48 protein-coding genes (2 of these 48 cut by a window edge) are annotated in these 57,671 nt (G+C 64.2%); 36 read left to right on the top strand and 12 right to left on the bottom strand.

The genetic code is table 11. The annotated features are described in order from the left end of the window. From AC5STI_RS20885 to AC5STI_RS20875, 3 genes are all read right to left on the bottom strand, one after another. A protein-coding gene (locus AC5STI_RS20885) for an aromatic ring-hydroxylating oxygenase subunit alpha (RefSeq protein WP_495448183.1) crosses the window boundary here: on the bottom strand, positions 1-1,083 show its 5' portion. Its footprint begins 72 nt before the window's first position; the window shows 1,083 of its 1,155 coding nt (coding positions 1-1,083); the start codon lies at positions 1,081-1,083; its stop codon lies beyond the left edge, outside the window. Positions 1,084-1,178: 95 nt separating this feature from the next. Continuing rightward, positions 1,179-2,093, bottom strand: a complete 915-nt coding sequence (locus AC5STI_RS20880; protein WP_495448182.1) for a LysR substrate-binding domain-containing protein — start codon at positions 2,091-2,093, stop codon at positions 1,179-1,181. Between the two features lie 167 nt (positions 2,094-2,260). After that, positions 2,261-3,211 (bottom strand): GlxA family transcriptional regulator, encoded by a 951-nt coding sequence (locus tag AC5STI_RS20875; RefSeq protein ID WP_495448181.1) that lies wholly within the window; start codon positions 3,209-3,211, stop codon positions 2,261-2,263. Positions 3,212-3,422: 211 nt separating this feature from the next. Between AC5STI_RS20875 and AC5STI_RS20870 the strand changes: the two genes are divergently transcribed. From AC5STI_RS20870 to AC5STI_RS20855, 4 genes are read left to right on the top strand one after another with little or no spacing between them, the layout of a single operon-like run. Further along, on the top strand, positions 3,423-4,133 hold the full coding sequence (locus AC5STI_RS20870; RefSeq protein ID WP_495448180.1) for a GntR family transcriptional regulator: 711 nt from the start codon (positions 3,423-3,425) through the stop codon (positions 4,131-4,133). A gap of 8 nt (positions 4,134-4,141) precedes the next feature. After that, the gene (locus AC5STI_RS20865; protein ID WP_495448179.1) at positions 4,142-5,059 is read left to right on the top strand and encodes a dihydrodipicolinate synthase family protein; all 918 of its coding nucleotides are present in this window, start codon (positions 4,142-4,144) and stop codon (positions 5,057-5,059) included. 3 nt (positions 5,060-5,062) lie between these two features. Continuing rightward, positions 5,063-6,562: an aldehyde dehydrogenase gene (locus AC5STI_RS20860; RefSeq protein WP_495448178.1), complete on the top strand. Its 1,500-nt coding sequence runs from the start codon at positions 5,063-5,065 to the stop codon at positions 6,560-6,562. Then, a complete protein-coding gene (locus tag AC5STI_RS20855) occupies positions 6,559-7,899 on the top strand; it encodes an NAD(P)/FAD-dependent oxidoreductase (RefSeq protein ID WP_495448177.1) in 1,341 nt (446 codons plus the stop codon). The genes AC5STI_RS20860 and AC5STI_RS20855 overlap by 4 nt, the downstream gene beginning before the upstream one ends. A 30-nt stretch (positions 7,900-7,929) precedes the next feature. On the opposite strand, the gene AC5STI_RS20850 is transcribed toward AC5STI_RS20855, so the two are convergent. After that, positions 7,930-9,351 (bottom strand): homospermidine synthase, encoded by a 1,422-nt coding sequence (locus tag AC5STI_RS20850; RefSeq protein ID WP_495448176.1) that lies wholly within the window; start codon positions 9,349-9,351, stop codon positions 7,930-7,932. A gap of 216 nt (positions 9,352-9,567) precedes the next feature. On the opposite strand from AC5STI_RS20850, the gene AC5STI_RS20845 reads away from it, so the two are divergent. From AC5STI_RS20845 to AC5STI_RS20800, 10 genes are all read left to right on the top strand, one after another. Next, positions 9,568-10,152: an ANTAR domain-containing response regulator gene (locus AC5STI_RS20845; protein ID WP_475053563.1), complete on the top strand. Its 585-nt coding sequence runs from the start codon at positions 9,568-9,570 to the stop codon at positions 10,150-10,152. Next, a complete protein-coding gene (locus AC5STI_RS20840) occupies positions 10,149-11,327 on the top strand; it encodes a CmpA/NrtA family ABC transporter substrate-binding protein (RefSeq protein ID WP_495448175.1) in 1,179 nt (392 codons plus the stop codon). Before AC5STI_RS20845 ends, AC5STI_RS20840 begins: the two co-directional genes overlap by 4 nt. Positions 11,328-11,595: 268 nt before the next feature. Beyond that, the gene (locus AC5STI_RS20835; protein ID WP_495448174.1) at positions 11,596-12,963 is read left to right on the top strand and encodes a CmpA/NrtA family ABC transporter substrate-binding protein; all 1,368 of its coding nucleotides are present in this window, start codon (positions 11,596-11,598) and stop codon (positions 12,961-12,963) included. Between the two features lie 104 nt (positions 12,964-13,067). Further along, entirely contained in the window at positions 13,068-14,141 is a 1,074-nt protein-coding gene (locus AC5STI_RS20830) for an ABC transporter permease (RefSeq protein WP_495448173.1), read from the top strand. 6 nt (positions 14,142-14,147) lie between these two features. Further along, complete coding sequence (locus tag AC5STI_RS20825; RefSeq protein ID WP_495448172.1) at positions 14,148-15,830, top strand: ABC transporter ATP-binding protein; 1,683 nt, start codon at positions 14,148-14,150, stop codon at positions 15,828-15,830. Between the two features lie 4 nt (positions 15,831-15,834). Continuing rightward, the gene (nirB, locus tag AC5STI_RS20820) at positions 15,835-18,276 is read left to right on the top strand and encodes a nitrite reductase large subunit NirB (RefSeq protein WP_495448171.1); all 2,442 of its coding nucleotides are present in this window, start codon (positions 15,835-15,837) and stop codon (positions 18,274-18,276) included. After that, positions 18,273-18,605, top strand: coding sequence for a nitrite reductase small subunit NirD (nirD, locus tag AC5STI_RS20815; RefSeq protein WP_495448170.1), 333 nt, complete (start codon positions 18,273-18,275; stop codon positions 18,603-18,605). The genes nirB and nirD overlap by 4 nt, the downstream gene beginning before the upstream one ends. After that, positions 18,605-21,235, top strand: a complete 2,631-nt coding sequence (locus AC5STI_RS20810; RefSeq protein WP_495448169.1) for a molybdopterin-dependent oxidoreductase — start codon at positions 18,605-18,607, stop codon at positions 21,233-21,235. The genes nirD and AC5STI_RS20810 overlap by 1 nt, the downstream gene beginning before the upstream one ends. 11 nt (positions 21,236-21,246) lie before the next feature. Beyond that, on the top strand, positions 21,247-22,032 hold the full coding sequence (cobA, locus tag AC5STI_RS20805) for a uroporphyrinogen-III C-methyltransferase (protein WP_495448168.1): 786 nt from the start codon (positions 21,247-21,249) through the stop codon (positions 22,030-22,032). A 612-nt stretch (positions 22,033-22,644) separates the two neighbouring features. After that, complete coding sequence (locus tag AC5STI_RS20800; RefSeq protein ID WP_495448167.1) at positions 22,645-23,280, top strand: hypothetical protein; 636 nt, start codon at positions 22,645-22,647, stop codon at positions 23,278-23,280. On the opposite strand, the gene AC5STI_RS20795 is transcribed toward AC5STI_RS20800, so the two are convergent. After that, on the bottom strand, positions 23,218-23,886 hold the full coding sequence (locus AC5STI_RS20795) for a hypothetical protein (RefSeq protein ID WP_495448166.1): 669 nt from the start codon (positions 23,884-23,886) through the stop codon (positions 23,218-23,220). The genes AC5STI_RS20800 and AC5STI_RS20795 overlap by 63 nt on opposite strands. A gap of 440 nt (positions 23,887-24,326) precedes the next feature. Further along, the gene (locus AC5STI_RS20790; RefSeq protein ID WP_495448165.1) at positions 24,327-25,883 is read right to left on the bottom strand and encodes a trimethylamine methyltransferase family protein; all 1,557 of its coding nucleotides are present in this window, start codon (positions 25,881-25,883) and stop codon (positions 24,327-24,329) included. Positions 25,884-26,373: 490 nt separating this feature from the next. On the opposite strand from AC5STI_RS20790, the gene repA reads away from it, so the two are divergent. The 8 genes from repA (at position 26,374) to hutU (ending at position 36,822) form a co-directional block, all read left to right on the top strand. Beyond that, complete coding sequence (gene repA / locus AC5STI_RS20785) at positions 26,374-27,549, top strand: plasmid partitioning protein RepA (protein ID WP_495448164.1); 1,176 nt, start codon at positions 26,374-26,376, stop codon at positions 27,547-27,549. Next, positions 27,549-28,523 carry a plasmid partitioning protein RepB gene (gene repB, locus AC5STI_RS20780; RefSeq protein ID WP_495448163.1) on the top strand — a complete coding sequence of 325 codons (975 nt, stop codon included), beginning with the start codon at positions 27,549-27,551 and terminating at the stop codon, positions 28,521-28,523. Before repA ends, repB begins: the two co-directional genes overlap by 1 nt. A gap of 179 nt (positions 28,524-28,702) precedes the next feature. Further along, complete coding sequence (gene repC, locus AC5STI_RS20775) at positions 28,703-29,842, top strand: plasmid replication protein RepC (RefSeq protein WP_495448162.1); 1,140 nt, start codon at positions 28,703-28,705, stop codon at positions 29,840-29,842. A gap of 364 nt (positions 29,843-30,206) precedes the next feature. Continuing rightward, positions 30,207-31,520, top strand: a complete 1,314-nt coding sequence (locus tag AC5STI_RS20770) for an MFS transporter (RefSeq protein ID WP_495448161.1) — start codon at positions 30,207-30,209, stop codon at positions 31,518-31,520. 157 nt (positions 31,521-31,677) lie between these two features. Next, entirely contained in the window at positions 31,678-32,844 is a 1,167-nt protein-coding gene (gene hutI, locus AC5STI_RS20765) for an imidazolonepropionase (protein ID WP_495448259.1), read from the top strand. After that, positions 32,841-34,364: a histidine ammonia-lyase gene (gene hutH, locus AC5STI_RS20760; RefSeq protein WP_495448160.1), complete on the top strand. Its 1,524-nt coding sequence runs from the start codon at positions 32,841-32,843 to the stop codon at positions 34,362-34,364. Before hutI ends, hutH begins: the two co-directional genes overlap by 4 nt. Then, positions 34,361-35,143, top strand: a complete 783-nt coding sequence (gene hutG / locus AC5STI_RS20755) for an N-formylglutamate deformylase (protein ID WP_495448159.1) — start codon at positions 34,361-34,363, stop codon at positions 35,141-35,143. Before hutH ends, hutG begins: the two co-directional genes overlap by 4 nt. Then, positions 35,140-36,822, top strand: coding sequence for a urocanate hydratase (hutU, locus tag AC5STI_RS20750; protein ID WP_495448158.1), 1,683 nt, complete (start codon positions 35,140-35,142; stop codon positions 36,820-36,822). Before hutG ends, hutU begins: the two co-directional genes overlap by 4 nt. A 92-nt stretch (positions 36,823-36,914) precedes the next feature. On the opposite strand, the gene AC5STI_RS20745 is transcribed toward hutU, so the two are convergent. The 5 genes from AC5STI_RS20745 to ugpB all read right to left on the bottom strand — a co-directional run bounded on the left by AC5STI_RS20745 (position 36,915) and on the right by ugpB (position 42,028). After that, on the bottom strand, positions 36,915-37,856 hold the full coding sequence (locus AC5STI_RS20745) for a glycerophosphodiester phosphodiesterase family protein (RefSeq protein ID WP_495448157.1): 942 nt from the start codon (positions 37,854-37,856) through the stop codon (positions 36,915-36,917). Further along, a complete protein-coding gene (locus AC5STI_RS20740) occupies positions 37,856-38,911 on the bottom strand; it encodes a sn-glycerol-3-phosphate import ATP-binding protein UgpC (protein WP_495448156.1) in 1,056 nt (351 codons plus the stop codon). The genes AC5STI_RS20745 and AC5STI_RS20740 overlap by 1 nt, the downstream gene beginning before the upstream one ends. Positions 38,912-38,922: 11 nt before the next feature. Further along, a complete protein-coding gene (gene ugpE / locus AC5STI_RS20735; RefSeq protein ID WP_495448155.1) occupies positions 38,923-39,774 on the bottom strand; it encodes a sn-glycerol-3-phosphate ABC transporter permease UgpE in 852 nt (283 codons plus the stop codon). Next, positions 39,774-40,655 (bottom strand): sn-glycerol-3-phosphate ABC transporter permease UgpA, encoded by an 882-nt coding sequence (ugpA, locus tag AC5STI_RS20730; RefSeq protein WP_008558267.1) that lies wholly within the window; start codon positions 40,653-40,655, stop codon positions 39,774-39,776. The genes ugpE and ugpA overlap by 1 nt, the downstream gene beginning before the upstream one ends. A 71-nt stretch (positions 40,656-40,726) precedes the next feature. Beyond that, the gene (gene ugpB, locus AC5STI_RS20725) at positions 40,727-42,028 is read right to left on the bottom strand and encodes a sn-glycerol-3-phosphate ABC transporter substrate-binding protein UgpB (protein ID WP_495448154.1); all 1,302 of its coding nucleotides are present in this window, start codon (positions 42,026-42,028) and stop codon (positions 40,727-40,729) included. 137 nt (positions 42,029-42,165) lie between these two features. Here ugpB and AC5STI_RS20720 point away from each other — a divergent pair, with 137 nt between their 5' ends. After that, the gene (locus AC5STI_RS20720; protein WP_495448153.1) at positions 42,166-43,083 is read left to right on the top strand and encodes a LysR substrate-binding domain-containing protein; all 918 of its coding nucleotides are present in this window, start codon (positions 42,166-42,168) and stop codon (positions 43,081-43,083) included. Positions 43,084-43,184: 101 nt separating this feature from the next. On the opposite strand, the gene AC5STI_RS20715 is transcribed toward AC5STI_RS20720, so the two are convergent. Then, positions 43,185-43,859, bottom strand: coding sequence for a GntR family transcriptional regulator (locus tag AC5STI_RS20715; protein WP_495448152.1), 675 nt, complete (start codon positions 43,857-43,859; stop codon positions 43,185-43,187). Between the two features lie 107 nt (positions 43,860-43,966). Between AC5STI_RS20715 and AC5STI_RS20710 the strand changes: the two genes are divergently transcribed. The 13 genes from AC5STI_RS20710 to argE all read left to right on the top strand — a co-directional run. Beyond that, positions 43,967-44,569: an amino acid synthesis family protein gene (locus AC5STI_RS20710; protein ID WP_495448151.1), complete on the top strand. Its 603-nt coding sequence runs from the start codon at positions 43,967-43,969 to the stop codon at positions 44,567-44,569. Next, positions 44,541-45,344, top strand: coding sequence for an alpha/beta fold hydrolase (locus AC5STI_RS20705; RefSeq protein WP_495448150.1), 804 nt, complete (start codon positions 44,541-44,543; stop codon positions 45,342-45,344). Before AC5STI_RS20710 ends, AC5STI_RS20705 begins: the two co-directional genes overlap by 29 nt. Continuing rightward, positions 45,341-46,267 carry a flavin reductase gene (locus tag AC5STI_RS20700; protein ID WP_495448149.1) on the top strand — a complete coding sequence of 309 codons (927 nt, stop codon included), beginning with the start codon at positions 45,341-45,343 and terminating at the stop codon, positions 46,265-46,267. Before AC5STI_RS20705 ends, AC5STI_RS20700 begins: the two co-directional genes overlap by 4 nt. Beyond that, positions 46,264-47,301 carry an LLM class flavin-dependent oxidoreductase gene (locus AC5STI_RS20695; RefSeq protein WP_495448148.1) on the top strand — a complete coding sequence of 346 codons (1,038 nt, stop codon included), beginning with the start codon at positions 46,264-46,266 and terminating at the stop codon, positions 47,299-47,301. The genes AC5STI_RS20700 and AC5STI_RS20695 overlap by 4 nt, the downstream gene beginning before the upstream one ends. Before the next feature lie 11 nt (positions 47,302-47,312). Then, positions 47,313-48,776 (top strand): aldehyde dehydrogenase, encoded by a 1,464-nt coding sequence (locus AC5STI_RS20690; protein WP_495448147.1) that lies wholly within the window; start codon positions 47,313-47,315, stop codon positions 48,774-48,776. A 297-nt stretch (positions 48,777-49,073) separates the two neighbouring features. Continuing rightward, positions 49,074-50,348: a flavin-containing monooxygenase gene (locus tag AC5STI_RS20685; protein ID WP_495448146.1), complete on the top strand. Its 1,275-nt coding sequence runs from the start codon at positions 49,074-49,076 to the stop codon at positions 50,346-50,348. A 123-nt stretch (positions 50,349-50,471) separates the two neighbouring features. Beyond that, a complete protein-coding gene (locus tag AC5STI_RS20680; RefSeq protein ID WP_495448145.1) occupies positions 50,472-50,888 on the top strand; it encodes a RidA family protein in 417 nt (138 codons plus the stop codon). Positions 50,889-51,009: 121 nt separating this feature from the next. Next, positions 51,010-51,684, top strand: a complete 675-nt coding sequence (locus tag AC5STI_RS20675; protein ID WP_495448144.1) for a DUF1028 domain-containing protein — start codon at positions 51,010-51,012, stop codon at positions 51,682-51,684. A 35-nt stretch (positions 51,685-51,719) separates the two neighbouring features. After that, entirely contained in the window at positions 51,720-53,216 is a 1,497-nt protein-coding gene (locus tag AC5STI_RS20670) for an aldehyde dehydrogenase (RefSeq protein ID WP_495448143.1), read from the top strand. 27 nt (positions 53,217-53,243) lie between these two features. Beyond that, on the top strand, positions 53,244-54,182 hold the full coding sequence (locus tag AC5STI_RS20665) for a LysR substrate-binding domain-containing protein (RefSeq protein WP_495448142.1): 939 nt from the start codon (positions 53,244-53,246) through the stop codon (positions 54,180-54,182). 104 nt (positions 54,183-54,286) lie between these two features. Next, positions 54,287-56,356, top strand: coding sequence for an oxidoreductase (locus tag AC5STI_RS20660; RefSeq protein ID WP_495448141.1), 2,070 nt, complete (start codon positions 54,287-54,289; stop codon positions 56,354-56,356). Positions 56,357-56,367: 11 nt separating this feature from the next. Beyond that, positions 56,368-56,574, top strand: a complete 207-nt coding sequence (locus AC5STI_RS20655; protein ID WP_475053479.1) for a dodecin — start codon at positions 56,368-56,370, stop codon at positions 56,572-56,574. Then, positions 56,567-57,671 carry the 5' portion of an acetylornithine deacetylase gene (gene argE / locus AC5STI_RS20650; RefSeq protein WP_495448140.1) on the top strand. Its footprint extends 47 nt past the window's final position, so 1,105 of the gene's 1,152 nt are visible here — the first part of the coding sequence; it begins with the start codon at positions 56,567-56,569; its stop codon lies off the right edge, out of view. The genes AC5STI_RS20655 and argE overlap by 8 nt, the downstream gene beginning before the upstream one ends.

Below are 57,671 nucleotides of genomic sequence, written 5' to 3'. Positions count from 1 at the left end.
CGGCGAGAAACGCCCGCCGTCGAACAGCTCGCCGTGGCGGCCCTTCTGCATGCCCTCGACGACAAACACGTCTTCCTCGAACACGGTCTTCCACAGCTTGGCGTTCTCGGTGCGCAGGTCTGCCAGCTCCGGGGTCTCTTCCGGGGATTTGGCGTAGTACAGCTCGATATGCTCGACAGTGTTCTCGGTGTCGACCGGCTCCAGGATGATTGCAAAGGCATGATCGCGCTGCACACCCAAGAGGACGTTCGGATAGACCGCGGTGTATTCGCCGCCCTCGTCCCACTTGCTGCTGAGGCCCTCGAAATCCGGGAACAGCTCGCCGTTTTCGCCTTTCAGCTGGCGGTAGACCAGGGTGCCCTGGCCGGAATACTTGCCCGGCACCTCGATGTTGTAATGGTCTTCCAGACGGGAATAGCTGTTCAGGCCCGGATGCACCCACGGCAGGTGGTAGCTTTCGCAGTAGTTCTCGACCGCCAGCTTCCAGTTGGTTTTCACCTCCAGCTTGAAGCCGGAGCCTTCGCCGCCGTGATGCACCGGGGTTTTGAATTCCTTCCAGCGTTCCAGCAGGTCGGCATGGGCCTCCTCGAACTCCGGCGCGGTGCCGTCGACGTTCACGAAGATCACATCGCGCCAGACGTAGGAGCGGATGCGCACCAGGCCCAGCTCATCGAGCTTGATGTCTTCATGCTTGTTGTTGCCGGGGCCGCCGACGTGCGGGGTGGAGACCAAGCGGCCATCGAGGCCATAGCACCAGCTGTGATAGGCGCAGCGGATGGCGCCGCGGATCTTGCCGGCCTTCTCGACCAGGATCATGCCGCGGTGGCGGCAGGTGTTCTGAAAGACGCCGACTTCGCCGTCCTTGTCGCGCACGATCAACAGCGGCATGCCGAGGAAATCCACCGGCTTGGCATAGCCCGGCTCCGGCACGTCCTTGCCAAAGCCGATGCCCGACCAGTTCTTGAACAGGACTGAGCGTTTCTCTTCGGCAAAGACGGCGGGGTCGATGTAATGGGCGTTCGGCAGGCCGTTGGCCACGTTGACCGGAGCCATCACCGGGGCAAGCGTGTCATGCTTGTTCATCTGGGTCTCTCCAAGGCAGGAAATAGATGTGCGCGTTTTGCGCCATTGAAGGGAGAGAGCGGATTCACTCAATATCAGGAATTTTCGCGCTGGGATTAGCTGGATTCACCTGAACTTCGATTGACCTCGTCAATGACCCAATTGCGAAGCAATCGGGCGGATTCCGACAGTTCGGCGTCCGGGCGGCCCACCAGATGGAAACCATGCGGCGCGGCCAGAACATGCGGGCCGATCGGCACCAGCTGGCCGGTGGTCAGCAAGGGGTGCAGCAGCCGCTGCCAGCCCAGCACCAGCCCGACCCCGTCCTGTGCCGCCTGCAGCGCCACCGCGTAGTTGTTGACGCGCACACCCGGCGCGATGGGACCGTCATAGCCCAGCTGCTGGAACCAGTCCGCCCAGGTGGTCCAGCTCTTGTCGTCGGACTCCAGATGCAGCAGCCGCTGCCGCGCCAGATCCTCCAGCGGGCAGCCGGTGAGCTTGTCCGCCAGATCCGCATTGCCGACCGGCACCAGATGGTCGCGGTAGAGTTCGGTCTGCTCCACCCGGGTATCCCGTTCACGCCCGTAACGGATATAGAAATCAACGTCCGGTACGCTGCGCAGGGGCCGGTCGTTGACGATCTGGTTGACGTTCACGTCCGGGTGCTTGCGCCAGAACCGTACCACAGAGGGCGAAAGCCACAGCGAGGCCACAGCGGAGGTGGAGCCGATGGTCACGGTATCACCGGTCTGCCGGTCGCGGATGGTCTTCAGGCTGAGCGAGATCTTGGAGAACGAGGATGCCAGGGTTTCAAACAGCGCCTCGCCTTCCTCCGTCAGTTCCACGCCGCGGTGCTTGCGCTGGAACAGCGGCACCTGCAGCTCTGCCTCCAGCGCCTTCACCTGGTGGCTGACGGCGCCGGGGGTGACAGACAATTCCTGCGCGGCGTTCTTGAAGCTGAGGTGCCGGGCGGCGGCCTCGAATGCGGCCAGAGTGGTGAGCGGCGGCAGGTTGTAGTGGCGGCGGGACATCTGCGGCTCCTGGCATGTGGCTCGGATGAAAGGGCTTCATTCCAATATGGGAAATGCAGCTTTGAAGGCCAGCAAAGATTTCGCCCCAAGCCCGCCGTTTTCATTCGATGAAAACGGCCATGAAAAATCGATTTTTCATGGCCGGAAACCGCGCCGGTTTCCGGCTCCTAGCCGATCCGGCCGCGCTGCAGCATTGGGGTTACGTTAAAGGCAGCCTTGTACACCCGCGAGAAATGGCCGGGGCTGTCAAAACCGCAGGCCAGCGCCACATCGGTCACCGAGGCCTCGGTCTGGATCAGCAGGTTGCGGGCGCGCTCCAGCCGCATTTCCATCGAGTACTTCTTGGGCGAGGTGTTCAGGTATTTGCCGAACAGCCGCTCCAGCTGGCGGGTGGAGATACCGATATCTTCGGCGATGCGGGCGGGTGAGATGGGATCGCTGATGTGATCCTGCATCATGTGGATGGCGCGGGCCAGGTGCGCGTTGCGCATGCCGTTGCGCGATTGCAGCGAGACCTTCTGCTCCGCCGTGGCATTGCGCACCGCGTTATAGACCATCTGATCTGCCACCGCCACGGCCAGGTCATAGCCGTGGCCGCGCTCGATCAGATGCAGCATCAAATCCGCCGTCGCAGTGCCGCCCGAGGCCGTCACGTGCTTTTCATCCGCTACAAACACGCTACGCACCAGGTTCACCTCGGGAAACGCCTCCATGAAGCTGTCGTGGTATTCCCAGTGGATTGCCGCCTGCATCCCGTTCAGGAATCCCGCTTCGGCCAGCACCCAAGCGCCGGAGCACAGCGCGCCGACTGGTGTTCCCCGCGCCCTCTCCCGGCGCAGCGCCGCCAGCAAGGGTTTGGTGACATGGTTGCGCATGCGGATGCCCGACAGCGCAAACAGCCGGTCGCATTTCGGGATCGCGTCAAAACCGTAATGCACCAGCGTTACCGAGCCGTTTGAACAGGTCGCTGTCTCGCCGTTCTCCGATCCGAACGACCAGTCATACAGATCCTCGCCGCTGACCAGGTTTGCAATGCGCAGGGGCTCCACCGCGCAGGAAAACGCAAGGTGGGAGAACTCCTCCACCAGCAGAAAGGCAAAATGCTGTGCTTTAGACATGAGACTACCGCCTGACAAGTAACGCTGGGCGGGCCTGGCTGCACAGCCCTGCGGCCCGGACAGGCTAAGCCTCCTGCCCTGCCGGCCGCAAGCGGTGAGCACCCGCAGTTTGCACACACCATATTTTTTCTGTGTACACAATATGTATTTTTGTGTCATAGAGGCCGCGAACCGACGAATCCGTTCCGCAGCAGCGGCAGGAGAGATCCCCATGAAAGACGCCTCAAAGAACCGGAAGGCTGCGCTCTACAGCCGCCTGAAGACCGCAATCATGACGCTGGAGCTGCGCCCCGGCGCCGATCTGGACGAGGCGAAGCTGTCCGAGGAGTCTGGCCTGTCGCGCACCCCGCTGCGGGAGGTGCTGCGCCAGCTGGCGGGCGAGGGCTATGTGGATCTGCGCGAAAACCGCGGCGCGCGGGTCAGCGAGATGTCGCATATGACTCTGCGCGATTTCTTCCTGGCCGCGCCGATGATCTATGGCGCGGTGATGCAGCTGGCAGCCAAACACGCCACGCCCGCTCAAGTCTCCGCATTGAAGGCGGCGCAAGAGGCGTTCAAGACAGCCCTGCGAACAGGCTCCAGCGCCGACCGGGCGATGGCCAACAACCGTTTTCACGAGATCACTGGTGAAATGGCGGACAACATCTATCTGCTGCCGTCCTTTCAGCGGCTGCTGATCGATCATGCCCGCATCGGGATGACCTTCTACCGCCCCCAGGACGCCCGGATGGCGGAAAACCTGGATGAGGCCAGCAGCCAGCACGACGCCATCATCGCCGCCATCGAAGCGGGCGACGAGGCGGCGGCGGGCCAACTGGCGATTGAGCATTGGAACCTGTCACGCGACCAGATCGAGCTGTTCGTCATGCCCGCAGGGCTGGACGTGCCGCTGGGCACAATCGCGCGCAAAACCCCTGCATGAGGACGCAGATGACCCCAATTTTCAAGTTCGAGGGGATCTACACCCCTGTGGTGACACCCCACTTTGAGGACGGCAGCGTCAATTGGGACGCGCTGGCCGATGTCATCGAATATCTGATCGACGCCGGTGTGCACGGGCTGATCTCCGGCGGCTCCACCGGCGAGAACTATGCCCAGACCGTGGAGGAGCGCGTGGCCCTGGCCCGCTTCACCCATGAACGGCTGAAGGGCCGCCTGCCGCTGGTGGTGGGCACCGGGGCGATGCTGACCAGCGATTCCATCGCGCTGGCGGAAGGCGCCAAGGAGATCGGCGCGGATTCGATCCTCTTAGCCTCGCCCCCCTACTCGGTCCCGACCGACCGCGAAAACGCATTGAATGCGCTGGCGATCGACAAGGCCGCCGACCTGCCGGTGATGCTGTATAACTACCCGCACCGCACCGGCACCATGATGGGCGAGGAGTTCCTCGACTGCGTCGGCCGCTCCCGAAACTTCTGCGGCATCAAGGAAAGCTCCGGCGACATCAACCGGGTGCATCTGCTGGCGCGGGACTATCCGCACATCCAGTTGGGCTGTGGCATGGATGATCAGGCACTGGAGTTCTTTGCCTGGGGCGCCCCCTTCTGGGTTTGCGGCGGCTCGAACTTCCTGCCGAAGGAACACGTGGCGCTCTATAATGCCTGCGTGATCGAGGGCAACTTTGCCAAGGGCCGCCGCATCATGTCGGCAATGATGCCGCTGATGCGTGTCCTCGAACAGGGCGGCAAGTTCATCCAGACCATCAAGCATGGTGTCACCATGAACGGCATCGATGCCGGCGCCATGCGCGCGCCGCTGAAAGGGCTGAACAAGGACGACAAACGCGCGCTGGAACAGGTCGTGCGGGTGCTGAAACAGAAAATCGCAGATATCGAGGCGGAGGGATAAGCCATGACTTTGCTTACTCAGGACGAATATAAATCCATTGCCGCCAATCTGGACCTGCCCACAGGCGCGTTCATCGACGGCAAGTTCTGCCCGGCCGCGTCCGGCAAGACGTTCGAGACCGTGAACCCGGCGACCGGCGAGAAACTGGCCGACATCGCGGCCTGCGATGCGGCGGATGTGGATGCCGCGGTTGAAAAGGCGCGCGAGGCCTTCGACGACGGCCGCTGGTCGAAACTGCACCCGTCAGAGCGCAAGGACGTGCTGATCCGGCTGTGCAAGCTGATGACCCGTAACGCCCATGAGCTGGCGGTGATGGAAAGCCTGGATTCCGGCAAGACCATCTATGACTGCGAAACCGTTGACGTGCCGGAGACCATCCACTGCCTGAAATGGCACGCCGAAGCCATCGACAAGATCTATGACCAGGTGTCGCCCGCCTCCGACGATCACATCGCCATGGTGGTGCGTGAGCCGATCGGCGTGGTCGGCCTGGTGCTGCCGTGGAACTTCCCGCTGCTGATGCTGGCGTGGAAAATCGGACCGGCGCTGGCCGCGGGCTGCTCGGTGGTGGTGAAGCCGGCCGCAGAAACCACCCTGACCGCGCTGCGGGTAGCGGAACTGGCGATGGAAGCGGGCCTGCCCCGCGGTGTGCTGAACATCGTGCCCGGCGGCGGTGCGGAGGTGGGCGAGCCGATCGGCCGGCACATGGATATCGACATGGTCTCCTTCACCGGTTCCACCGTGACCGGCAAGCGCTTCCTCAGCTATTCGGCGGAAAGCAACGCCAAGGAAGTGGTGCTGGAGATGGGCGGCAAGAACCCCGCCATCGTGATGGACGACGCCGAGAACCTGGACCGGGTGGCCGCGCATATCGTGAACGGCGCCTTCTGGAACATGGGCGAGAACTGCTCTGCGTCCTCCCGCCTGATCGTGCACAAGGACGTCAAGGCAGAGCTGCTGGAACGCATCGCGCATCACGCCAAGGCCTGGAATGTGGGCGACCCGCTGGACCCGGAAACCCGCATGGGTGCGCTGGTGTCTGCCGCGCATTTCGACAAGGTCTGCAGCTACTTGGAACAGGCAGAAAACGTGGTGCTGGGCGGCAAGGCGCATGACGGCGCCTTTGTCGAGGCGACCGTCGTCGAGGTGCCGGGCAATGATGCGGTTCTGGCGCGCGAGGAAATTTTCGGCCCGGTGCTGTCGGTGATCGAGGTTTCCGGCTTTGACGAGGCCATCCGCATCGCCAATGACACGCAATACGGCCTCTGCGCCTCGATCTTCACCGCCAACGTCAAACGCGCCATCCGCGGCGCCCGCGCCATCCGGGCGGGCACCGTGACTGTGAACAGCTTCGGCGAAGGCGATATCTCTACCCCCTTCGGCGGCTACAAGCAGTCGGGCTTTGGCGGCCGCGACAACTCTGTCCATGCCCACGACCAGTACACCCAGCTGAAAACCATCTGGATCGACCTGGCCGACGACGCAGACGAGGCCGTGGATTGACCGCGTACACCGCCCAGCGTCTGCCCAAGCAGACAGGGGCTGCGGGATGGAATGCCATCCTGCCGCCCCAGGCCCCCTTGCCGGTGCTGGACCACGATCTGACCGCCGATGTGACCATCATCGGCGGCGGGTTTGCGGGCCTTTCTGCTGCCCGCCGCCTGCACCAGCTGGACCCCTCGCTGAAGGTGGCGGTGCTGGAAGCCGGCCGCTTTGCCGAAAGCTCCGCCGGGCGCAATTCCGGTTTCATGATCGACCTGCCGCATGATTTGTCATCTGACAATTATGCGGGAGCGGGGCTGGAGGCGGACAAGGCTGCCATTGCCTTCAACCGCAAGGCCATCGCGTTTGCCAAAGACGTGGCCGAAGACTGCGCCCTGACGCAGGAGATGTTTGATCCAGCGGGCAAGATCAACGCCGCCGCGACCAAGGCCGGCGACAAGCACAATCGCGATTTCGCCGCCCATCTGGAGCGGCTGGGCGAGCCGCATACGCTTTATTCCCAGGCGGAAATGCAGGCGCTGACCGGCAGCCCGCATTACACCTCCGGCCTGTATGCGCCCGGAACGGTGATGATCCAGCCCGCGGCCTATGTCAGGGCATTGTCCAGCCATCTGGCCGGGCAGGTCAGCGTGTTCGAAAACTCCCCTGCCACCGGGTTTGAGAAACAGGGCAACGGCTGGCTGGTCAAAACGCCAAAAGGGCGTATCTCCACCGGCGCGGTCATCCTGGCCAACAACGGCCACTTGGAAAGCTTCGGCTTCTACCAGCGGCGCCTGATGCACATATGCCTCTATGCCTCGATGACGGAACGGCTGACGCCGGAACAGATCGAGCGGCTGGGCGGTGAATCCCGCTGGTCGGTCACGCCTGCGGATCCGATGGGCACCTCAGTGCGGCGGATTTCCGGGTCTTACGGCGACCGGATCCTGATCCGCACCTGCTCCAGTTTCCACCCCACCATCGAGACCAGCGACATGCGCCTGCGCAACGCGGGCTGGGTGCACGACCGCAAGTTCAAGGAGCGGTTCCCGCATCTGGGGGACGTGCGGATGGAGCACCGCTGGGCCGGGATGCTGTGCCTTAGCCGCAATGGATCGGCGGCCTTTGGCAAGCTGGACCAGGGCGTCTATTCCGCCTGCTGCCAGAACGGCCTCGGCATTGCCCGCGGCACCCTGCAGGGCATGGGCATCGCCGAGCTGCTGGTGCAGGGCGGCTCAGACATCGCCAGCCATTTCCTGGCCCAGCCGATGCCGCCGAAGCTGCCGCCGGAACCCTTGGCCTCGCTTGGCGCCAATACCTACCTGGCGTGGAAGGAATGGCGCTCGGGCAAGGAGTAGCGGGGCATCCGCCCGGATGCCCCGGCAGGATCAGCTCGCTAGCACGTTCCGGAACAGCCAGGGATCGCTTTCGTCGACGTCCTCGGGGAACTGCGCCCAGCGGTCTTGCAGCGGCGTCCAATCGGTATAATGCGCCTCGACCGGGCCAAGATACGGCCGCTGCACCTCAAGACAGCGGGCATGGTCCATCTCGTCGGTTTCGACGATCCCGGCTTCCGGGTTTTCCAGGGCCCAGACCATGCCGGCCAGCACCGCCGAGGTGACCTGCAGCCCGGTCGCGTTCTGATAGGGCGCAAGATCGTGGGCTTCCTCATTCGACAGCCGGGAGCCGAACCACAGAGCATTCTTTTCATGGCCATAGAGCAGCACGCCCAGCTCATCGATACCTTCGATGATCTCGTCCTCAGTCAGGATATGGTGCCGCTCCTGCTGCTGGCCCGAGCCGAACAGCTCATGCAGGCTCAGCACCGCGTCATCGCAAGGGTGATAGGCATAGTGGCAGGTCGGGCGGTATTCGGGATCGGCGCCCGCGCCGACGGTGTAATAGTCCGCGATCGAGATCGCCTCGTTATGGGTGACCAGAAAGCCGAACTGCGGCCCCGGTGTCGGGCACCAGGTGTGCACCCGGGTGATTGCGCCGGGACGCTCCAGCCAGATCGCGGCCTGGCAGCCGGTGTCCTGACGGTGGCCGTTTTCGGGGAACCAGGTCTCATGCGTGCCCCACCCCAGTTCGGCGGGCTGGAAGCCTTCGGCGATGAAGCCCTCGACCGACCAGGTGTTGACGAAGGTGCCGCGGGCGCGCGGCACCCGGCGGGCCTGGGTATCCCGTTCGGCGATATGAACGCCCTTGACGCCAAGCGACTGCATCAGCCGCGCCCACTCCTCGCGGCTGGCAGGTGTTTCAACGTCGCGGCCGGTATCGCGGGCGAGCGTCAGCAGCGCTTCCTTGACGAACCAGCTGACCATGCCGGGATTGGCACCGCAGCAGCTGACAGCCGTCGTTCCGCCGGGATTGCGCGCCTTTTCATCCCTGACCGCCTGCCGCAGCGCGTAATTGGTGCGGGCAGCGTTGTCCGTGGTGCCGAAGTAGTATCCCGCCCAGGGTTCCACCACCGTATCGATGTACAAAACGCCGAGCTCCCGCATGAAGGTCATGAGTTCGAGCGAGGACGTGTCCACCGACAGGTTGACGCAGAACCCTTTGCCCTCGCTGAACAGCCCGCCCAGGACCTCACGGTAATTTTCCGGCGTCAGCGAGACCTGCAGATGGTTGATCTTGTGCTGGCGCAGGAAATTTGCCTTGGCGGCATCTGGCTCGATGACCGTGAGCTTGGAGGCGTCGAAATCGAAATGGCGCTCGATCAAGGGCAGCGTGCCTTTGCCGATCGACCCGAAGCCGATGATGACGATGGGACCGTCGATCCGGCCATAGATGGGATAGTCTTGTGCCATAAAGGTCTCCTCGCAGAATCGGGCGCTGCCGCCAGTATGGGCCAGCTGGTGGAAATCCGGGTGCGAATAATGCGCTTGGAGCCTTTCAGCAGCTTTACGTCCGCCGCCGGAAGTATCGGCAGCCTGCCTAATAATTGGGCACAGCCGGGCGGTACGCCGTCCGCGCGCCCTCGCAGGCCTTTACAGATCACACGCCCCAAGCCGATGTACTGGCTCATGCCTGATGCCCTGTCCATCATCGTCGTCGAAAGCGACCGGGAACGCGCGTTCATGATCGTGGACGGCCTGCGGGAAGCCGGGGAATTCGATATTCAGGTGATCTCAGAGCCATCCGGCCTTGCCCGCCAGATACAGGTCCGGGACCCGGACGTCGTGCTGATAGACATCGCCGACCCCTCGCGCGATGTGCTGGAAGAGCTGACATTGGCCTCCGGCCCCAAGGAACGCCCCGTGGCAATGTTTGTCGACCGCAGCGCGGAGGGGCTGTCTGCAGCCGCCGTCGAGGCAGGTGTCTCCGCTTATGTGGTCGACGGGCTGCAGCCTTCCCGGCTGAAGCCGGTTCTGGACGCCGCCATCGCGCGGTTCCGGATGTTCCACCGGATGCGCACCGAGCTGGCCGAGGCCAAGCGGGCACTGGAAGAGCGCAAAGTGATCGACCGCGCCAAGGGCATGATCATGAAGGCCCGGGGCATCGAAGAGGATGCGGCCTATGCGCTGTTGCGCAAGGCGGCGATGGACCAGAACAAGCGCGTCGCAGAAGTGGCGCAGGCGCTGGTGACGGCGGCGGGGCTGCTGGCATGAGCCTGACGAGGATCCCTGCCGGTTATGTCCCGCTAACGGATGCCGCGCCGCTGATTGCCGCACAGGAGATGGGTTTTGCCGCGGAAGAGCGGCTGACACTGGATCTGCACCGCGCGCCGTCCTGGTCGTCGCTGCGGGACATGCTGGCCTTTGGCCAGGTGGATGCCGCCCAGATGCTGGCCCCGGTGCCGGTGGCGGCGGCCATGGGCCTGGGCGGTGCCAGCGCGCAGTTTTCCGTTCTCTCCGTGCTGTCCGTCAATGGCACCGTTATCGGCGTCAGCAGCAGGCTGGCCAGTAAAATGGCCGCTGCGGGATACGGCTTTTCCTTCGGCGATGCGGTGTCCGCCGGACGGGCGCTGGCTGCCGCCACCGGCGGTGAGCTGCGGATCGGTGTGCCCTTTCCCTTTTCCATGCACGCCGAGCTGCTGGCCTATTGGCTGGAAGGGCTAGGGCTGGACGCATCGCAGAACATCTGCATCCGCACAGTGCCGCCGCCACTGATGGCTGACGCACTCCGGCGCGGCAGCATTGACGCCTTCTGCGTCGGCGAGCCCTGGGGGTCCATCGCTGTCGAACAGGGCGAAGGCGCGCTGCTGCTGCCGGGCCGGGCCATCTGGTCCTGCGCGCCGGAAAAGGTGCTGGCCGTCCGCAGCGATTGGGCCGAAACGGAACCCAGCCTGTCCGGCCGGCTGATCCGGGCGCTGTGGCGCGCAGGGCGCTGGCTGGCCGACCCCTCCTGCCGCGGTCTGGCCGCGGAAATTCTGTCCGCCCGCCAGTATCTCGACCTGCCCGCCGAAATCATCGAGCGCGGCCTGCTGGGCAAGTTTACTGTCACCGCGCAGGGGCTGCAACGCGAAGCGCCTGGCTTTGTCGGCTTTCATGACGGTTCCGCCGGCTTTCCCTGGCGCAGTCAGGCCCAATGGATTGCGCTGCGGCTGGCGAAACGGAACGGCCTGGATCCGCAGACCGCGCTGGAAAAAGCGGCGCCTGTGTTCCGCAGCGATTTGTACCGCACCGCCCTGAGCGGAACCGGTGCGGAGCTGCCGGCAGCATCGTCCAAGCTGGAAGGCGCGTTGGACGCCGGAACGCTGGCCGCCGGAGAATCGGACCCGGCCGCCTTGCTGGAAAACCGGTTCTTCGATGGCCGCGTTTTTGATCCCTTGGCCGCCGGGTGATGAAAAATCAGGCAATCTGCTGAACACCAATGCTGCAATGCAGAATTTCTCGCTGCATCAGCAAAGAACCCTTTGGCGCCGGGCCGCTCTTCCGGCACACTGAACCCAGACAGGCAATGGCGCCTGACAAAAAAGTTTTTCCCGACGACCGGGTTTCACTGAGCAAAGCCGCTCGACCCACCGCCACTCCTCCCGGCGGTGCGCGTCAGCGGCTTTTTTTCTGTCCGGGCGTCTGCCCCGGACGCAGCAAACAAAGGAAACCAACCCGATGAAGACCCTGATCCTTGCCCTCGCAGGCTCCACCGCCCTGACTGCCCCGGCACTGGCTGACATGCTGGAGCTGGAAAAGGACGTGCTGACCTTCGGCTTCATCAAGCTGACCGACATGGCGCCGCTGGCGGTCGCTTATGAGCAGGGGTTCTTCGATGATGAAGGGCTGTTTGTCACGCTGGAGGCGCAGGCCAACTGGAAAGTGCTGCTGGACGGGGTGATCGACGGCACCCTGGACGGCGCCCACATGCTGGCGGGCCAGCCGCTGGCCGCCACTATCGGCTATGGCACCGAGGCGCATATCATCACCCCCTTTTCGATGGACCTGAACGGCAACGGCATTACCGTCTCCAACGAGGTCTGGGAGATGATGAAGCCGAGCCTGCCTACCGACGCTGACGGCAAGGTCTCGCACCCGATCTCCGCCTCCCATCTGAAACCGGTGATCGAGGACTTCAACGCCAGGGGCAAGCCGTTCAACATGGGCATGGTCTTCCCGGTCTCCACCCACAATTACGAGCTGCGCTACTGGCTGGCCGCCGGCGGCATCAACCCCGGCTACTACAGCCCCGAGAACGTGACCGGCCAGATCGCCGCCGAAGCCTTCCTGTCGGTGACCCCGCCGCCGCAGATGCCCGCCACGCTGGAGGCCGGCACCATCTCCGGCTACTGCGTGGGCGAGCCCTGGAACCAGCAGGCGGTGTTCAAGGGCATCGGCGTGCCGGTGATCACAGATTACGAGCTGTGGAAGAACAACCCCGAAAAGGTCTTTGGCATCACCGCGGAATTTGCCCAGGAAAACCCGAACACCACGCTGGCGGTTGTCAAAGCGCTGATCCGCGCGGCGATGTGGCTGGATGAAAACGATAACGCCAACCGCCCGGAAGCGGTGGAGATCCTCAGCCGCCCCGAATACGTCGGCGCCGATTACGATGTGATCGCCAATTCGATGACCGGCACCTTCGAATATGAAAAGGGCGACACCCGCGCGGTGCCGGACTTCAACGTGTTCTTCCGTTACAACGCGACCTATCCGTTCTATTCCGACGCGGTCTGGTACCTGACCCAGATGCGCCGCTGGGGCCAGATCGCCGACCCCAAGCCCGACAGCTGGTTCGATGAGGTCGCCCGCTCTGTCTACAAGCCGGAGATCTATCTGGAAGCAGCCCGGCTGCTGGTCGCGGACGGCCTCGCCGATGAGGCGGACTTCCCCTGGGAGAGCGACGGCTACAAGGCCCCTACCCCGCCGGAGGATGTGATTGACGGCATCCCCTATGACGGCCGCGCGCCCAATGCCTACCTCGACAGCCTGCCGATCGGCCTCAAGGGCAGCCAGACCGTCGTCGGCAACGCCGTCCAGGGCTGAGCCCGGACGTGAGGGCGGGCGGGGCGAGGCTCCGGCAGGAGCGAGCGCCGTCCCCCTCCCCCGCATCAGCCGACCCAGCAAAACGCCAAGTTGAAAGTGTCCCCATGACAACCGTTGACCCCGCATCGCTCAGCACCGAGGCCCGCCGCGCCCGGCTCTTCAACCGCATCAGCAAGGCCGACGCCTGGTTCCAGGTTCTGGGCCTCGCCTGGATCACCCCCATCCTGAGGGCCGCGGCGGGCGACAATCCGCGCGCCCAAGTCAAGGAAATCTGGCGCCTGCTGGCGGTGCCGCTGCTGGCCATTCTCGGGTTTCTGCTGCTCTGGGGCACGCTGGCCCCGCGGGTGCAGACCTCGCTCGGCGCCATCCCCGGCCCCGCCCAGGTCTGGGCGGAAGCCGTCAGCCTGCATCAGGACGCGCAGCAGAAGGCGGTCAAGGAAGCCGCCTTTTACGAGCGGGTGGAGCAGCGCAACGAACGGCTGATTGCCCAGGGCAAGGCGGATCAGGTGAAGCACATCCCCTACACCGGCGCGCCCAGCTATTACGACCAGATCTGGACCTCGATCCTTACCGTCTTCTTCGGCTTCCTGATCGCCGCGGTTGTAGCGATCCCGCTAGGCATTCTCGGGGGGCTGTCACCGCTTGCCAATGCGGCGATCAACCCGCTGGTGCAGATTTTCAAGCCGGTCTCGCCGCTGGCCTGGCTGCCGATCGTGACCATGGTGGTCTCGGCGCTTTACGCCAGCAATGACGGGCTGTTCGCGAAATCCTTCCTGGTGTCGGCCATCACAGTGACACTGTGCTCGCTGTGGCCGACGCTGATCAACACGGCGCTTGGGGTGGCCTCTATCGACAAGGATCTGGTGAATGTCTCCAAGGTCCTGAAGATGAGCACCCGCGCCAAGATCACCAAGCTGGTGCTGCCCTCGGCGCTGCCGCTGATCTTCACCGGGCTGCGGCTGTCGCTCGGGGTCGGCTGGATGGTGCTGATCGCCGCCGAAATGCTGGCGCAGAACCCCGGCCTTGGCAAATTCGTCTGGGACGAGTTCCAGAACGGCTCCAGCCAGTCGCTGGCCAGGATCATCGTCGCGGTTCTGACCATCGGCATCATCGGCTTCCTCTTGGACCGGGTGATGTACGCGCTGCAATCGCTGTTCACCTTCTCAAACAACCGGTGACCCGTCATGAGCATTCTTGAATTCACCAATGTCTGCAAAAGCTTCGGCGAAGGCGCAAACCGCACCGGCGTGCTGAAAAACATCAGCCTCAGCGTTCAGGAGGGCGAGTTCCTGGTGCTGCTGGGCTTCTCCGGCACCGGCAAGACAACGCTGATCAACCTGATGGCCGGGCTGGAGACGCCCACGTCCGGCAGCGTCACCTTCAAGGGCCGCCAGATCACCGGCCCCGGCCCCGAGCGCGGCGTGATCTTCCAGAATTACTCTTTGATGCCCTGGCTGACGGTGGCGGGCAACGTGGGGCTGGCGGTGGACTCGCTCTTTCCCGGCCTGGCGGCTGGCGAAAAGCAGGCCAAGGCAGAGCATTACATCCGGATGGTCGGCCTTTCCCACGCCGCCGCGCGGCGCCCCGCGGAGCTGTCGGGGGGCATGCGCCAGCGGGTCAATGTGGCCCGTGCGCTGGCGATGGACCCGGAGGTCCTGCTGCTGGATGAGCCGCTGTCGGCGCTGGATGCGCTGACGCGCGCCAATCTGGCCGATGAGATCGAGGCGATTTGGGAGGCGGACAAGAAGACCTGCGTGCTGATCACCAACGACGTGGACGAGGCGATCCTGCTGGCCGACCGCATCATTGCGCTGAACCCGGACGGCACCTTGGGAGAGGAGTTCAAGGTCACCCTTCCCCGCCCGCGCGACCGCAGTGCGATGAACCACGACGAACAGTTCAAGGCGCTGCGCGCGGCGGTCACCGGCTACCTGATGGACGCAGGCATCAAGGGCAAAACCGGCGGCGACAGGGTGCTGCCGGATGTGACCCCGATCCACAAGCTGCCAGCCGCGGTTGCCGAGGCCGGCAAGTCGATGGCCGAAGAACGCTACCTGGACTTTTCCCAGCTCCACAAGATCTACCCGACGCCCAAGGGGCCGCTGACCGTGGTCGAGGATTTCAACCTCAAGATCAACAAGGGCGAATTCATCTCGCTGATCGGCCATTCGGGCTGCGGCAAATCCACCGTGCTGACCATGGCCGCCGGGCTCAACCCGATCTCCAAGGGCGCGATCAAGCTGGACCGCCGTCATGTGGAGGGCGCCGACCCAGAGCGCGCGGTGGTGTTTCAGTCGCCGAACCTGTTCCCCTGGCTCAGCGCGCGGGAGAACTGCGCCATCGGGGTGGACAAGGTCTATCCCAAGGCCAGCCAGGCGGAGCGGCAGGACGTGGTGGAATACTACCTGGAGCGCGTCGGCCTGGCGGACGCGATGGACAAGCCCGCAAACGCCATGTCGAACGGCATGCAGCAGCGGGTCGGCATCGCCCGGGCCTTTGCGCTCTCGCCCAAGCTGCTGCTCTTGGATGAACCCTTCGGCATGCTCGACAGCCTCACCCGCTGGGAACTGCAGGAGGTGCTGATGGAGGTCTGGAGCCGCACCAAGGTGACCGCCATCTGCGTCACCCATGACGTGGACGAGGCGATCCTGCTCGCCGACCGGGTGGTGATGATGACCAACGGCCCCCAGGCCACCATCGGCAAGATCACCGACGTGGACCTGCCCCGCCCCCGCACCCGCAAGGCGCTGCTGGAGCACCCGGAATACTACACCTACCGGCAGGAGGTGCTCGATTTCCTCGAGGAATACGAACACGGGGCGACACCCAAGCCCAAGGCAGCCGCAAACCAGATTGCAGCGGAGTGAGACCATGACCCAGAAACTCGTCATCATCGGGGCCGGCATGGCCTCTGGCCGGGTGATCGAGCATCTGCTCGACGCGGACCCCGGCGCCTATGAGATCACCCTGTTCAACGCCGAGCCGCGCGGTAATTACAACCGCATCATGCTGAGCCCGGTGCTGTCGGGCGAAAAGACCTATGAGGAGATCGTCACCCACTCGGACGCGTGGTACGCGGAGCGCGGCGTCACCTGCCGCTTCGGCGAGCATGTGGTGAAGATCGACCCCGAGATGAAAGTGGTCGAGGGCGAAAACGGCCATGTGCCGTATGACAAGCTGGTGATCGCCACCGGCTCCGCGCCCTTCATCATCCCGGTGCCGGGCCACGATCTGCCCGGCGTGATTTCCTACCGCGATCTGGATGACACCAATGCGATGATCGAGGCCGCTGCGAAGGGCGGCAAGGCAGTGGTGATCGGCGGCGGCCTCTTGGGGCTGGAGGCGGCCGCGGGGCTCAAAGAGCGCGGAATGGATGTGACCGTGCTGCACCTGATGGGCCACCTGATGGAGCGCCAGCTGGATGAGGCCGCGGGGTATCTCTTGCACAAGGATCTGGAGGCGCGGGGCATCACCGTGAAAACCCAGGCCTCGACCAAGGCGATCCTGGGCGAGGACCGCGCCCAGGCGGTCCTTCTGGAAAGCGGCGAGACGCTGGGCGCAGATCTGGTGGTGATTGCGGTGGGCATCCGCCCGGAAACCCGGCTTGCCAATGACGCGCATCTGGATGTCGCGCGCGGCATCGAGGTGAACGCGCAGATGCAGACCTCTGACCCGGATATCTATGCGGTTGGCGAATGCGTGGAGTTTGACGGCCATCTATTTGGCCTGGTGGCGCCGCTGTACGATCAGGCCAAGGTGCTGGCCGACAGCCTTCTGGGCCTGCCCAATGCCTTTGTTGTCAAGGAGCTGGCCACCAAGCTCAAGGTCACTGGCTGCGATCTGTTCAGCGCCGGGGATTTCGCCGAGGGCGAAACCCGCGAGGATATCGTCTTCCGCGATCCCTCCCGCGGCATCTACAAACGGCTGGTCATAGAAGACGACCGGCTGGTTGGCGCCGTCATGTACGGCGACACTGCCGACGGCAGCTGGTTCTTCGGCCTGATCAAGGACGGCACCGGCATCGAAGAGATGCGCGAGACGCTGATCTTCGGACCAGCCTTCCAGGGAGGCGCCTCCGCGGACCCTCTGTCAGCCGTTGCAGCCTTGCCGCCTGAGGCGGAGATCTGCGGCTGCAACGGCGTCTGCAAGGGACAGATCACCAGCGCCATCGAAGGCGGCGCCACCGACCTCGGCGCGATCCGCGCCACGACCAAGGCCAGCGCCTCCTGCGGCACCTGCACCGGTCTGGTGGAGCAGCTCCTGTCGGTGACGCTCGGCGACGGCTACGCCGCCCCGCAGGCCCAGCCCATTTGCGGCTGCACCTCCCACACCCACGAGGACGTCCGCCGCCTGATCAAGTCGCAGGAGCTGAAAAGCCAGGCCGCGGTCTGGCAGGAACTCGGCTGGACCACCCCCAACGGCTGCCACCTCTGCCGCCCGGCGGTGAACTACTACCTGCTGGCGGACTGGCCGCTGGAATACCGCGACGACCCGCAAAGCCGTTTCGTGAATGAGCGCAAACACGCCAACATCCAGAAGGACGGCACCTTTTCCGTGGTGCCGCGCATGTGGGGCGGCATCACCACACCCGACGAGTTGCGCGCCATCGCCGATGCCGCGGACAAATACGATGTGCCGACGGTCAAGGTCACCGGCGGCCAGCGCATCGACCTATTGGGCGTCAGAGGCGAGGACCTGCCTGCGATTTGGTCCGATCTGAACAAGGCAGGCCTCGTCTCTGGCCACGCCTATTCCAAAGGCCTGCGCACCGTGAAGACCTGCGTCGGCACCGACCACTGCCGCTTCGGCACGCAGGACAGCACCGGCCTTGGCATCAAGCTGGAGAAGCACCTCTGGGGCTCCTGGACGCCGCACAAGCTGAAACTCGCGGTCTCCGGCTGCCCGCGCAACTGCGCCGAGGCGACCTGCAAGGACATCGGCGTGGTCTGCGTCGACAGCGGCTTTGAGATCCACGTCGGCGGCGCTGCAGGGATGGAGATCAAGGGCACTGAACTGCTGTGCAAGGTGGCAACCGAAGAGGAGGCGATCGAGGTGATTTCGGCCATGACCCAGATCTACCGCGAGAACGCCAAGTACCTGGACCGGATTTACAAATGGCTCGCCAAGGTCGGTCTCGACTGGGTCAAGGAACAAATTGTCGACGACGTGGAGAACCGCAAAGCGCTCGCCGCCCGGTTCGAGCTGTCGCAATCCGTCTACCGCAAGGACCCCTGGGCGGAGCACGCGCAGGACAGCGCCACGCGGGCGCAATACACGCCGCTTGCCAATCTCACACTGGAGGCTGCCGAATGAGCTGGATAGACATTGGCCATATCGACGACATCCCGCTGCATGGTGCGCGGGTGGTGAAGACCCCCGTCGGCTGCGTCGGACTGTTCCGAACCGGAGAGGAAGAGGTCTTTGCCGCCTCCGACCGCTGCCCGCACAAGGGCGGCCCGCTCTCCGAAGGGATCGTGCACGGGCAAAGCGTGACCTGCCCGCTGCACAACTGGGTGTTCGACCTCAATACGGGCGAGGCGCAGGGCGCCGACGCGGGCCGGATCGAGACCTATCCGCTGCGGATCAAAGCTGGCCGCCTGCTGATCGACGGCGCCGCCGTCGGCAAGCGGAGCGCGGCGTGATGGCGGGCGGCTCTCCGGCGGAGGTGCGCTCCACCTGCCCCTATTGCGGCACCGGCTGCGGCGTGCTTCTGCGCCCGGATGGCGCGGGCGGGCTGGAGGTGCGCGGCGATCCGGAGCATCCGGCCAACCACGGACGGCTCTGTTCCAAGGGGCTGGCGCTGGGGGAAACCCTCGGGCTGGAGGGCCGCCTGCTGGCGCCTCAGGTACAGGGCCGCGAAACCGATTGGGACAGCGCGCTGGACCTGGTCGCCGCCAAGTTCCGGCAGGCGGTGGAGGAGCACGGCCCGGGCAGTGTCGGCTTCTACCTGTCGGGCCAGATGCTGACCGAGGACTATTACGTCGCTAACAAGCTGATGAAGGGCTTTCTCGGCTCCGCCAATATCGACACCAACTCGCGCCTGTGCATGGCCTCCACCGTGGCGGGGCACAAGCGCGCCTTCGGCACCGACACGGTGCCCGGCACCTATGAGGATCTGGAACAGGCCGATCTGATCGTTCTCGTGGGCTCTAACCTCGCCTGGTGCCACCCGGTACTGTACCAGCGCATCCTGGCGGCACGCGAAGCCCGCGGCACCCGGCTGGTGGTGATCGACCCCCGCCGCACCGCAAGTTGCGATCAGGTGGACCTGCATCTGAAACTGCGCGCGGGCAGCGATGTGGCGCTGTTCAACCGCCTTCTGGCGGCGCTTTACGAGGGCGGCGCGCTGGATGCGGAGTATCTGCGGCATGTGGAGGGGCTGGGCGAGACGCTGGAAGCCGCCTCTGCCTCCGATACCGCGGTGACCGGGCTGGAGGAGGCTGAAATCGCAGCGTTCTGCAATCTGTGGATGCACACCGAAAAGGTGGTGACCGTCTTCAGCCAAGGGGTGAACCAGTCCACCTCCGGCACGGACAAGGTGAACGCCATCCTGAATTGCCATCTGGCAACCGGCCGGATCGGCAAGCCCGGCTGCGGGCCGTTTTCAGTGACCGGCCAGCCCAACGCCATGGGCGGGCGCGAGGTGGGCGGGCTGGCCAATATGCTGGCCTGCCATATGGATCTGGAGAACAGCAGCCACCGGGCTGCGGTGCAGGAATTCTGGGGTGCTCCCGCGATGCCCGAACGCCCGGGCCTGAAAGCGGTCGACCTGTTCCGCGCCGCGGGCGACGGGCGGCTCAAGGCGCTGTGGATCATCCACACCAACCCCGCCGTTACCATGCCGGAGGGCGATGCCGTGCGCGCCGCGATCAAAGCCTGCGACTTTACCGTGGTCAGCGACATCACCGCCGCGACCGATACGGCGCGGCTGGCGGATGTGCTGCTGCCCGCCGCCGCTTGGGCGGAAAAGGACGGCACCGTCACCGATTCGGACCGCACCATCAGCCGCCAGCGCGCCGTTCTTCCTGCGCCGGGCCAGGCCCGCCAGGACTGGGACATTCTGGCCGATACGGCCAGGCGCATGGGCTGGGCCAAAGCCTTTGACTATCAGACCCCGGCGCAGATCTTCCGGGAGCACGCAGAGCTTTCGGGGATCGCGGGCCGTTTCGGGCTGGATTTCGATATCTCCGGCCTCAGCCGTATGTCCGATGCAGACTACGGCGCGCTGGACCCGGTCCGCTGGCCGGTCAGCCGCAGCCGTCAGGGCGGGCGCTTCTTTGCAGACGGGAAGTTCTATCACCAGGATGGCAAGGCCCGGATGCTGCCGGTCCGCTGCCAGCCGCCGGCGGCTGCCCCAAGCGCTGATTTTCCGTTCCGCCTGAATACAGGGCGCATCCGCGATCAATGGCATACGATGACCCGCACCGCGCAGTCCCCGCGCCTGTCGGGGCATCTCGCCGAGCCTTTCGCCGACATTCACCCGGAGGACGCCCGCAAGCTGGGGGTCCAGCCCGCCGACCTGCTGCGCCTGCGCAACCCGCATGGGCAGGCGATCCTGCGGGCGCGGATCACGGCGGATGTCCAGCCCGGAGACCTGTTCGTGCCGATGCACTGGACCGGGGAGACTGCGCCTTCGGCGCGCGTCTGCTCCTTGGTTGCCGCTGCGACCGACCCGGTGTCCGGCCAGCCTGAAAGCAAGGCTTCGGTGGTGGCTGCGGAGCGCCTGCAAGCTGCCTGGTATGGCTTTGCCGTGTCCTGCCGGCCGATGAAACCCGAGGCAGAATACTGGGCCATGGCGCGGACGGAGACCGGATACCGCGCGGAACTTGCCGGCCTGACGCCCCTCTGCGGTCCGGAGGCCGCGGCGCGCAGGATGTTCGCCTTGCCCGATGCCGAGATCCAGATGATGGAGGACAGCCGCAGGGGAATTGCCCGGTTAGCCTTGCACCAAGGCGGCAAGCTGATGGCGGCGCTGTTCATAGCGCCGGAGCCGGTTGCCGTCCGCCGCGACTACCTTGCGGGATTGCCTGGCACCGGCATGGCAGAGGTACTGACCGGACAGCCGGCGGAAGACCTGCCGGATCCCGGCCCGGTGGTCTGCTCCTGCTTCAATGTCGGGGCAAACACGATCCTGCGGGCCATCGAGACGGGCAGCCTTGTCAGTGTCGCCGATGTCGGCGCGGCGCTGCAGGCGGGCACCAGCTGCGGCTCCTGCCGCTCAGACATTGCCCGGCTGCTGGCACGCCCCCGCTTCAAACAGGCCGCAGAATAGAGAGCTCGCAAATGACACATCTTTCCGTACCGCCGGTCCCCTCCGGCACACTCGCACTGGTCGGGGCCGGCCCCGGCGCCAGCGACCTCCTGACGCTGCGGGCCGTGCGCAGGCTGCAGCAGGCTGACACGGTGTTCTACGACCGCCTGGTTGACCCCGAAGTCCTGGAACTGACCTCCCCCGCCGCCAGGCGGATTTTCGTCGGCAAACATGTCGGAGCCCATTCCTGGCCGCAGGAGAAGATCAACAGGGTGATGGTTGCGGAGGTGCTGAAGGGCCGCCGCGTTGTCCGCCTCAAATCAGGAGATCCGGGCATTTTCGGGCGTGCAGCGGAGGAACTGGAAGCGGCGCGTGCGGCAGGGATAGACGCGGAAATTGTGCCCGGCATCACCGCCGCCTGTGCCGCCGCCGCCCAAACAGGCATCCCGCTGACGGAACGCGGCGTTTCCGACACGCTGGTGCTGACCACAGCGAAATGCAAGGCCGGCGACCCGCTGCCCGATTGTGCCCGCCATGCCAAGCCTGGAACCACGATTGTCTTTTATATGTCCGTCCGGCAGGCCTCGCGCGTAAGCGGCGCGCTGCTCCGCCTCGGCATCCCCCCGCGCACGCCGGTGGTTATTGCCGTTGATGCAGCCAAACCGGGCGCGCGAACAGTGTTCTGCGACATCGGAACGATCCCGGAAGCAGTGAGACAGCACGCAATAACCGGCTGCGCAACACTCATCATAACCTGGCCGAAGACCTGCGCAGAACAGACAACGCCTGTGACAGGGAATGTCCAGATGGCGCTGTAGGGGCGACATTAACTGCTAACCTTATGAGGCCGGTGAAGGATTTCCACCTGTCTGCCGGTGCCGGGGCTAGTTTAACCGCCCCTTCCGGAGCTCGATGAGACCACGCAGCGCCCGCAAAAAGACCCCGCGGTCGCGATGGCCAACTTGCGATAGCATTGAAATTACCTCGCTCTGCTCCCGTGTCAGTGTACCGCAAGACTCCGGCATGTCCGGCGAAACCATGTGGGCCCGTGAGACCAGCAGCGCAAGCGACCTCTGGTCCAGTCCTTCGGTCAGATCAGACCAAAAGCCAAGGCTTCTTCCAGACGCCTCGCAGGCCTTTCTCAGGAGCTCGCGTTCGCCTTGGGACAAGTCCCGGCCGCCCCCGGCGTGAAAAAATTTTTTGTCTGTCTGCTCCAATAGAAACTCGCCTATTCATAAACTGCGCACACGCATTGATTGTTGATGCTTAGACTGATAGGTGTCAACTATTGGTTTAATAATTCACATATGTAAACTTTTGAGGCGAGGATGATAGCTGACCGCATTGATGCTGCCTGCAAGGTCGCTGGTGTGAAATTGAAGACAGCCTGCACGATTTCGGGCGTCAATTACGGCACGCTCCGAAGCCAGATGAGGAATAACCGCGAAATCCCCGCGTCCTCGCTGGCGCTTCTTTCCGCCGGCCTGCGCGTTCCCATCCAGTTCTTCTTTGACCTGCCCGGTGAAAACCTGTCGTCTGTAACCCGACTGAACCGCTGGCGGGCGGCAGAGGCCGCCAATACGGAACATGCCGCGTGCTCCAGGGCGGGGTTCAACGTGACAACGGACCACATTCTGGATTGGTACCACCAGGAAGGCGGTCGGCTGAACAACTGGGAGTGGTTTGAGGACCAGATTGACATCTACGAGCCTCTAGAGCCTACGGACCGGATCATGCACCCGATCCAGATCGGCAAGCGCAGCGCCGCCGCAGAGCGGCTGATGCTTGCCGGGAACCGTGACTTTTACCGCATCGTCGGATCCTTCGAAGAGAAGATTATTCAGCGCGCAATGCATTCGCATCGAATGCTCAGCGAGGTTCCGTACATCGTCACTGATGAAGAATTGGATGTGATCATCAAGGGGTTGCGGGTGCGCGGCGGCTACCGCAAGGTGACAATGCGGGTCACCGGCCCCCAAGGGGAGCCGGTGACTGCTGTTTTCTCAAAGCTGACCTGGCTCGACACTGCTGACAATGTGCGAGAAGTGGACCGCGTTGAGGCCTAGGATCATCTGATCGTTTGCCAGGCCTTCCGGAACCGGATCCGCCCAGGAAATCGCGTTACGGTATTTGCCGTTGAAACCGTAGTCATCCGCCAGGCGGCGGTGCTTGTAGGCAATGATCGTGTACATCCAATCAAAGTCCCACCGCGAGGCGGCCAGCAGCTTCACATATTGTGCGAAATCGCCAAGCCTGCGGATGCCGCCCCGTTCGTCCGGCGCAACTTCGATACCGCCGAAGTAGATAAGCCTGCCCTGGAATTCATCGACCAGCGGCTGCGAGACGCTCGCCACGACCCCGTCGCGGCCGCCATAGCGGGAGGATGCGAGGCCCCGGAAGTAGTTCCCGAAGTCCTTGCTGCCAAGGTCCACACTCTTGGCCGAGATGCAGGTAATGCAACGGTCTTCCCTTTTCAGGAAGAGCCAGAATGCCCTGCCCGAATTCAGGTCGTCTGCACTGACCTCGGACATCGGATGGACGCGCTTCTTTCCCACATCCTCAAGAAGGGCTGGCAGCACTTCCGGGTTGGTACACACATGGAGGGTCAGGCCATCTGCGTTGAACCTGTCTTCAATAGCCCGCATGTGTGTGAGGATGCTCTTACGTTCCATGTTTTTCTCCTTACAAAAATGGAATGCTGCACTCGCAATGCGAGTGCAGGTGTAAGGTTTCCCTCATTTTTAGTTGTAGAACAGGTCTTTCCCGCAGGTTGCAGAGCGCCAGGCCAGGTAAGCACCAGGAATTCTGCGGGCCGACCGGTTTCCAGCAGCGGAAAGGCCGGTTTAGGTCTTGAAGCAGGTGCCGGCGGCGCCGGATCCGGCGCAGATGGACCAAAACGGGCAGGTTTCGTCCCCGCCCGTCCAGACGTTGCGGGCCGTCAGTTTCACCAGCGTATTGTCCAGCGACCTTGCTTCGCCATTGACCGTGGTTCAGGGCCATTATTCGCAGGCAAAGCGCGTAAGTGGATGTGGATTCCCGCAATCTTCCTGTGCTTGCCCTGAAAAAAGAAAGCCCGCCCGGTTTAAGGGGCGGGCCAGTCGGGGACGAAAGATCAGTAGCTCTGATTCAGCTCATCCGCCGCGGGAATTTCGCGCTCGCGCCGGGCGATGTAATCGAGCAGTTCCTCGTTCTTCGCCTCATCCAGCTTGGGCTCTTCGTACTCCGCCAGCAGCTTTTTGGCGCGGGTCAGGGCGCGTTCGGTGATCTCGACGCTGCCTTCGGCCTGCCATTGCTCGATCGAGTTGTTGTCGAACAGCTCCGGCATGAAGAAGGCTTCCTGGAAGTTCGCCTGGGTGTGCGGGTGGCCGAGGTAGTGGCCGCCAGGGCCGACATCGGGAACCGCCGCAATGGCCTGGTCGAAGTCGTGCCATTTCGGGCCTTCCGCCATCCGGTAAGCCATCGCGCATTGCTCCGCATCGACGATGAACTTGGCGACCGAGCAATGCATCCCGGCCTCGTTCCAGCCCGCCGAGTGCCAGATGTAGTTGGCGCCGGCGTGGACGACAGCCTGAAGGGTGGTTGCGGATTCGTAACCTGCCTGCGCGTCAAAGGTCTTGGCGCCGCCCAGGGTGTTGGAGGTCCGCCACGGCACATCGTAGTAGCGCGCCATCTGGCCGATCATGAAGTTCATCAGCGAAATCTCGGGCGTGCCCGCCATCGGCGCGCCGGATTTCATCGAGACGGTCGACAGGTAGTGGCCATAGATCGCCGGCGCGCCCTTGCGGATCACCTGGGTGTAGGCCAGTGCGCTCAGCGCCTCGGCGTTCAGCTGCGCCACGGTCGCGGGGACCGAGGCCGGGGTGTTGGCGCCGCCCAGGACAAAGGGCGAGCACAGCACCGGCTGCTTGCGTTTGCAGAAGGCGCGCATCGCGCCCAGCATGGTTTCATCCCAGACCAGCGGCGAGTTGCCGTTGCAGTTGCCGGTGGTGACCGGGTGATCCTCCAGGAAATCCTCGCCGAACAGGATCGCGCACATCTCCATCACGTCTTCGGCGTTCTTGGGGCTGGTGGTCATGCCCATGAACGTCTTGTCGGAGTATTTCATCGACGAATAGGTAATCCGCAGGTGGCGCTGGCTGATCGGATGATCATAAGGCTCGACGATGTGGTGGGCCGAGGAATGCAGGGCCGGCATCATATGCGCCAGCTTGTGGAACATCGCCAGGTCTGCCAGCATCGGGTTGCGGCGCACATCCTCCAGGTCGCGCAGGAACGGCGCGCCGGTCATCGGCACAAAGATCGAGTGCTTGCCGCCCAGGCGCACGTTCTTCTTCGGATCACGCGCGTGGTAGGTGAAATCGCTGGGGATGGTTGCAATCAGCTCCCGCACCAGGCCGCGGTCCAGATAAACCAGCTCGCCCTCGACCTTGGCACCGGCTTTCTTCCAGTCCTCCAGCGCAATGGGGTCGCGGAACTGGACGCCGACATTCTCCAGAATGTCCATCGAGGCATTGTCGATCATCTCGACCTGGGCGCCGTCCATCACCTCGCACAGAGGGATGTTGCGGGTCAGGCCCGGCAGCATGTCGAATTTCGGCGCGGTGCGCAGGGCGCGGCGGGCGTTGCGGCCGCCGGATCGGGTGCGCGGGACAGTGGCTTGCTCAGTCATGGCAGGGATCTCCTTTGACCGGCAGTTTCGCCAAAGGATTGGGGTTTCACCTGCAGGATTGCGAAATACGGTTGCAAAAACCGACATTCCATTTGAAGGATCCGCCTTGAGGGCGAGGAAGCCGCTGCCGGTGCGAGGGCGACGGGGTTGTCACCGCATGTTTAGACCCTGATTAGAGCCTGTTTTGCTTTCCCTGCGGGAGTTTCCGGGCCGGGGCGAGTCGCGCGCGGACTCCGGTTGCGGATCGTGCACAGTGCGGAAGCGATTTTGGCGCCTCCCCTGCCCCGTTCGGCCTGAAAGTCATTTTACTTATTCATTTCAGTGGCTTATTAGCGTTTTCTGCCCAACTCCCCCAAGCCGGCAAAAAACCTAATATCCGGTCTGCAACCTGTAAATGAAGGAATCTATTGCAAAACGCTGTTCGCATTGCGTATAGAAACGATAAATAAAGCGCTGACGCAAAACAGCGTTACTATCGAGAGGGCAGCAGTTGGCAGTAGCACTCCACATCAATCAGCGAATCCGCGAAAACGCGGAGAACCTCAGTGCGGCCCTCGAAAGCCACATGCTGGCCAGTTTTGCGCCGGATGCAAGGAAGGAATTGCGCCTGTTCAGCGCCGGCGAAGCGGCGGAGATGCTGGGCATTTCCCCCAGTTTCCTGCGCAAGCTGCATTTTGAAGGCAAATTCCCCGAGGTGCACACCACACCGGGCGGCCGGCGCCATTATTCCGCCGCTGATCTGCTGGAAATGCGCAAGATCCTGGATGCCTCGGCCAAGACGCCCGGCACCTACCTGCGCGGCCGCCGCGAGGGCGACAAGGTGCAGGTGCTGTCCTTCCTGAACTTCAAGGGCGGATCGGGCAAAACCACCTCGTCCATTCACACCGCGCAGCGGCTGGCGCTCAAGGGCTACCGGGTGCTGGCGGTGGATATCGACCCGCAGGCGTCCTTGACGACGCTTTTCGGCTATAGGCCAGAGGTCGATTTCCTCGAAACAGGGACGATTTATGACGCAATCCGCTATGATGATCCCCTGCCCCTGCGCCAGATCATCCAGCAGACCTATTTCACCGGCCTGGACCTGGCGCCGGGCGGGCTGATCCTGCAGGAATTCGAGCATGAGACCCCGCAGGCGCTGATCAACAACGTGCAGCCCGCGTTTTTCGCGCGCATGGCTGCAGCGCTGGAGGAAGTCGAGAAAGATTACGACGTGATCATCTTCGACTGCCCGCCGCAGCTGGGCTATCTGACGATGTCTGCGCTCTGCGCCTCCACCGGTGTGATCATCACCGTGGTGCCGAACATGCTCGACATCGCCTCGATGTCGCAGTTCCTGCAGATGTCGGCCGAGTTGCTGGATGTCGTCTCGAATGCCGGGGCAGCTCTGGAGTTCGATTTCCTGCGGTTCCTGATCAACCGTTACGAGCCGAACGACGGACCGCAGCAACAGGTGGTTGCATTCATGCGGCAGCTTTTCGGCGAGGAGGTCATGGTCGCCCCGATGCTGAAATCCACCGCGATTTCCGACGCGGGCCTGACCCAGCAGACGGTTTATGAGGTCGAAAGATCCCAGTTTCACAGGTCAACCTATGACCGTGCGGTGGATTCACTCAATCAAGTGAACGATGAAATAGAGTCGCTCCTTCAACAAGCATGGAGGCGTTGATGGCACGCAAAGGCATTCTCAGCACGGCACTCAACAGCCCGGCAGCATCCGCTGGCGGGCCGAAACCCAAGATGATGCCGCGCGGCGCGGTCGGGGCGCTGCAATCCTCGCTCAGCAAGCTGCAGGAAAGCGCGGTGCAGGAAATCGACACCGCGCTGATTGACGACGCGGGCTACGAGGACCGCCTGGGCATGGATGGGGCTGCCTTCAACCAGTTGAAGGACAGCTTGCAGACCTACGGCCAGCAGGTGCCGGTGCTGCTGCGCCCGCATCCCAAGACGCAGGGGCGGTTCGAAATCGTCTATGGCCGCCGCCGTCTCAAGGCGCTGCGCGAGCTGGGCCTGCCGGTCAAGGCGATGGTGCGGCAGCTGGACGACCACGCACTGGTGATGGCCCAGGGCCAGGAAAACACCTCGCGCCAGGACCTCAGCTTTATCGAAAAGGCTTCCTTTGCGGCGCAGCTGCAGGCCGATGGCTATGGACGGCAGACAATTGCCGCCGCGCTGTCCATCGACCTGCCGATGGTGTCGCGGATGCTGAAGGTCGGCACCGCCTTTGATCTGCCCTTCCTGCGGGCCATCGGTTCTGCCCCCGGCATTGGCCGCGACCGCTGGATGATGCTGGTCAAGCTGTTCGACGACCCCGCGGCACGGTCCCGGGCCCACACCCGGACAAACCGGCCCGATTTCACGACCTATGACTCCGACGGGCGGTTCGAGGCGGTTCTAAAACACGCCCAGGGAGTGACCCAGGCGCCGGAACCAGCCCCTGCCCCGCCCAAGACGCGCGCCCTGCCCGGCAGCAACGGCGCTGAGGTCGCAGGCATCAAGACCACCGCCAAGGGCATCACCCTGACGATCTCCGGCAAGGACACGCCCGGGTTTGACACCTGGTTCGACGCCCACGCGGAAGAGATCATGGCAGAGCTTCACGGCCGCTGGCAGCAAGACCAGCCTGAGCAGCCGGAAGAGTAACAAGAGCAGAGAAAACAGGACAGGAGGCACGTAGCAGGCAAAAGAAAAGCCCCCCAGGACATTACATCCCAGAAGGCCGTTCTCAGATTTAGCACCTTTGGAATAGCCTCTCAGACTCGTCAGTGTCAACTCCATGCGCCGCATGGGGGCGGGTATTTTTTGTCTTTCGTGAAAAAATCATGGAACAGGCGTCCCAAATCGCATTTGGGCGGCAGGATCCGTGCGGCCGGCTGGCAGGTACCCACGACAAGTGGGACCTTCTGGCTGCGCTCACGCACGCCGCCGCGGAATTCGAGCTGAGCCACCGCACACTTGGGGTGCTGAAGGCCTTGCTCACCTTCTTTCCAGACCGGGCGCTGCCCGCGGAACCGGACAGCGCTATCGTGTTCCCGTCGAACCGCAAGCTGATGGAACGGCTCAACGGGATGCCCGAGAGCACCCTGCGCCGCCATCTGGCCGCCCTCACCCGGATCGGCATTGTCAGCCGGAAAAACAGCCCCAACCGCAAGCGCTACGCGCGCCGCAGCGGCGATGACACGGCGCTGGCCTTCGGGTTCGATCTGTCCCCCCTCGCCCGCCACGCCGGCCAGATCTTTGACGCCGCGCTGGTGGCCAAGGCACGCGCCGAGCATCTGGCGGTCCTGCGCGACAAGGTGGCCGTACTGCGGCAGGAATTGCAGGAACTGGCGGGCGGCGCTGCTGAGTTGCTGGAAGCTGCCCGCAAACTCCTGCGCCGCAAACCCTGTGAAACCGAATTGAACAATATGGCCGAAGCCCTGCGTGGTGAAATTGCCAGCCGTACACCTGCGGAAGTACCCCAGGTCTCCAAGACTCCTGCACGCGTTTTGAGCGCCAGCGGCAGCCAGAATGAGCGGCACATACAGTATTCAATAAAAAAAGATTCTGACTCTGAAGCGGCGCAAGCCGAAGCGCCCTGCCCTCAGGCCCAGCATTCAGATGCAAACGATGGAACAGCTGAGAAGGCCAATGACCTGGCCACCGTCCTGCGCGCCTGCCCCGAAGTGCAAAGCTACTACCCCGGCGGATTGCGCAACTGGCAGGATGCCGACCGGATTGCTGAGAAGCTGTCACCGATGATGGGAATCGAGATGCCCGTTCTCAGCGATGCACGCGCCGCCATGGGACGCAAAGATGCGGCAACCGCGGTGATGTGCATTCTGGAGAAGCTGGGCACCATCCGAAGCCCCGGCGCCTATCTGCGGCGTCTGGCGCAAAAGGCACGGGCCGGTCAGTTCTCCACCGCGCCGATGCTGAATGCGCTGCTTCAGACTGCCGGGGCTAGGCAAATTGTCAGCTGACAATTTTTGCCTAAGGCGGGTTTGCGGTTGTGTAGCAGGCCTGGAATTGCCCTCTGGTGTTTGCGTATTCCCTGCCCCGTAAACTGGTTGAAGCCTGCCTGGTCAGGCCGCTGGAGCAGAATTGTCAGCTGACAATTCTTACACCCGGTTCGGTTTCTCTGCGGATCAAACGTCCGTCTGCGGAACGCAATAGCGGCTGAAGCAAGCGCCGCCTTGGATCGCTTGCGTGTTGCGGAAGACCAGAAATTGTCAGCTGACAATTTTCGCTACTGCCGCTTCGCCCAGGTCATTCCGGGCATTGCCTTTGGCGCCTCTGAATGGCCACAGTGGCGCCAACGTTCCCAGCCCAAGGATCCCGCCGCCCATGCTCTCCATCCTGCGAAACCGCACCTACCGGCATTTGTTCCTGGCCCAGATCGTGGCGCTCACTGGCACCGGGCTGGCCACTGTGGCGCTGGGTCTCTTGGCTTTTGACCTGGCGGGCGAGCGCGCAGGTTTGGTGCTGGGCACCGCGCTGACGATCAAGATGGTGGCCTATGTCACCGTGGCCCCGGTCGCGGCCGCCTGGGCGGAACAGGCCGACCGGCGGAAGATGCTGATCGGGTTGGACCTGGTGCGGATGTCCGTGGCGGTTTGTCTGCCGTTTGTTTCCGAGGTCTGGCAGGTCTATGTGCTGATCTTCGTGCTGCAATCGGCCTCTGCCGGGTTCACGCCTGCGTTCCAGGCTTCGATCCCCGACGTGCTGACGGAGGAGAAGGATTATACCCAAGCTCTGTCACTGTCGCGGCTGGCGTTTGAGCTGGAAAGCCTGGCCAGCCCGATGCTGGCCGCGGCGCTGCTGCTGGTGGTCAGTTCCGGCACGCTGTTCTGGGGCACTGCGGCGGGGTTCGCCGGGTCCGCCTTGCTGCTGCTGACAATCGTGCTGCCGTCGCCCGCACCCAAGGCGCCGAGGCCGGTCTGGGAGCGCACCACCCGCGGCCTCCGAAACTATCTGAGGACGCCGCGGCTGCGTGGGCTGCTGGCGCTGAACTGGGTGGTCTCCGCCATCGGCGCAATGGTGATCGTCAACACGGTGGTGCTGGTGCGCGCAGGCATGGCGCTGCCGGAAAGCTCCGTGGCGCTGGCGCTGGCGGCGTTCGGCGGCGGGTCGATGCTGTCTGCCATGCTGCTGCCGCGGCTGCTGGAACGGTTGCCGGACCGGACCGTCATGCTGGCCGGGGCAGGGCTGAGCATTGCTTCCATGGCCGGCCTGTCGTTGGCCGCGTTTGCTGAACCCCTGACGTTTGCACGGCTGGCAATTGGCTGGGCGGTGATCGGCGCGGGCTGGTCTGCGGTGCTGACACCCTCGGGGCGGCTCTTGGCGCGGTCGGCCCATGCGGCGGACCGGCCGGCCATCTTTGCTGCGCAGTTCACCCTGTCGCATGCTTGCTGGCTGGTCTTCTATCCGCTGTCGGCCTGGCTGATGGCTGCCTGGGGAGGAGCCGCGGCGATGCTGGCGCTGGCGCTTCTGGCCGCGGCAGGGCTAATCGCCGCGCAGCGCCTGTGGCCCAAGGACAGCGCATCCCCCGTAGCGCACAGCCATCCGGACTTGCCAGCGGACCATCCGCATCTGCAGGGGGCCGCACCGCACGCGCATCCGATCATCATCGACGATCTGCACCCGCGGTATCCGCAATAAGAGGCTGAATACCGCTGCCGGGCAGGTCGCGTCGCTTTCATTTTATGACTAGACATAATATCATAAATGAGTAGCTTATTGCCAAACCGGCAATCAAGCGACTCGGGGGGATTCCGTGACAGGGAACTTTGTTCTAACAGGCGCCCGGCTGGCCACGATGGCCAGTGCAGACACGCCTTATGGGCTGATTGAGGACGGGGCCGTTGCGGTCTCCGACGGAAGGATCGTCTGGGCCGGGCCGCGCGAAAAATTGTCAGCTGACAATTTTCCGTGGAAGCACGTGGATCTCGGCGGACGGCTGGTGACACCGGGTCTGATCGACTGCCACACTCATATCGTCTTTGGCGGCAACCGCGCGATGGAGTTTGAGATGCGCCTGAACGGCGCGTCGTATGAGGAGGTCGCAAGGGCAGGGGGCGGCATTGTCTCCACCGTGTCGGCCACCCGCGAGGCGTCGCCGGAGGATCTGGTTCGGGACGCGCTGCCGCGGCTCGATGCGCTGATCGCCGAGGGCGCCACGGTGGTCGAAGTGAAATCCGGCTACGGGCTGGACCTGGCAACCGAACTCAACATGCTGCGCGCCGCCCGCCGCCTGGGGGAGCTGCGCCCGGTCACGGTGAAAACCACCTTCCTCGGCGCCCACGCGACGCCCGGCGAATACAAGGGCCGCGATGATGACTACATCGACGAGGTCTGCATCCCCGCCCTGCGCGCCGCCCATGCCGAGGGGCTGGTGGATGCGGTGGATGGATTCTGCGAAAACATCGCCTTTGCGCCCGCCCAGATCGAGCGTGTGTTCAAGGTTGCCAAGGAACTGGGCCTGCCGGTAAAATTGCATGCGGAGCAGCTGAGCCACCAGGGCGGCACCAAGCTGGCGGCAGACTACGGCGCGTTGTCAGTCGATCACGTGGAATACGCCACCGAGGATGACGCCAAGGCGATGGCCGCCGCTGGCTCTGTCGCGGTTATCCTGCCGGGCGCGTTCTACACCATCCGAGAAACCCAGGCGCCGCCAATTGAACATTTCCGCACCCACGGCGTGCCGATGGCGCTCGCGACCGACTGCAACCCCGGCTCTTCGCCGCTGACCTCCTTGCTGCTGACGATGAACATGGGCTGCACCCTGTTCCGCATGACGCCGGAGGAGGCGCTGGCAGGCGTCACCCGCAACGCGGCCCGTGCGCTGGGACTGAGCGACCGCGGCCAGATTGCTGCCGGCATGCGCGCCGATCTGGCGGTCTGGGACGTGCAGAGCCCTGCAGAGCTCGCCTACCGCATCGGCTTCAACCCGCTTTACACCCGTATCTATGAGGGCAAACAATGATCGAGATGATCCCCGGCACGGTGACGCTGGCCACGCTGGAAGATATCTACCGCAACTTGACTCCAGCCAAGCTGGATGCCTCTGCCCGCGAACCAGTGGAGGCCGCGGCCCGGATGGTGGCGGAGGCCGCCGCGGGTGAGGAAGCCGTCTATGGCATCAACACCGGCTTCGGCAAGCTGGCCTCGACCAAGATCGCACCGGCCGACACCGCCACCCTGCAGCGCAACTTGATCCTCAGCCATTGCTGCGGGGTAGGGGAGGCGCTGCCGGAGGACAAGACCCGGTTGATGATGACGCTGAAACTCCTGTCGATGGGCCGCGGTGCCTCCGGCGTGCGCTGGCTTGTGATCGAGCAGATCGAGCAGATGCTGGAACGCGGCGTGGTGCCGGTGATCCCGTCGCAGGGCTCGGTCGGCGCATCGGGCGATCTTGCGCCGCTCGCGCATATGGCGGCGGCGATGATCGGGGCAGGGGAGGCCACGTTCGAAGGCACCCGCATGTCCAGCCTTGATGCGCTGAAAAAGGCCGGGTTAGAGCCTATTGTGCTGGGTCCCAAGGAAGGGTTGGGGCTGATCAACGGCACCCAGTTCTCCACCGCCTGCGCGCTTGCCGGGCTGTTTGACGCCTGGCGTATGGCAGAAGCCTCGATGGCGATTGCCTCGCTGAGCACCGACGCCATCATGGGCTCCACCGCACCGCTGATCGCCGACATCCACACCCTGCGCGGCCATGCCGGCCAGATCGACGTAGCACAGCAGATGCGGGCGATCATGGACGGCTCGGAGATCCGCGAAAGCCACCGCGAGGGCGACACCCGCGTGCAGGACCCCTATTGCATCCGCTGCCAGCCGCAGGTGGTGGGCGCGGCGCTGGACGTGCTGCGGATGGCCGCCAAAACGCTGGAGATCGAGGCCAACGCTGTCACCGACAACCCGCTGGTGCTGGTGGGGGAGGGGCGGATCGTCTCCGGCGGCAATTTCCATGCCGAATACGTGGGCTTTGCCGCCGACCAGATCGCGCTGGCCGTGGCCGAAATCGGCGCCATCGCGCAGCGCCGGGTGGCGCTGATGGTGGACCCGACGCTGAGCCACGACCTGCCGCCGTTCCTGACGCCCGATCCGGGGCTGAACTCGGGCTTCATGATTGCGGAGGTGACCACCGCCGCGCTGATGAGCGAGAACAAGCATTTGGCGAATCCTTGCGTGACCGACTCAACTCCAACGTCAGCCAACCAGGAGGACCACGTGTCGATGGCCGCCCACGGCGCGCTGCGGCTCGGCAAGATGAACGCCAATCTCTCCGTCATCCTGGGCGTCGAAATGCTGTGCGCTGCTCAAGGCGTCGAGGCGCGCGCGCCCCTGCAGACCTCCGCGCGCTTGCAGGACGTGCTGGCGATGCTGCGCGAGGAGATCCCCTCGCTGGCAGAGGACCGCTATCTGGCCCCCGACATCGAAGCCGCCAGTGCCATGGTCCGCGCGGGCCGCGTAGCGGACGCCGCGGGCGTGGAGGTAGCCGCATGATCGAAGTGACCCAAGGCAACTCGCCGCTGGTGCTGGGGCTGCCCCACACCGGCACCGAAGTGCCGCCGGAAATCTGGGAGCGCCTGAACGAGACCGGCCGGGCGCTGGCGGACACCGACTGGCATATCCATGACCTCTACGCGGGGCTGGTGGAGGACGTCACAACCGTCCGCACCCCCATCCACCGCTATGTGATCGACGTGAACCGCGATCCCGCCGGAATCAGTCTCTATCCCGGGCAAAACACCACCACTCTGGTGCCGCTCACGGATTTCGACGGGCTGCCGATCTGGCAGGACGGCAAGGAACCGGATGAGGCCGAAATCTCCCGCCGCCGCGCGGCCTATCACGCGCCCTACCACGCCGCGCTGGCGGCGGAGCTGGAGCGGGTGAAGGCCATCCACGGTTTCTCCATCCTTTATGACTGCCACTCAATCCGGGGCGACATTCCCTTCCTGTTCGAGGGCCGCCTGCCGGATTTCAACGTCGGCACCAACATGGGCGAAACCTGCGATCCGTCTATCGAAGCCCTCACCGTGGCCCAGTGCGAGGCCGCGGAGCGTTATACGTCGACCCTCAACGGGCGCTTCAAGGGCGGCTGGACTACCCGCCATTATGGCCGCCCCGCGGACGGCTACCACGCTATCCAGATGGAGCTGGCGCAGGCCACCTATTGCCAGGAAAGCCCGCCCTGGACCTATCTGCCGGAGCGTGCGGAGGCTTTGCGCGCCCATCTCACCAAAATTCTCACCGATCTTCAGACCTGGAGGCCCGCATGAGCGATCCCCGCAAGAACACCCGCGACATCTTCCCGCCGACCGGCCCGGAACTGAACGCCAAATCCTGGATGACCGAGGCGCCGCTGCGGATGATGATGAACAACCTGCATCCGGATGTGGCGGAAAACCCGCATGAGCTGGTGGTGTACGGCGGCATCGGCCGCGCCGCGCGCACCTGGAAGGATTTCGACCTGATCGTCGAAACCCTGAAAAACCTGGAGGAAGACCAGACCCTTATGGTGCAGTCGGGCAAGCCGGTCGGCGTGTTCCAGACCCACAAGGACGCGCCGCGGGTGCTGATTGCCAACTCCAACCTGGTGCCGCATTGGGCCAACTGGGACCACTTCAACGAGCTCGATAAGAAGGGTCTGATGATGTACGGCCAGATGACGGCCGGCTCCTGGATCTACATCGGCACGCAAGGCATCGTGCAGGGCACCTATGAGACCTTTGCCGAGGCAGGCCGCCAGCATTACGGCGGCGATCTGAAGGGCAAGTGGATCCTGACCGGCGGTCTTGGCGGCATGGGCGGCGCGCAGCCGCTGGCAGCCGTGTTCGCGGGTGCCTGCTGTCTGGCGGTGGAGTGCAACCCGGACTCGATCGACTTCCGCCTGCGCACCAAATACCTGGACGAGAAGGCCGAAACCCTGGACGAAGCGCTGGAGATGATCGAGCGCTGGACCGCCAACGGCGAGGCGAAATCCGTGGGCCTGCTGGGCAACGCGGCAGAGATCTTCCCGGAGCTGGTGGAACGCGCCAAGGCGGGCGGCATCCGTCCCGATATCGTGACCGATCAGACCTCGGCCCATGACCCGGTCAACGGCTACCTGCCGCTGGGCTGGACCATGGGCGAGTGGAAGGAACGCCGTGTATCAGAGCCTAAAGCGGTGGAAACGGCCGCCCGCGCCTCGATGAAAGTTCAAGTGAAGGCGATGTGCGATTTCCACGCGATGGGCGTGCCCACGGTGGATTACGGCAACAACATCCGCCAGATGGCGCTGGAGGAGGGGCTGGAGAACGCCTTTGACTTCCCTGGCTTCGTGCCCGCCTACATCCGCCCGCTGTTCTGCCGCGGCATCGGCCCGTTCCGCTGGGCTGCGCTGTCGGGCGACCCGGAGGACATCAAGAAGACCGACGCTAAGATGAAGGAGCTGTTCCCGGAGAACGAGCACCTGCACCGCTGGCTGGACATGGCGGAGGAGCGCATCGCGTTCCAGGGCCTGCCCGCGCGGATCTGCTGGATCGGGCTGGGCGACCGCCACAAGGCGGGCCTCGCCTTCAACGAGATGGTCCGCAGTGGCGAGTTGAAGGCACCCGTCGTCATTGGCCGCGACCATCTGGACTCCGGTTCCGTGGCCTCGCCGAACCGGGAGACTGAGGCGATGATGGACGGCTCTGACGCGGTGTCCGACTGGCCGCTCTTGAACGCGCTCTTGAACACTGCCTCCGGCGCGACCTGGGTGTCGCTGCACCACGGCGGCGGCGTCGGCATGGGCTTCTCGCAGCATTCCGGCGTGGTGATCTGCTGCGACGGCAGCGAGGACGCAGAGCGCCGGATCGGCCGCGTGCTGTGGAACGACCCGGCGACGGGCGTGATGCGCCACGCGGATGCGGGGTATGACATCGCCAAGGACTGCGCGCGCGAGCATGGGCTGAACCTGCCCGGTATCTTGGGCTGATTGAGAGAAGGCTGAAATCCGGCGCGGATTTCAGCCATGAAAAATCGCACTTTTCATGGCCGTTTTCCGTGCCGGAAAACGGCTCCCCCGTTTCAGGCGGTGCGCCAGTTCAGCCCGTGCATCAGCAGCTGCCGCTGCACCCGCCCCGGATAGTCGGTGCAGATCGCATCGACGCCAAGGGCGATCATCCGTTCGATGTCCTCCGGCTCATTCACCGTCCAGACCACCGTTACCAGCCCCAGTTCGCGGGCGCGGGCCAGCGATTCCGGGGTGATGTCCTCGAAATAGGGGCACCAGAACTGGCCCTTGGCGGCGGCCACGCGGTCCGGCAGGTCCAAGGCGCTGCAACCGGCCACCGGGTTCACCGCCTTGGAGGAATCCTCGCCCACGTCGTCGGCGTTGTCCGGCAGCTGGGTCAGGAAGGAGGCGGGCATCTCCGGCGCGATCCGCTGGCAATCCGCCAGCAGGTCCCAGTCGAAACTGTGCAGCACCGTGCGCGGCTGCATTGCGGCCTGGCGGACCTCTGACACTACTGCCTCGACCAGGGTCTGGCGCGCGGCGGTGTCCTCCAGCAGCTCCGGGTCGGATTTGATCTCCAGCAGCAGATGCACGTTTTGGTGTTCGGGCCGTTGCAGCAGCGCCAGCAGGTCGGCAAGCCGGGGAATGCGCACGCCGGTCAGAAATGCCTGATCCGGAAACCGCTGGCCATAGGCGCTGCGGCCGTCCAGCCCACCCGCGTCATAGGCCTGAAGCTGGGTATAGGTCAGCGCTGACACCTTGGGCTCTTCCCCCTGCAGCCAACAGCCATCAGCGCCGCGCACCATCGAGCGTGTCAGGCGGTGGTTGTGGGTGATCACCGCCACGCCGTCGCGGGTGGCGGTGACATCCAGCTCCAACAGCTCCACTCCGGCTTTCAGGGTAAACTCAAAGCCTTCCATGGTGTTTTCCGGCAGCACGCCGCGGGCGCCGCGGTGGCCGATCAGGCGGATCACGCCGGGTTCGGCGGCAAAGGCAGGGATCTGGGGGTACTGCATCAGCCCTCCAGCCGTTTGCCGGTGGCGGCATCAAACAGATGGGTCAGCTCCGGCGCCGCCGAGAACCGGCGGATGCTGCCGGTGCCGTCATTGGCGTGGCCCGGGACGCTGGCGGTTATGGTCTGCTCCGTGCCCGGCAGGCGGCCGTGGATCAGGGTGTTGGCGCCCAGCTGCTCCAGCAGCTCCACCTCAATGGCGATGGGGCCAGCGGAATCCTCCATCAGGTGTTCGGGACGCAGGCCAAGGGTGGCGGTGCCGGAATGGGCGGAGGCCACCGGCAGCACGCCGCCGCCGGGCAGGGCGGCCTGGCCGCCGCTGATTTCCGCCGGGAAGAAGTTCATCGCCGGGCTGCCGATGAAGCCCGCAACAAACACCGAGGCCGGGCGGTCATAAAGCTCAATCGGGGTGCCGAACTGCTCCACATAGCCGCCGTTCAGCACCATCAGCCGGTCGCCCAGCGTCATCGCCTCCACCTGGTCGTGGGTCACATAGATCGAGGTCACCCCCAGACGCTGCTGCAGCTTGCGGATTTCCAGCCGCATCTGCACCCGCAGCTTGGCGTCGAGGTTGGACAAAGGCTCATCGAACAGGAACACCTGCGGATCGCGCACGATGGCGCGGCCCATGGCCACCCGCTGGCGCTGGCCGCCCGAAAGCTGGCGCGGTTTGCGGTCGAGATACTGTTTGATCTCCAGGATTTCGGCGGCTTCCTCGACACGGCGGTTGATCTCGTCCTTCGGCAGCTTCCGGATCTTCAGGCCATAGGCCATGTTCTGGCGCACCGACATGTGCGGATAAAGCGCGTAGTTCTGGAACACCATGGCAATGTCGCGCGCCGAGGGTTCCAGTTCGTTCACCCGGCGCCCGCCGATGGCGATCTCGCCGGAGGTGACGCTTTCCAGGCCCGCCACCATTCGCAGCAGCGTGGACTTGCCGCAGCCGGAGGGTCCGACGATGACGATGAACTCGCCATCGTTGATGTCGCCTTCGACATGGTGGAGCACCTCGGTCGGCCCGTAGGATTTCACCAGGTCTTTGAGTTGAATATCAGCCATTTCGGGGCGCCTTACTTATCGGTTTCCGTCAAGCCCTGCACAAAGAGCTTTTGCATTGCGATCACCACAAACACCGGCGGGATCATCGCCAGGAGGGCCGTGGTCATGATGATGTTCCATTGCGGGCTCTGCTCGGCCGCCTCCAGCATCTGCTTGATCGACATCACGATGGTGGTCATCGAGGTGTCGGTGGTGATCAAGAGCGGCCAGAGGTACTGGTTCCAGCCGAAGATGAAGAGGATCACGAACAGCGCCGCGATATTGGTCCGCGACAGGGGCAGCAGGATGTCGAAGAAGAACCGCAGCGGCCCGGCGCCGTCGATGCGGGCGCTTTCCAAGAGCTCATCCGGCACCGTCAGGAACACCTGGCGAAACATGAACGTCGCGGTGGCCGAGGCGATCAGCGGGATCGACAACCCCCAGTAGCTGTTCAGCATTCCCAGATTGGCGACAACCTCGAACGTCGGCAGGATCCGCACCTCGACCGGCAGCATCAGGGTGATGAAGATCATCCAGAAGAAGGTCATGCGGAACGGGAACTTGAAATAGACGATGGCAAAGGCCGACAAGAGCGAAATGGCGATCTTGCCGGTGGAGATCATCAGCGCCATCGCCAATGAGTTCAGCAGCATCAGCCAGACCGGCGCGGTCTCAGTCCCGCTGAGGCCGGAGCCGAACAGGGTCTGCTTCATGTTCTCCAGGAAGTGATCGCCGGGCCACAGCGGCAAGGGCGCCTGGTTCATCCGGAACTGGTCGTGGGTGGCGGCGACAAAGGTGATCCACACCGGCAGCGCGATCGCCAGAACGCCAAGGATCAGCACCAGATGGGTGAGGAAGGCGGTGAGCGGGCGGTTTTCGACCATCAGTATGCCACCTTTCTTTCAACAAAGCGGAACTGGACCACGGTCATGGCGATGACCAGCACCATCAGCACCACCGACTGCGCGGCCGAGCCGCCGAGGTCGAGGCCGACAAAACCGTCGTTGAACACCTTGTAGACCAGGATGGTGGTGGAGGTGCCGGGGCCGCCCTGGGTGACGGCGTGGATAATGCCGAAGGTCTCGAAAAAGGCGTAGACCATGTTGATCACCAGCAGGAAAAACGTGGTGGGGGAGATCAGCGGGAAGATGATGGTCCAAAACCGGCGTGCCGGGCCCGCGCCGTCGATGGCGGCGGCCTCGATCACGGAATTGGGGATCGACTGCATGGCGGCGAGGTAGAACAGGAAGTTATAAGCCACCTGCTTCCAAGCCGCGGCCAGGATCACCAGCGCCATCGCCTGGGTGCCATTGAGGTAGTGGTTCCAAGTGATGCCCGCGAATTCCAGGAAATAGGGGAAGATGCCCAGGGTCGGGTTGAACATGAACACCCACAGCGCACCCGCCAGCACCGGCGCCACCGCATAGGGCCAGATCAGCATGGTGCGGTAGAACATGGCGCCGCGCACCACCCGCTGGGCAAAGCCGGCGAGGATCAGGGCAAATCCCATCGACAGCGCCGCCACCAGCAGTGAGAAAACTGCGGTGCGCTGAAAACTGGCCAGATAGTGGGGATCGGTGGCGAGAATCTCGAAATTCTCGAACCAGACAAATTCGGTGCCAAGGCCAAAGGCGTCTTCGATCAGGAACGACTGATACATCGCCTGGCTGGCCGGCCAGAGGAAGAACACCAGGGTGATGGCGATTTGCGGCGCAACCAGCAGGTAGGGCAGCGCCGAGGTAGGGAAATGCACCCGTTTGAGCATGAAGGACCCCAATCAGGAAATTGACCCTGCCGCCCGGGGGAGGGCGGCAGGGCCGGATGTGTCAGAGTGGTTTACTTCGCGGTGCGCTCGAACTTACGCAGCAGGTCGTTGCCGCGCTCAACCGCCGCATCCAGCGCTTCCTGCGCGGTTTTCTCACCGCCCCACAGCGCTTCCAGCTCCTCGTTGATCACGTCGCGGACCTGAACGAAGTTGCCATAGCGCAGACCGCGGCTGTTGGCGGTGGGGGTGTTCAGGCTCAGCTGCTTGATCGCGGTGTCGGTGCCCGGGTTGCTGTCATAGAACCCCTGTTCCTTGGACAGCTCGTATGCGGCTGTGGTGATCGGAACATAGCCGGTCTCCTGGTGCCACCAGGCCTGCACCTCGGGTGAGGACAGGTAGCTGAGGAATTTGGCGGTGCCTTTGTATTCCTCCTCCTCGTGGCCTGCCAGCACCCACAGGGTGGCGCCTCCGATGATCGAGTTCTGCGGCGCATCCGCCACCTTGGTGTCCAGCGGCAGCATGGTCTGGCCGAACTCGAACTCCGCCTGCGAGGAGATCGAGCCGTAGTAGGCCGAGGAGTTCATCCACATGCCGCACTCGCCGTTAGTGAACATCGGCAGGCTGTCGCCGCGGCGCCCGCCGTAGACAAACAGGCTGTCCTTGCCCATCGCGGCGACGTCATCCAGACGCGCGGCCAGCTTGTCGTTGTTGAAGGTCAGTTCGGTGTCAAAGCCCGCAAAGCCGTTTTCCTGGGTGCCGGTCGGCAGGTTGTGCCAGGCCGAGAAGTTCTCGATCATGACCCAGGACTGCCAGCCAAAGGACATGCCGCACTTCATGCCGTTGTCGACCAGCTTCTGCGCGGCGGTTTTCACCTCGTCCCAGGTCTCGGGCACTTCGGCGCCGGCCGCGTCCAGCGCGTCCTTGTTGTACCACAGCACCGGAGTGGAACTGTTGAAGGGCATCGACAGCAGTTCGCCCTCGGGGGTTTCGTAGTAGGACACCACCGCGGGCAGGAAGGCGTCGCCGTCAAACGGTTCGCCTGCGTCGTTCATCAGCTTCTCGACCGGGTAGATCGCGCCCTTGGCAGCCATCATGGTGGCGGTGCCGACCTCGAAGACCTGCACAATCTGCGGGTGTTCCTTGGCGCGGAAGGCGGCAATCGCCGCGGTCATGGTTTCGGTGTAGTTGCCCTTGTAGACGGGCACGACCTTGTAGTCGTCCTGGGTGGCGTTGAAATCTTCGGCAATCTTGTTGACGCGTTCGCCATTGGTGCCGCCCATGGCGTGCCACCACTGAATTTCGGTTTCTGCAAATGCGGTGCTGCCGGCAACGGCCAGAATTGCCGAGGCGCAGAGCAAGGATTTAACGGACATGAGCTTCTCTCCCTAATTTGTTCTGCGATAGCTTTTGTCCGGGCAGGGGGATAATTCAAGCAAAAGTTTTTTGACAAAAATCATAACATCATGTTATGCGGCCGCGTGTTCAACACCAGCCGAAGGCCGCTAACCCCTTGAAATTCAGTCTCAGACAGCTGGAGGCCTTTCAGGCCGTTGCCCGCACCGGGTCCATCACCCGGGCTGCGGAGACGCTGGGAATCTCGCAGCCTGCCGCCAGCCGGCTGCTTTCGGATTTTTCCAAATCAGTGGCGGTGGAGCTGTTCACCCGCCAGGACGGGCTGCTGATTCCCACCAGCGAAGCGCGCTATCTGCTCTCCGAGGTGGGCCGCGTGTTCGACAGTCTGAACCACCTGGAAGAGCTCAACCGCGACTTGACCGAGCGCACCGCGGGGCATCTGCGCATAGCCTGCCTGCCTGGGTTCGCCACGGCGCTGCTGCCCAAGCTGCTGGCCCGGTTCCTGGAGCATCGCCCCGGGGTGCGGCTGACGCTTGAGCCGGACCGGCCGGAGCGGATTCTGGAGTGGATCATCGGCGAGCAGTATGACTGCGGTATCACCGACGGTTTTGCCGCCCATCCCGCGGTCGAAAACATCGACATTCCGATCCGCACCGTCTGCGTGCTGCCCGAAGGGGATCCGCTGGCAGAACAGGATGTTATCTCGCCCCGCGACCTGCAGGACCGCAAGATCATCCACACGCGGCGCGACAGCCCGTTTTACCGCAGGCTTCACAAGGCGTTTTCCGAGGCCAGGGTGGAGCTGAACAGCTGGATCGAGGTGCGGCAGTTCTCCACCGCCTGCATTATCATCAGCCAGGGGCAGGGGGCCTCGGTGGTCAGCGCCCTGGATGCTGAGCAGTTCCGCGGCCAAGGCATCGCCATCGTTCCGTTTGCGCCGGAGCTGCACCACCGGCTGTCGATCCTGCGGCCTGTGTCAGGCAGCCGCTCGCTGCTGGCGCTGGATTTCCTGGATGCCTTCGTGGACAGCCTGAAACCCTTCCGCGCCGATCCGCCTCAGCCGCCGCGGATCTGAGACCCGGCTGCCGGGGCAAGCGGCCCGCAGGCTGAAATCCGGCGCGGATTTCAACCATGAAAAATCGATTTTTCATGGCCGATTTCCTCGCAGGAAATCGGTTACGCCTCTTTCAGCAGCCGCTCGGCAGTGTGTTTGGCGTCGCTCAGATGCTGTTCAATGGCTGCCTGCGCGGCCTTGGCATTCCCCGAGACGACGGCCCGGCAGATCTCCTGCATATGGGCGGGGCCGGGTTTTTGCCGCTCTGCGGTTGATAGCGTCACAGCCCGCAGCCTGCTGATGCGGCCATTCAGACGCTGGGCGATTTCCCAGGCGACGGTGTGGCCGGCGCCTTCAAAGATGATGCGGTAGAACTCGGTCGTCGCCTTCAGCATCGGGCCGGGCACGCCTGCCGCCACGGCCTCTTGCAATTCGTGCAGCGCGGCCTTCAGCTGCTCCGCCAGCTCTGGCGTCATGTTCTGCGCACAGGCGGTGGCGGCGGCGGTCTCCAGCATCTGGCGGATGTCATAGATCTGCCGCGCGTCCTCCCACCCCAGCTGCGCCACGATCGGCCCCTTGCCGGGCAGGATCTCCACCAGCCCCTCGGCCTCCAGATAGCGGATGGTCTCGCGCACCACGGTGCGGCTGACGCCAAGCTGATCGCACAGGGGCCGCTCCACCAGCCGCTCGCCCGGCGCAAACTGGCCGGAGATGATCGCCTCGCGCATCCGCTCCTGCACGATGTCCCGCAGGGTCTGCGGCGGCTGTTCGATTTTGCTCATGATGGGGCTGGTCATGTTTCCTCCGATATCAACGGGGGCAGGGTGGAACAAGGCCGCATTGACATACTGTATGATGGTATACCATATTACGGCAACTGGAATCAGACAGGAAAGACCCGCCCATGCCCGCCGAAATCCGCAAGACGCTGCTGCATGTCGAAGAGACCCTGATCGAGGGCGGCAAGGCAGCGGAGCAGCCGCTCAAGATGATTGCCGCGGTGGCGGTGATCAAGAACCCGTGGGCAGGGCAGGGGTTTGTCGAGGATCTGCGCCCGGCAATCCACGACTGCGCGCCAGGTCTCGGGGAGAAGCTGACCGCGATGATCCTGGAGGCGGCAGGCGGCGGCGACAAGGTTGAGGGCTACGGCAAGTCCGCCATCGTTGGCGTGAACGGCGAGGTGGAACATGCCTCCGCCCTGATCCACACGCTGCGCTTCGGCAACCATTTCCGCGAGGCGGTGGGGGCGAAATCCTATCTGGCGTTCACCAACACCCGCGGGCCGGCCAACGCCTCGCTGCAAATCCCGCTGATGGATAAAAACGACGGCGGGCGGCGCAGCCATTACCTGACCATCCAGCTGTCGGTGGCGGATGCGCCGGGTCCGGATGAGATCGTGATCGCGCTTGGTGCCTCCATCGGCGGCCGCCCGCATCACCGCATCGGCGACCGCTATCAGGACCTCAAGGAACTGGGCCATGACGCCGACAACCCTGCCGCCGTCTGAGCCCTATGGCCCGGTGACCTGCCAGCGGGCAGGGCGCGGCGATCCGGTGGTGCTGATCCACGGGGTCGGCATGCAGTCGGCGGCCTGGGGCCCGCAGATCGAGGCGCTGTCTCTGACCCATCGGGTTGTCGCGCTGGACATGCCCGGCCACGGCGGCAGCGCGCCGCTGCCGGAAGGCGCAGAGCTGCCGGATTACGTGGCCTGGCTGCATGCGGTGCTGCGGACGCTGGACCTGGGGCCGGTTGCGCTGGCGGGTCATTCCATGGGCGCGCTGATTGCCGGCGGCTATGCGGTCAGCCACCCGCAGAACGTCTCCCGGGTGGCGCTGCTGAACGGGGTGTTCCGCCGCTCGGATGAGGCGCGGCGGGCCGTAGAGGCGCGCGCCGCCGAAATCCGCGCGGGCAGCTTTGATCTGGAAACGCCGCTCACCCGCTGGTTCGGCAGCAGCGATGCCGACCGGCAAGCGCGGGCGCAGGTGGCCGAATGGCTGTCGGGGGTGAACCTTGATGGTTACGCTGCCGCCTATTCCGCCTTTGCCCGCGGCGACAGCACCTATGCCGGCGGCTTTGGCGGCATCCGCTGCCCGCTGCTGGCGCTGACCGGCGACGGCGATCCGAATTCGACGCCCGACATGGCGCATGCGATGGCCGCCACCGCGCCGCAGGGCCGGGCGGTTGTCATCGAGGGCCACCGCCATATGGTCAACCTGACTGCGCCCGCAGAGGTCAACACCGCCCTGCGGGACTGGCTGAACACCGAAGGAGCGACGTCATGAGCGATATCGACCCGCGCGCCTTGCGCAACGCCTTTGGCACCTTCATGACTGGCGTCACCGTGGTGACGGCGCACGATGCGGACGGCAATCCCATTGGCTTCACCGCCAATTCCTTCACCTCGGTATCTCTGGACCCGCCGCTGGTGCTGGTGTGTATCGCCAATTCCTCCAGCAATTATTCGGCGTTCGATCAGGCGAGCGGCTTTGCCGTCAATGTGCTGGCGGAGGACCAGAAGGACGTCTCCAACACTTTTGCGCGGCCCGTTGAGGACCGCTTTGCCGCCGTCAAATGGCAGCAGGGGCCGCAGGGCAGCCCGGTGTTCGCGGGCGTTTCCGCCTGGTTCGACTGTTCCATGCACAACCGGGTCGAGGCCGGGGATCACCTGATCCTGATCGGCCGGGTGGAGGCGTTTGAGACCTCGCCAGCGCCGGGGCTGGGATATGCCCGCGGCGCCTATGTGACCGCCGCCGCCGAGGCCGAGGCCCTCAGCCAGGGCGCCAAGCTGATTGTCTCGGCATTGATCGAGCATGAGGGCAAGGTGCTGCTCCTGGGCAACGATCAGGGCAAGCTGACACTGCCGGAGATCCGGGTTGGCAAGGAGGGCGCCTCTGCCGCGCTGGCCAAACTGATCGCGGACACCGGCGTCGAGGCCGAACCCGGTTTTATCTATTCCGTCTACGAAGACAAAGCGCGCGAACATCAGCACATCTCGTTCCTGTGCCAATCGGCCGGCGGCACACCGGCCAAGGGCGTTTTTACACCGCTGACCCAATCCACGCTGATGGACATTGCCGACGCGGCGATGTGCACCATGCTGGAACGGTTCGCGAGTGAGGCCCGGATGGGCAATTTCGGGGTGTATTATGGCAATCAGACCACCGGGCAGGTCCGCCCCGTGGCGACAGGGAGCAAAGGCGCATGAAATTTTCCCTCTTTGCGCATATGGAGCGGATTTCCGCGGCAGACGATCAGAAGCGGCTTTATGACGAGTTCATCCAGCTGTGCAAAATTGCCGATGACGGCGGTATGCATGCGGTCTGGACGGGTGAGCATCACGGGATGAATTTCACCATCTCGCCGAACCCGTTCCTGAACCTCATTGACGTGGCGCGGCATACCAAGAACGTGCGGCTGGGCACCGGCACGGTGATCGCGCCGTTCTGGCATCCGATCCGGCTGGCGGGCGAAGCGGCGATGACCGACATCATCACCGAAGGCCGCCTGGATCTGGGCATCGCCCGCGGCGCCTATTCGTTTGAATACGAACGCATGATGCCCGGTATGGACGCCTGGGAGGCCGGCCAGCGGATGCGGGAGCTGATCCCGGCGGTGCAGGGCCTGTGGCAGGGCGACTATGCGCAGGTGGGGGAGTTCCATTCCTTCCCCAAGACGACGTCTTCACCGAAGCCGTTGCAGCAGGACGGCCCGCCGATCTGGGTGGCGGCGCGCGATCCGAACAGCCATGAATTTGCCGTGGCCAATGGCTGCAATGTGCAGGTGACGCCGCTGTGGAAAGGCGATGAGGAAATTGCCGACCTGATGGGCAAGTTCAACGATGCCTGCGCCAAGCACAGCGATGTGCAGCGGCCCAAGATCATGCTGCTGCAGCACACCTATGTCGCAGACAGCGCCGCGGATGTGAAACGCGGGGCGGAGGAGCTGAACCGCTTCTACTGCTATTTCGGGGCCTGGTTCATGAACAAGCGGGACGTCAGCCAGGGCTTGATTGATCCGCTGAGTGACGAGGAGATCGCCGCACACCCGTTCTACAGCCCCGAGGCAATGGAGCGTGATCTGGTGATCGGTGAACCCGCGGCGGTGATCGAGCGGCTGAAAAAATATGAGGCGCTGGGGTATGATGAGTATTCGTTCTGGATCGACTCCAGCATGAGCTTCGAGCGCAAGAAAGCCTCGCTTGAGCGGTTCATCACCGAGGTGATGCCGGCGTTTCAGTAAGGGAGCGGCAGATGCAGACCTTCCAGCAGTATATTGGCGGCGCGTTTGAGGACGCGGGCGGGACCTTTGAAAGCCTTGATCCTGCAACCGGCAAGTCTTGGGCGCGGATGCCAAGCGCATCGGCGGCTGACGTGGATCGGGCGGTCCATGCGGCAGAGGACGCGTTTTTCTCCCCTGAATGGGCCGGGATGAGTGCCACCCAGCGCGGCAAGCTCCTGATGCGGCTGGCGGATCTGGTGGCGGAACATGCACCAAAACTGGCAGAGCTGGAAACCCGCGACACCGGCAAGATCATCCGCGAGACCTCGGCCCAGATCGCCTATGTGGCGGAGTATTACCGCTATTACGCTGGCCTCGCGGACAAGATCGAGGGCGCGCATCTGCCGATCGACAAGCCCGACATGGAAGTCTGGCTGCGGCGCGAGCCGGTGGGGGTGGTGGCCGCCATCGTGCCGTGGAACTCGCAGCTGTTCCTGTCCGCTGTCAAAATCGGCCCGGCGCTGGCGGCGGGCTGCACGGTGGTGCTGAAGGCCTCCGAGGACGGCCCGGCGCCAATGCTTGAATTCGCCCGCATCTTTGACCAGGCGGGTTTCCCGCCCGGTGTGCTGAACGTGATCACCGGCGGGCCGGAGGCGGGCGCGGCGCTGACCAGCCACGCATCGGTGGCCCATGTGGCGTTCACCGGCGGGCCGGAAACCGCGCGGCATATCGTGCGCAATTCGGCTGAGAATCTCGCCTCCACCTCGCTGGAGCTGGGCGGCAAGTCGCCCTTTATCGTGTTTGACGACGCCGACCTGGAAAGCGCTGTGAATGCGCAGGTGTCGGGGATTTTCGCGGCGACCGGGCAAAGCTGTGTCGCGGGATCGCGGCTGGTGATCCAGAAGGGCATCAAGGACGCCTTCCTTGCGCGGCTGAAAGAGAAAGCCGAAGCGGTGGTCATTGGCGCGCCGGATGACATGGTGACAGAGGTCGGGCCGCTGTGCACCCTGAAACAGCGCGACCATGCGGTGCGCCTGATCGCGGCATCGGTGCAGGCAGGGGCCAAGCTGGTCACCGGAGGCACCGCTCCGGAAGGGGAGGGGTTCTATTTCCCGCCCACCGTGCTGGACTGCTCGGACGCACCGGAGGCGCCCTGCCTCAGCACCGAATTCTTCGGGCCGGTCTTGTCGGTGGTGGATTTCGAGACCGAGGCAGAAGCGATGGAAATTGCCAACAACACCGCCTTTGGCCTGGCTTCGGGCGTCTTCACACAGAACCTCACCCGGGCGCACCGGATGATCAGGGGTATCCGCGCGGGCATTGTCTGGGTCAACACCTACCGCGCGGTCAGCCCGATTGCGCCCTTTGGCGGCCACGGCCTGTCGGGCCATGGCCGCGAGGGCGGCCTGCAGGCGGCGCTGGATTACACCAAGGTCAAGGCGGTCTGGCTGCGCACCAGCGACGATCCGATCCCGGACCCCTTCGTGATGCGGTAGGGCAGGCCGGACCTTAACATCTCCGGCAGCGCCTCCTGACCTGGCGTCTTGTCTCTTTGCCCGCGGCAGGCACCGGATCCGTTCTTCATCTGGCTGAAAATATCCTCGGGGGAGCGCGAGGGGGCAGACAGCCCCCTCGTTCAAGCCCTTGAACTCAGACATTTTCCCCTGCTTAGCCCCACGCGAAGCAGAGGTAAGCCATAGATTTCTTTTTCCTGACCCGGCGGTGTGGAATTCCTGTTGAGGAAGCGCGGCAGGCGTGCAGCCCGTGCCGCAGTGTCAGGAGAGGGTCTGGAGATGGCGATAGAGAAGATTGACACGCTGGTTGTTGGTGCGGGCCAGGCGGGCGTCGCCATGAGCGAGCATCTGACCAGCAACGGCGTGCCGCATCTGGTGCTGGAAAAGAACCGCATCGCCGAGGCCTGGCGGACCGGCCGCTGGGACTCGCTGGTGGCCAACGGCCCGGCCTGGCACGACCGCTTTCCCAACCTGGAGTTCACCGGCACCGATCCGGAGGCCTTTGCCGGCAAGGACCGGGTGGCGGATTATTTTACCGAATATGCCGAGCGCATCGAGGCGCCAATCCGCACCGGGGTCGAGGTTCTGAAGGCCGAGCGCATCGATGGCAGCGGCGGGTTCCGGGTCGAAACCTCGGACGGGGTGATCGAGGCGCAGCGCATCGTCGCCGCCACCGGCGCCTTCCAGCATCCGGTGATCCCGCCGGTGGTGCCGCAAGGGGCCAGCGTCGATCAGCTGCACTCTTTCCACTACCGCAACCCCGATCAGCTGGCTGACGGCGCGGTGCTGGTGGTGGGCGCGGGGTCTTCCGGTGCGCAGATTGCAGATGAGCTGAACCGGGCGGGCCGCAAGGTCTTCCTGTCGGTCGGCCCGCATGACCGCCCGCCGCGGATGTACCGGGGCCGCGACTTTGTCTGGTGGCTGGGCGTTCTGGGCCTGTGGGACCAGGCAGCGCAGGAGCCGGGCAAGGAGCATGTGACGATCTCTGTCAGCGGCGCCTATGGTGGCCGGACCATGGATTTCCGCCGGTTGGCGGGCGAGGGCGTGACCCTGCTGGGGCTGACCGAGGCCTATGAGGGTGGCACCATGAGATTTGCAGGCGACCTGCAGCAGAACATCGCCAATGGCGACGCCGATTACCTGAAGATGCTGGATCTGGCCGACTCCTATGTCGCCCGCACCGGTATAGACCTGCCGGAGGAACCGGAGGCGCGCAAGGCCTTCCCGGATCCGGAAAGCCTGACCCATCCGATCCGGGAACTGGATCTGGAGAAAGAAGGCATCACCACCATCCTCTGGGCCACCGGCTTCCGCCAGGACTTCACCTGGATGAAGGTGAATGCCTTTGACGCGCACGGCCGCCCGCAGCATCAGCGCGGGGTGTCGAACGAGCCGGGCATCTACTTCTTGGGCCTGCCCTGGCAGTCGCGGCGCGGCTCGACCTTCATCTGGGGGGTCTGGCATGACGCCAAGCATGTGGCCGACCAGATCGCCATTCAGCGTGACTATGAAGCCTACCGCGGCCCCGCCGAACGCCGCGCGGATCAGGTTTGAGCGCGGGCTTAGCCGCAGCCGAAGCAAGGGATAGCCAGAAGGTGCTTTGGCTGTCCGGCGGCGCGTGAGAGTTTTTCCGGCAAACGCAATATCCGGCCGGCCCCGTCACATCAGGAGGATTTCATGGCCCATACCCGCATCCGCAAGTTCAACACCTCGGACACCTACCCGGAACAGAAGCTGGACAACGACCTGTGCCAGGCGGTGGTGACCCAAGGCGGCAAGACCGTTTACCTGCGCGGCCAGTGCCCGCAGAACCTGGATGATGCGAAGAATATCGAGAGCCACGATCCGGTCGAGCAGACCCATAAGGTGATGCAGAACATCCAGCAGCTGATCGAGGAGTGCGGCGGCTCGATGGAGCATCTGGTCAAGGTGGTGGTCTATATCACCGACGTGCGCCACCGCGAGGCGGTTTACCGCACCATGGGCGAGTATATCAAAGGCGTGCATCCCGTCTCCACCGGCCTGGTGGTGCAGGCGCTGGCGCGGCCCGAGTGGCTGGTGGAGATCGACGGCACCGCCGTTATCCCGGACTGATCCGGAAGCGCGGAGGGGGCTGTCTGCCCCCTCTTGAGCCTGCGGCTCAATTCACCCCCGAGGATATTTCCGGCCAGATGAAGAACGGATCATCGCCAGTGGCTGGTGAGGAGGAGAGACGATGACATTTTCGCTTGTGGCGCGCTGCGCGGAAACGGGCATGTTCGGGGTGGCGATCTCGTCGTCATCGCCTGCCGTGGCGGCGCGCTGTTCCTTTGCCCGCGCGGGCGTTGGCGCGGTGGCGAGCCAGAATGTGACCGACCCCAGCCTGGGTCCCTTGGCGCTGGACCTGATGGAGCAGGGCATGACCGCCGCCGCCGCGGTGGCCAAGGTGCGCGAGATCGGGCGGTTCATCGAATACCGGCAGGTGCTGGCGGTGGATAGTATTGGCGGCACCGCCATTCATTCGGGTCCGAATTCGCTGGGGATCTGGACCCAGGCGGAAGGCCGGGATGTCGCCTCGGGCGGCAACCTGCTGGCCAATGACGGGGTCTGCCAGGTGATCGTGGACGGGTTTCAGGCGGCGGAGGGCCATCTCGGCGACCGGCTGATCGCCGCATTGCGCGCCGGGCTGGCCGCGGGCGGCGAGGCCGGGCCGGTGCATTCGGCCGGCTTGAAGATCGTCGACAAGGTGAGCTGGCCGGTCGCCGATCTGCGCTGCGACTGGACGGAGGAGTGCCCGATTGAGGCCGTCGCCGCCGCCTGGGAAGTCTACAAGCCGCAGCTCGACGCCTATGTCCAGCGCGCGCTCGACCCGCGCGAGGCGCCGTCCTACGGCGTGCCCGGGGACGAATGAGCGGCGGATAGGCGCGGCGCATCAGGGAGAAAGACATGCTGGACTACACTTACGACGACTGGAAAACCCGCGCTGCGGCGCTGACCTTCCGTGGGCAGGCCTTTATTGACGGCACGTTCACGGATGCGGCCTCGGGCAGGACCTTTGCCAGCGTGAACCCGGCGACGGGTGAGGTGCTGGCGCAAGTCGCCGAATGCGATGAGGAAGACGTGAACCGCGCAGTGGCCGCCGGGCGCCGGGCCTTTGAGGACGGGCGCTGGTCGCGGATGGCGCCGGGGGCCCGCAAGGCGGTGATGCTGCGGCTGGCCGATCTGATCCGCGCCAATCTGGAGGAGATGGCGCTGCTGGATTCCCTGGACATGGGCAAGCTGGTGACAGATGCCGCCACCATTGACGCGCCGGGGTCTGCGCATTTCTTCCAGTGGTATGCTGAGGCGATCGACAAGGTATATGACGAGGTGGCGCCGACCGGGCCGGGCGATCTGGCGCTGGTGTCCCGCGTGCCTTTGGGCGTTGTGGGGGCGGTGACGCCCTGGAACTTCCCGCTCGACATGGCGACCTGGAAAGCGGCGGCGGCGCTGGCGGCGGGCAATTCCGTGGTGCTGAAACCGGCGGAGCAATCGCCGCTATCGGCGCTGCGGCTGGCGGAGCTGGCGGCAGAGGCCGGGGTGCCGGATGGGGTCTTCAACGTGGTGCCGGGCTATGGCGCCACCGCGGGCAAGGCGCTGGGGCTGCATATGGATGTGGACTGCCTCGCCTTCACCGGCTCCACCGCCATCGGCAAGATGTTCATGCAGTATTCCGGCCAGTCGAACCTGAAACAGGTCTGGCCGGAAACCGGCGGCAAGAGCCCGAACCTGGTGTTTGCGGATTGCGAGGATCTGGATGCGGCTGCGGACATGGCTGCCTTTGGCATCTTCTTCAATCAGGGCGAGGTCTGTTCGGCCAACTCGCGGCTTTATGTGGAGCGTTCGATCAAGGACGCCTTTGTCGAAAAGCTGATTGCCCGGGCCGAGGCAACCCAGCCGGGTGATCCGCTGGACCCGGCCTCGAAAATGGGCGCCATCGTGGATGAAAAGCAGACCGAGGGCATCATGCGCTTCGTTGAGGCGGGCAAGGCGTCGGCCAACCTGGTCGCGGGCGGTGCGCGTGTCACTGTGGATGGCAAGGGCTGTTTTGTGCAGCCGACGATTTTCGACGATGTCAGCCACGATAACCCGCTGGCACGGGATGAGATTTTCGGCCCCGTCCTGTCGGTAATCCCGTTTGACAGCGAGGAGGAGGCCGTCGCCATGGCCAATGACTCGATTTACGGGCTGGCGGCCTCTGTCTGGACCGACAACCTCAGCCGCGCCTGCCGGGTGGCGGACAAGCTGCATGTGGGCACAGTCTCCGTCAACACGGTGGACGCGCTGTCGGCGCAGACGCCGTTCGGGGGCATGAAGCAGTCCGGTTTCGGGCGGGACCTGTCCTTGCACTCGCTGGAGAAGTACACTGCCCTGAAAACCACCTGGATCAAGTACAAAGCCTGATCAGCCTAACCCCGGGAGAGCCTGCCCTTGCCAGTCAGATACACGCTGCGCCAGCTGGAGTATTTTGTCGCCGTGGGGGAGGCGGGCTCTATCGCGCTGGCCTCGGAGAAAGTGAACGTGTCGTCGCCGTCGATTTCGGCGGCGATTGCCCAGCTGGAGCAGGAATTCGGGCTGCCGCTGTTTGTGCGCCAGCACGCCCAGGGGCTGGCGCTGACCCAGGCGGGGCGGGTGATGCTGGAGCAGGCCCGCACCGTGCTGCGCGAGGCTGACCGGCTGATGGACATCGCAGGCGATATCTCCGGCCAGGTGCGGGGGCCGCTGGCAATCGGCTGCCTGGTGACCTTTGCCCAGGTGGTGCTGCCTGCCGTGCGGCGCGGGTTCGAGGACAGGTATCCGGATGTGAACGTGCGCCAGATCGAGCTGGACCAGGCGGCGATCTTCAGCGGCATCCGGCGCGCGGAGCTGGACATTGCGCTGACCTACAACCTGGATATTCCGGCGGACCTGCGCTTTGTCACCCTGGCGGAGCTGCCGCCCTATGCGCTGGTGGGTGAGGATCATCCGCTGGCGGATCTGCCGGAGGTCACAGTGAAGGAGCTGCGCGAGCATCCGATGGTGCTGCTGGACCTGCCGTTCAGCGCGGAATATTTCCTGTCGTTCTTCCATGAGGCCGGGATCAAGCCCAATGTGGCCGAGCGCACCCGCGACATGGCGGTGATGCGTAGCCTTGTGGCCAATGGCTACGGCTATTCGATTGCCAATATCCGCCCGGTCAATGACCAGTCCCCCGATGGCAAGACGCTGAAGTTTATCCCGCTGAAGGGCGATTTGCGGCCGATGCGGATGGGGCTGCTGATGGCGCCGGACTCGGAGAATTCGATCACCATCCGCTCCTTCGTTGAACACTGCGCAGAGCTGGTGAAGGACGGCGCGCTGCCGGGGCTGAACGCCGCGCCCCAGGGCTAGGCCACCGGCTTAGCGGCAGGCTAATCAATGCTTCCGCAAGCTGAACTTTAGCGCCCCTGCCAGTCCTGTACCCTTTGGGCACTCTTGCACGAAGGAGATGGAAATTGCGCGATCCCCGCTATGACATTCTGTTCGAGCCGATGAAGATCGGCCCGCTCACAGCCAAGAACCGGTTTTACCAGGTGCCGCACTGCAACGGCGGCGGCTATCGCGACCCCTCTGCTGCGGCGGCGATGCGGGGCATCAAGGCAGAAGGCGGCTGGGGGGTGATCTTCACCGAACAGTGCGAGATGCATCACACTTCGGAAATCACCCCGTTCATCGAACTGCGCCTGTGGGAGGACAAGGATATCCCGCAGCTGCGCCGGATGTCGGAAAAGATGAAGACCCGCGGCGCGCTGGCCGGGATTCAGCTGGCCTATTCCGGGATCAACGGCCCGAACCTTTATTCCAAGGAGGTGCCGCTGGCGCCCTCCGCCCTGCCCATCCGCACCTTCACCAATGACCCGGTGCAGGCCCGCGCGCTGGACAAACAGGACATCAAGGACCTGCGCCGCTGGTTCGTGAATGCGGCGAAACGGTCCAAGGCGGCGGGGTTCGACCTGATCTGCCTGTATGGCGCGCATGGGTTCGGCATTTTCCAGCACTTCCTGAGCCGCGCCACCAACCAGCGCTCGGATGAATACGGCGGCAGCCTGGAGAACCGGGCGCGGTTCAGCCAGGAAGTTATCGCGGATATGCGCGACGCCGTGGGCGACACCATGGCGATCACTTTGCGGGTCAGCTTGGATGAAACCATCGGCGAGCTGGGTTTCTCCAACGCCGAGGTGCGCGACTATATCGAGATGAACAAGGACCTGCCGGATCTCTGGGACCTGGCGCAGGGGACGTGGGAGGATTGCTCCGGCCCGAGCCGCTTCAAGGAGGAAGCCGCGCAGGAACAGCTGGTGCGCGGCATACATGAGCTGACGGAGAAGCCCATTGTGGGCGTCGGCCGCTTCACCAGCCCGGACGTGATGGCCAGGATGGTGAAATCCGGCACGCTGGACTTCATCGGCTGCGCACGGCCCTCGATTGCCGACCCCTTCCTGCCCAAGAAGATCGAGGAAGGCCGTATCGAGGACATCCGCGAATGCATCGGCTGCAACATCTGCATCACCGGCGACATGACGATGTCGATCAGCCGCTGCACCCAAAACCCGACCTTCATGGAGGAATGGCGCAAGGGCTGGCATCCGGAGAAGATGAACACCAAGGGCGGCAGCTCCAACGTGCTGGTTGTGGGCTCCGGCCCCGCCGGTCTGGAGGCCGCCTGGGCGCTGTGCCGCCGCGGCTATGACGTGGCGGTGGCCGAGGCCAAGGACGTGATCGGCGGCCGTGTCACGCGCGAGCGCCAGCTGCCGGGGCTGAACGCCTGGGGCCGTGTGGTCGACTACCGCGACTATCAGCTGAGCCAGCGGCCGAATGTGGAGATCTACCGCGAAAGCCCGCTGGATGCGGACAGCATCCTGGAGTTCGGGTTTGAGAACGTCTGCATCGCCACCGGCTCCACCTGGCGCCGCGACGGGGTGTCCCGCCAGCATGTGGTGCCGATGCCGGTTTCTGAAGGCGCCAAGGTCTATACCCCTGACGACCTGATGGATGGCACCATCCCCGAAGGCCGCGTGGTGGTCTATGACGATGACCACTACTACATGGGCGGGGTTCTGGCCGAGCTTTTGGCCTCGAGGGGCGCGCAGGTGACGCTGGTCACGCCGTCGGCCTATGTCAGCGACTGGACCAACAACACGCTGGAGCAGGTGGCCATCCACCCGCGCCTGGTCGAGGCCGGGGTGGAAATTGTGCTCAATCAGGGCATTACCGAAATCCACGCCGGCCGCGTTGTCAGCAATTGCACCTACACGGACCGCACCTGGAATATCGAGGCGGACGCGGTGGTGATGGTCGCCTCGCGCCTTGGCAACGATGCCCTTTACGAAAACCTCCTCACCCGCCAGGCGGAATGGCTGGACGCAGGCATCAAATCGGTCAAACTGATTGGTGATGCGAACGCGCCGGGGCCGATTGCGTGGGCAACTTACGCAGGCCACCGCTATGCGCGGGAGCTGGACGGGCCGGACATCGGCGATGCGCTGCCGTTCCGCCGCGAGATCACCGAGCTGGCCGCAGAGTGAGGAGAAAGGTGATGAGTGACGCAGTTTACAAGACGGTTGACGTGGTGGGCAGCTCCGCCAGCAGCATCGAGGACGCGGTGAGCGGGGCGATTGCCCGGGCGTCCAAGACCATCGACCACATTGGCTGGTTTGAGGTGGGCGAGATCCGCGGCCATGTCGAAGACGGCAAGGTCGCCCACTATCAGGTCGGCCTCAAGATCGGGTTCCGGCTTGACTGACCTTGCCAGAACGCTGGAGATCCTGGAGCGGCTGACCGGTTTTGACACGGTCAGCCGCAACTCCAACCTGGATCTGGCCGCCTATGCGGAGGGGGTTCTGGCCGGGCATGGCTTTGCGGTGACGCGCATCCCGTCGCCGGATGGTTCGAAAACGGGGCTTTATGCCGAAAAAGGCCCGGCGGGGCCGGGGGTTCTGTTGTCGGCGCATACCGATGTGGTGCCGGTGGACGGGCAGGATTGGACCCGCGATCCCTTCCGCCTGACCCGCGAAGGCGAGCGCGTCTATGGCCGCGGCACCACCGACATGAAGGGCTATGTGGCCAGTGTTCTGGCGCTGGCGGGGCGGGCGGCAACGGCGGATTTGAAAGAACCTTTGAAGATTGTCCTTTCTTATGACGAGGAAATCGGCTGCGTTGGCATTCAAGAGATGCTGGAGCGTCTGGCGCCGCTGACCGGCAGCCCGCGCGCCTGTTTCGTGGGGGAGCCGACGGAGATGCAGGTGGCCACCGGCCACAAGGGCAAGGCCGCCCTGCGCGCCATCTGCCACGGCCAGAGCGGCCATTCCGCCCTCGCACCGGAATTCACCAACGCATTGCACCTGGCGGCGGACTTCCTGTCCGAACTGCGCGCGCTGCAGGCGGATTTCGCCGCCAACGGCGCGCGGGATGCGGCCTATGATGTGCCCTATGCCACTGTGCACGCAGGCAAAATGTCCGGCGGCACCGCGCTTAACATCGTGCCGGACCGGGCCGAGCTGACGTTTGAATACCGCCATCTGGCCGCCGACCGGGCGGAAGACATTCTGGCCCGCATTCAGGCGGCGGCGGACCGTGTCATTGCCCGTTATCCGGCGCCGGCGGCGCATATCGGGGTGCAGCAGTACAACGCATACCCCGGTCTCGACGTGCCGCCGGACAGCCCCGTCGTGGCTTACGCCCGGAAACTCGCCCGCAGCAACAATTCAACCAAAGTGGCTTTTGGCACCGAAGCCGGGTTCTTTGCCCAGCTGGGAATCCCCACCGTGGTCTGCGGCCCGGGGTCAATGGCGGGGCAGGGGCACAAGCCGGACGAGTATCTGGAACTGAACCAGCTGGCCG

Source organism: Leisingera sp. CC-HEC096 (assembly GCF_059429235.1).
This window is presented reverse-complemented; position numbering and strand designations above follow the sequence as displayed.

What these genes read in the sequence shown, in the direction of transcription:
- hutH (WP_495448160.1), top strand. Translation starts at nt 32,841, where the DNA reads ATGATCGAGATGATCCCCGGCACGGTGACGCTGGCCACGCTGGAAGAT.
- hutG (WP_495448159.1), top strand. Translation starts at nt 34,361, where the DNA reads ATGATCGAAGTGACCCAAGGCAACTCGCCGCTGGTGCTGGGGCTGCCC.
- AC5STI_RS20655 (WP_475053479.1), top strand. Translation starts at nt 56,368, where the DNA reads ATGAGTGACGCAGTTTACAAGACGGTTGACGTGGTGGGCAGCTCCGCC.
- AC5STI_RS20865 (WP_495448179.1), top strand. Translation starts at nt 4,142, where the DNA reads ATGACCCCAATTTTCAAGTTCGAGGGGATCTACACCCCTGTGGTGACA.
- AC5STI_RS20745 (WP_495448157.1), bottom strand. Translation starts at nt 37,856, where the DNA reads ATGCAGTACCCCCAGATCCCTGCCTTTGCCGCCGAACCCGGCGTGATC.
- AC5STI_RS20860 (WP_495448178.1), top strand. Translation starts at nt 5,063, where the DNA reads ATGACTTTGCTTACTCAGGACGAATATAAATCCATTGCCGCCAATCTG.
- repB (WP_495448163.1), top strand. Translation starts at nt 27,549, where the DNA reads ATGGCACGCAAAGGCATTCTCAGCACGGCACTCAACAGCCCGGCAGCA.
- AC5STI_RS20790 (WP_495448165.1), bottom strand. Translation starts at nt 25,883, where the DNA reads ATGACTGAGCAAGCCACTGTCCCGCGCACCCGATCCGGCGGCCGCAAC.
- AC5STI_RS20770 (WP_495448161.1), top strand. Translation starts at nt 30,207, where the DNA reads ATGCTCTCCATCCTGCGAAACCGCACCTACCGGCATTTGTTCCTGGCC.
- AC5STI_RS20680 (WP_495448145.1), top strand. Translation starts at nt 50,472, where the DNA reads ATGGCCCATACCCGCATCCGCAAGTTCAACACCTCGGACACCTACCCG.
- AC5STI_RS20880 (WP_495448182.1), bottom strand. Translation starts at nt 2,093, where the DNA reads ATGTCCCGCCGCCACTACAACCTGCCGCCGCTCACCACTCTGGCCGCA.
- AC5STI_RS20675 (WP_495448144.1), top strand. Translation starts at nt 51,010, where the DNA reads ATGACATTTTCGCTTGTGGCGCGCTGCGCGGAAACGGGCATGTTCGGG.
- AC5STI_RS20870 (WP_495448180.1), top strand. Translation starts at nt 3,423, where the DNA reads ATGAAAGACGCCTCAAAGAACCGGAAGGCTGCGCTCTACAGCCGCCTG.
- AC5STI_RS20670 (WP_495448143.1), top strand. Translation starts at nt 51,720, where the DNA reads ATGCTGGACTACACTTACGACGACTGGAAAACCCGCGCTGCGGCGCTG.
- AC5STI_RS20835 (WP_495448174.1), top strand. Translation starts at nt 11,596, where the DNA reads ATGAAGACCCTGATCCTTGCCCTCGCAGGCTCCACCGCCCTGACTGCC.
- AC5STI_RS20705 (WP_495448150.1), top strand. Translation starts at nt 44,541, where the DNA reads ATGACGCCGACAACCCTGCCGCCGTCTGAGCCCTATGGCCCGGTGACC.
- ugpB (WP_495448154.1), bottom strand. Translation starts at nt 42,028, where the DNA reads ATGTCCGTTAAATCCTTGCTCTGCGCCTCGGCAATTCTGGCCGTTGCC.
- AC5STI_RS20710 (WP_495448151.1), top strand. Translation starts at nt 43,967, where the DNA reads ATGCCCGCCGAAATCCGCAAGACGCTGCTGCATGTCGAAGAGACCCTG.
- AC5STI_RS20875 (WP_495448181.1), bottom strand. Translation starts at nt 3,211, where the DNA reads ATGTCTAAAGCACAGCATTTTGCCTTTCTGCTGGTGGAGGAGTTCTCC.
- AC5STI_RS20700 (WP_495448149.1), top strand. Translation starts at nt 45,341, where the DNA reads ATGAGCGATATCGACCCGCGCGCCTTGCGCAACGCCTTTGGCACCTTC.
- ugpE (WP_495448155.1), bottom strand. Translation starts at nt 39,774, where the DNA reads ATGGTCGAAAACCGCCCGCTCACCGCCTTCCTCACCCATCTGGTGCTG.
- AC5STI_RS20740 (WP_495448156.1), bottom strand. Translation starts at nt 38,911, where the DNA reads ATGGCTGATATTCAACTCAAAGACCTGGTGAAATCCTACGGGCCGACC.
- AC5STI_RS20715 (WP_495448152.1), bottom strand. Translation starts at nt 43,859, where the DNA reads ATGACCAGCCCCATCATGAGCAAAATCGAACAGCCGCCGCAGACCCTG.
- AC5STI_RS20840 (WP_495448175.1), top strand. Translation starts at nt 10,149, where the DNA reads ATGAGCCTGACGAGGATCCCTGCCGGTTATGTCCCGCTAACGGATGCC.
- AC5STI_RS20845 (WP_475053563.1), top strand. Translation starts at nt 9,568, where the DNA reads ATGCCTGATGCCCTGTCCATCATCGTCGTCGAAAGCGACCGGGAACGC.
- cobA (WP_495448168.1), top strand. Translation starts at nt 21,247, where the DNA reads ATGACACATCTTTCCGTACCGCCGGTCCCCTCCGGCACACTCGCACTG.
- AC5STI_RS20830 (WP_495448173.1), top strand. Translation starts at nt 13,068, where the DNA reads ATGACAACCGTTGACCCCGCATCGCTCAGCACCGAGGCCCGCCGCGCC.
- nirB (WP_495448171.1), top strand. Translation starts at nt 15,835, where the DNA reads ATGACCCAGAAACTCGTCATCATCGGGGCCGGCATGGCCTCTGGCCGG.
- AC5STI_RS20825 (WP_495448172.1), top strand. Translation starts at nt 14,148, where the DNA reads ATGAGCATTCTTGAATTCACCAATGTCTGCAAAAGCTTCGGCGAAGGC.
- AC5STI_RS20795 (WP_495448166.1), bottom strand. Translation starts at nt 23,886, where the DNA reads ATGGAACGTAAGAGCATCCTCACACACATGCGGGCTATTGAAGACAGG.
- ugpA (WP_008558267.1), bottom strand. Translation starts at nt 40,655, where the DNA reads ATGCTCAAACGGGTGCATTTCCCTACCTCGGCGCTGCCCTACCTGCTG.
- AC5STI_RS20800 (WP_495448167.1), top strand. Translation starts at nt 22,645, where the DNA reads ATGAGGAATAACCGCGAAATCCCCGCGTCCTCGCTGGCGCTTCTTTCC.
- repC (WP_495448162.1), top strand. Translation starts at nt 28,703, where the DNA reads ATGGAACAGGCGTCCCAAATCGCATTTGGGCGGCAGGATCCGTGCGGC.
- nirD (WP_495448170.1), top strand. Translation starts at nt 18,273, where the DNA reads ATGAGCTGGATAGACATTGGCCATATCGACGACATCCCGCTGCATGGT.
- hutI (WP_495448259.1), top strand. Translation starts at nt 31,678, where the DNA reads ATGGCCAGTGCAGACACGCCTTATGGGCTGATTGAGGACGGGGCCGTT.
- AC5STI_RS20695 (WP_495448148.1), top strand. Translation starts at nt 46,264, where the DNA reads ATGAAATTTTCCCTCTTTGCGCATATGGAGCGGATTTCCGCGGCAGAC.
- AC5STI_RS20690 (WP_495448147.1), top strand. Translation starts at nt 47,313, where the DNA reads ATGCAGACCTTCCAGCAGTATATTGGCGGCGCGTTTGAGGACGCGGGC.
- AC5STI_RS20810 (WP_495448169.1), top strand. Translation starts at nt 18,605, where the DNA reads ATGGCGGGCGGCTCTCCGGCGGAGGTGCGCTCCACCTGCCCCTATTGC.
- hutU (WP_495448158.1), top strand. Translation starts at nt 35,140, where the DNA reads ATGAGCGATCCCCGCAAGAACACCCGCGACATCTTCCCGCCGACCGGC.
- AC5STI_RS20850 (WP_495448176.1), bottom strand. Translation starts at nt 9,351, where the DNA reads ATGGCACAAGACTATCCCATCTATGGCCGGATCGACGGTCCCATCGTC.
- AC5STI_RS20685 (WP_495448146.1), top strand. Translation starts at nt 49,074, where the DNA reads ATGGCGATAGAGAAGATTGACACGCTGGTTGTTGGTGCGGGCCAGGCG.